Origin of the sequence: Microbacterium sp. NPDC060132, assembly GCF_042729675.1 — a bacterium.
Lineage (GTDB): Bacteria > Actinomycetota > Actinomycetes > Actinomycetales > Microbacteriaceae > Microbacterium > Microbacterium sufflavum.
In genome coordinates, this window is sequence record NZ_JBHWXU010000001.1 from 1,838,072 (window position 1) to 1,892,478 (window position 54,407).

Genomic DNA, 54,407 nt, shown 5'->3' on the forward strand with positions numbered 1-54,407 from the left:
TCGACGCCGAACTCAAGCGCCAGACCACCGTGCTCGGCGAGATCTTCGGCAAGCAGGACGAGGCGCAGAAGCTGGTCGACGAGTTCGACGCCGCGGTCGAGCGGGCCAAGGCCGCCTACGACGAGGCCGACACCGTCATGGCCGTCAACACCTCGGGCGGCCAGATCGGCTACCTCGCTCCGACCGTCGGCCGCTCGCTCGGCCCGATCTACGACCTCCTCGGCCTCACGCCGGCCCTCGAGGTCGACGACGCGAGCGATGACCACCAGGGCGACGAGATCTCGGTCGAGGCGATCGCGGCCTCGAACCCCGACTGGATCCTCGTGCTCGACCGCGACGCGGTGTTCGCGGCGGAGACGCCCGACTACGTGCAGGCCGCTGAGATCCTGGAGAGCTCCGAGGCCCTCGCCGGCATCACCGCGGTGAAGGACGAGCAGATCGTCTACATGCCCACCGACACGTACCTGAACGAGAGCATCCAGACGTACACCGCGTTCCTGAACGACCTCGCCGACGCGCTCGAGAAGAGCGCCGACAAGTAAGGGCCGGGTGGCGGCGCCCGCGATCAGGGCGCCGCCACCGGCATCCCCCCATGACCTCTCCTCTCCTCGCCCCGACGCCGCGATCGTCCGCGCGGCTGTTCGACCCGAAGCTGCTCCTCGGGGTGCTCGTCGTCGCGGTTCTCCTGGCGCTCTCGCTCGTCACCGGCGTCTACGACATCGCCGGTGCCGACGACGGCGCGCAGATGTTCCAGATCACCCGCGTGCCCCGCACGATCGCCCTCGTGCTGGCCGGGGCCGCGATGGCGATGGCGGGCCTGGTGATGCAGCTGCTCACCCAGAACCGCTTCGTCGAGCCGACGACGACCGGCACGACCGAATGGGCGGGCCTCGGCCTGCTCGCCGTGATGCTGCTGGTGCCGCAGCCGTCCCTGCCGCTGCGCATGGCCGGGGCCGTGCTGGCCGCCTTCGTCGGCACGATGGTCTTCTTCGCCTTCCTGCGGCGGGTGGCGCTCAAGTCCTCGCTCATCGTCCCCATCGTCGGCATCATGCTGGGGGCGGTCGTCGGCGCGATCACCACCTACCTCGCGCTCGTCACGAACTCGCTGCAGATCATCGGCGTGTGGTTCGCCGGCAGCTTCACGTCGGTCATGCGCGGCCAGTACGAGATGCTGTGGATCGTCGCGCTCATCGGGGTGATCGTTTTCCTCGTCGCCGATCGGCTGACCATCGCGGGACTGGGGGTGGAGATCGCGACGAACGTCGGGGTGAACTACAACCGGATGATCCTGCTCGGCACCGTGCTGATCGCCGTCACGACCGGCGTCGTGACGGTCGTCGTCGGCAACCTGCCCTTCCTCGGACTGATCGTGCCCAACATCGTGTCGATGGTGCGCGGCGACGACCTGCGCAGCAACCTGCCCTGGGTCTGCCTGCTGGGCATCGCGATCGTCACCGTGTGCGACATCATCGGCCGCACGATCATCATGCCCTTCGAGGTGCCCGTGTCGCTGATCCTCGGGGTCGTCGGGGCGGTCGTGTTCGTGCTCCTCCTGCTGAGGCAGCGTCGTCGTGGCTGAGCGGACGGCGACGGAGTCCCGGCCGGACGCGACGACCCGGTCGGCCGGTTCCTTCACGACGCCCCGCGCGCGTCGCCGCTACGTCGTGGTGCTGGTCGTGCTCGCCGTGATCGCCGCCGGATCCGCGTTCGGGCTCCTGGCGTGGGACAACCCGATGCCCGTCGGCACGCCGGGGTTCTGGCGCATCGCCCAGCACCGCGCGACCGCCGTGGTCGTGATGGCCGTCGTCGCCGTGGCCCAGGCCGTGGCGACCGTGAGCTTCCAGACCGTCACGAACAACCGCATCATCACGCCGTCGATCATGGGATTCGAGTCGCTCTATCGCGTGGTGCAGACCACCACCGTGTACCTGTTCGGCGTCGCGGGGCTGGTCGCCGTCCAGGGGGCGGGACAGTTCGCCCTCCAGGTCGTGATCATGGTGGGTCTCGCCGTGGTCCTCTACGGGTGGTTGCTCTCGGGGCGCTACGGCAATCTCCAGATCATGCTGCTCGTGGGCATCGTGATCGGCGGAGGGCTGGGCGCGATCGCCACGTTCATGCAGCGGTTGCTGACGCCGAGCGAGTTCGACGTGCTCGCGGCCCGCCTGTTCGGCAACGTGTCGAACGCCGACCCGGCGTACCTCCCCCTCGCGATCCCGCTGGTCGCCGGAGCCTCGCTGCTGCTGTGGTCGCGGTCGCGTCGGCTCAACGTGCTCGCGCTCGGTCCCGACGCGGCCCGGTCCCTCGGGATCGATCACCGACGCGAGCAGTTCCTCGTGCTGACGCTGGTCGCGGTGCTCATGGCGACCTCGACCGCCCTGGTCGGTCCGATGACGTTCCTCGGGTTCCTCGTCGCGACGCTCGCCTACCAGTTCGCCGACTCGCACGACCATCGGCTGATCTTCCCGGTCGCGGTGCTCACCGCGTTCTCGATCCTCGCCGGGGCGTACTTCGTGATGAAGAACGTGTTCTACGCGCAGGGCATGGTGTCGATCCTGATCGAGATCGTCGGCGGCACCGTGTTCCTCCTCGTCATCCTCCGAAAGGGCAGACTGTGATCGCACTCGACGGCGTGCGCCGTGACTACAGCAGCGAGGTCGCGATCGGACCCGTCGACCTCCGCATCCCCGCGGGCGGCATCACCGCCCTCATCGGACCCAACGGCGCGGGCAAGTCCACGCTGCTGACGATGATCGGCCGGCTCAACGGCATGGACGCCGGCGCCATCGAGATCGCCGGACTGGATGTGGCGTCCACGAAGTCGAAGGACCTGGCGAAGGTGGTGTCGATCCTGCGGCAGGAGAACCACTTCGTCACGCGCCTCACCGTCCGCCAGCTCGTCGGGTTCGGGCGCTTCCCGCACTCCCAGGGGCGCCTGAACCGGCACGACGAGGAGGTCATCAGCCAGGCGATCGACTTCCTCGACCTCGGCGCGCTGGAGGGGCGCTACCTCGACGAGCTCTCCGGAGGGCAGCGACAGCGGGCATACGTGGCGATGGTGCTCGCGCAGGACACGGAGGTCGTGCTGCTCGATGAACCCCTCAACAACCTCGACATGCGGCACGCGGTGCAGATGATGAAGCACCTGCGGCGGGCGGCCGAGGAGCTGGGGCGCACGATCGTCATCGTGCTGCACGACATCAACTTCGCCGGTCACTACGCCGACCACATCTGTGCCATGAAGGACGGGCGGGTGGTGGAGTTCGGCCCGCCCGCGCAGATCATGACCGACGACGTGCTGACCCGCGTGTTCGACACCGAGGTGCGGGTGGTCGAGGGACCCTCCGGTCCCCTCGCGGTGTACTACTAGAGCTCGATGCCGTGGTCTTCGTCATTCACGCCGGCGTTGTGGCCGCGGCGCGACTCGTAGCCCAGGAACCACCCGAGCCAGACGATCGCGGCGAGCAGCACCCCGAGCCACACGTTCTGGAAGATGAGACCGACGACCACGCCGACGATCAGCAGGCCGAGGGTGACGGTGATCCGGAGCGCGGCGCGGGACATGGCCTCAGCATACGTCCCGGCGCCCCGTGGGCGTGCGGCCGTATCGCGGCTCAGCGGCGACGGTGGTCCTCGGGGGCGAGCCGGGGTCCGCGTCGCGGTTCGACCAGGCCGCTCGCAAAGATGAGCCGGATCACGCGCTGGCGGTGGCCGGACCACGGCTCCAGCAGCTCGATCATCCCCGCGTCGTCCGTGCGATGACCCGCGAGGGCGTGGCCGACCTCGTGCGCGAGATGGTAGTCGCCCACGCTGACCGCATCCGGGTCGCCCAGCGCGCGGATCCTCGTCTCGGCCGCGGTCCACACGCCCACGCCGGGCAGGCTCGTGAGCACGCGGTCGCGGTCCGCTCCTGTCTCCGCCGCCTGCACGGCCCGCGCGATGCGGTCGCCGCGTTCGGCGGCGCGCACGATCGTCTTGGACTGCGGGGGTTCGACGCCCGCGCGGTGCCACGCCCACGACGGGATGCGCCGCCACTGCTCGGCGGTCGGCGCGACGGCCATCGGGCGCGGGGTGGGGCCGGGTGCGCGGTCGCCGTAGCGCGAGACCAGGTAGCGCCACGCGCCGAACGCCTGCATCGAGGTGACCTTCTGCTCCAGGATCGCGCAGGCGAGCGCGTCGAACACCTCGTCGGTGCGGGCGAGCCGGATGCCGGGGTTGCGCCGGGCGGCTTCGGCGACGAGGGGGTGGTGCGACGGGTCGAACCCGGTGGGGTCGTCGGTCGCGCCGCAGAGCGCGGGGACGAGGGACAGGGCGTGGTCGGCGCCCGGACCCCATGCAGTCGCCGTCACGGCGTTCCCCGCCATGCGCAGCGCGAGCGTGGACGGGCCCTGCGGAGTGCGCACCGCGCGCCAGATGACGTGACCGTCGAACACGGTGGTCGGGTCGGTGCCACCGCGGCGCAGCATCCCCACCGTGCGACGGAGGTCGAGGGGATGCGGCGGACGGTAGGTGGTCTCCCGCCGCAGGTCCGCCGGCACGGCCGCAGGGGGCGCTGACGGAGCGGTGAGGGTCATGCGCCCACCCTACGCGGCGCTCCTGACATCGGCTCCCGGCGTGCGCCGCGGCCCGCGGGGGCCGTGCTCGGCACGATGGCCAAGCCGCGCGGGCGTGCTTTCAGAAGCGGTCGGGCGAGGGGGTGCCGTGGCCGTAGCGGATGACGACGTCGGCGTGGCGATCGAACCGGTAGCCGATGCCGCGGACCGTCCGGACGATGTCCTCGTAGCGGCCGAGCTTGGCCCGCAGCCGGCGCACGTGCACGTCGATCGTGCGCTCGCCGGGGGCCTCGTCGTCCTGCGCCTGCCACAGGGCGGAGACCAGCTCGCTGCGCTCGATCGTGCGGCCCTCGCGGAGCACGAGGTACTGCAGCAGCTCGAACTCCTTGTACGTGAAGGCGGCCGACTCGCCGTCGATCAGGACGCGCTTGCGGGAGATGTCGACGGTGACCCCGGTCTCCTCCGGCACCGTCTCCTCTTCGGCTGCGGCCTTGGTCCTGGCGATCGCGCCGGGCTCCTGCAGGGCGAGCCGGACGACGTCCAGGTCGCGGCCACCCGAGCCGTGCGGGGCGAGGGCGACGGTCGCGTGCGTCTCGGCGCCGGGTGCGAGCTCGGCGAGGGTGCGGCGGAGGGCGTCGACGAGGAGCGGGAGGCTGACGCCGGCTTCCGCTGCCTTGATCTCGTCGAGGCCGACGTAGAGGGCGAAGCCGCGCGGAGAGCGGACGGCGGGGAGGTCGGCACCGGCGGTGGCGGCGGAGTCGCTGCCGGGGTGGACGGTGCGGACGGGGGCGGTGGTGGCGGGACGCTCGAGAAGGGCGGAGTTCGACATGATGATGGAGTCCTCAAGACGTGAGCCCGAAGCGACGGGGGCTCGGATGCGTTGCATGAATGACCGGCGGAGCCGGGAAGCGAGCAAGGGTGGATGCTCGAGACGCTGCTCCCGCAGATGGCGAGGAGTCAGGTCAGGCGGGGTGGCTGTTCGTTCAGCGACACATTCGGCAACACATGCCAACGCGACCGGGCATCATCATCCCGGCAGTCCCGTTCGCCTCCTGGGCGGACAAAGGGCGTGCGTTGGTGGTCATGGGGGGATTATGTCCGATCGTGACGACGCATGTCAAAACGCCCGGGCGTGGCGGAGGGGCGTAACGTGGCACGGATGACGATCTCGCACACCGTCGGCGGCTTCATCCTGACCGACGAGAAGGACGCATCGCGGTATACGCTCACGCGCGACGGGAAGCTGGTCAGCGTGCTGGACTATCGCGACGACGGCCACACGATCGCCCTGACCCGCGCCTTCACCGTGCCGACTTTCCGCGGCCATGGCTACGCGGGAATCGTGGTCGACGGGGCGGTCGCCGACATCGAGGAGCGGGGCGACCGCACGGTCGACGCGGTCTGCTGGTACGTGGCGGAGTGGTTCGCCGCGCACCCCGAGCGAGCCGGAGTCCTCCGCCGCCGCTGAGGCGCGAGTATGACGCCGTGTTACGTGCACGGTCGTGCTTCCTCCGGCCGGCTCGGCTGCCCGCGGCGGGCCTCAGACCGAATGTCGGAGGTCGTTCGTACGGTGTGAGTATGCGGATCCTGCACACCTCGGACTGGCACATCGGCCGGACCTTCCACGGCAACTCCACGCTGGAGGCGCTCGCCGAGGTGCTCGCCGCGCTGACCGTCCAGGTCGAGCAGGAGGGGGTCGACGTCGTGGTCGTCGCGGGCGACGTCTTCGATTCGGCGACGCCGTCCGCCGCGGCGTACACGCTCCTCGGCGACGCGCTGGTGGCGCTGCACGCCACGGGCGCGCGGGTCATCGTGACCAGCGGCAACCACGACTCGGCGGCGCGACTCGGCTTCCAGTCGCGGCTGCTCCGCGACGGCATCCATGTGCTGACCGATCCGCTCGCGATCGGGCGGCCCGTCACGATCGCCGACGACCACGGCCCCGTGCACTTCTTCGGCATCCCGTACCTCGAGCCCGCCATCGTGCGGCAACACTGGCCGGAGGGTGACGCCGACGGGCGGCAGCTGCGCACGCAGGCACAGACCATGGCCCATGCGATGCATCTCGTCCGCGCGGGGATGCAGGAGCACGACGGGCGCTCCGTCGCGATCGCCCACTGCTTCGCCGCGGGTGTCGAGCCCACCGAGGGCCTGGAGCGCGAGGTGCGCCAGGGCGGCCTCGACGTCGTCCCGCTGAGCGTGTTCGACGGCCCCGACTATGTGGCGCTCGGCCACATCCACGGGCGGCAGCAGGTGAGCGAGCGCGTGCGGTACGCCGGAGCGCCCCTGCACTACAGCTTCGGCGAGCAGCACAAGCCCCGAGGGTCCTGGCTCGTGGACCTCGACGCCGACGGGCTCGCCCGGGTCGAGTGGCGGGAGCTGCCGGTGCCGCGGCGTCTCGTCACGCTCACCGGCAGCTTCGCGGAGATCCTGTCCACGGAGAACATCACCGCCCATGCCGACGACTGGGTGTGCGCGGTGTACACCGATGCCGTGCCGCAGTCCGAGCCCATGCGACGACTGCGCGAGGCGTACCCGCACTGCGCCATGGTGCAGCACCAGCCGATCGCCACGGGTGAGACGGCGGAGCACTCGTACGCACAGCGCCTGCGCTCCGCGGTCACCGACGCCGACCGGATCGGGGCCTTCCTCGAGCACGTGCGCGCCGGGCAGGGCGTGACGGAGGTCGAGCGCGAGCTGATCCGCGAGGTGCTCGACGACCGCGTCCGAGCGGAGGCTCTCGTCTAGATGCGTCTGCACCGCCTGGAGGTCGAGGGATTCGGACCCTTCCGCGCACGCCAGATCGTCGACTTCGACGCGTTCGCCGACGACGGCATCTTCCTGATCGCCGGTCGCACGGGCGCCGGGAAGTCGAGCATCCTCGACGCCGTGTGCTTCGGCTTGTACGGCGGGGTGCCCCGGTACGAGGGTGGCGAGAAGCGGTTGCGCAGCGACCACTGCGAGCCGGACGACCCGTCGGAAGTGGTGGTCGAGTTCAGCACGCCGTCCGGCCGCTACCGCGTGACCCGGTCGCCGGAGTACCTCCGCCCCGCGCGCCGCGGTGGGGGCATGACGAAGCAGGCCGCAGCCGTCTCGCTCGAGGAGTCGACCGCGTCGGGGTGGGTCGGCCGAGCGGCGCGCGCCGTCGATGTGGCACAGGAGCTCGATGAGATCCTCCAGCTGAGCCGGGAGCAGTTCCTGCAGGTGATCCTGCTCGCGCAGAACCGGTTCTCGGAGTTCCTGCTGGCCGGAAGCCGGGACCGGCAGTCGCTGCTGCGGCGGCTGTTCGGCACCGAGCGCTTCGAAGACGTGCAGGCGCGCTTCGACGAGCGGCGGCGACAGGCCGAGCAGGCGCTGGGTTCGCGGCTGGCGACGGTCGTCGCGCGACTCGAGGAGGCCGAGCGCCTGGTGACGGACGCGGGCCTGGGCGGGGAGAACGGCGGCGGTGAGGACATCGGCGGCGAAACGACGGAGACCGCGACGACGCCCACTGTGCAGGATCGGCTCGACGCGCTCGGGCGCGCACTCGCTCGCGCCGAGTACCGCTCCGAGCGTCGGGCCTCGGAGCGTGCCGACGCCGAGCGGCGGTCGGCGGAGGCGGACGCGGCGCTGGCGGCGCGGCGGGAGGATCGCCGTGCCCAGGTCGAGCGCGACAGGGCACGCGCGGCCCTCGCCCGCCTCGACGCCGAGGAGCCCCGGATCGCGGAGGCCAGGGTCGAGCTCGGGAACGCTCGTGCCGCTGAGGCGCTGCGACCGACCATCGCGGCCGCGGCTCGCGCGCGGGAGGCCCTGGCGGAGGCTGTTGCAGGCGAATCGCGCGCCGCGGAGGAGTGGACGGCGTACGGCATCGAGGTGGACGACCTGGAGGCGTGGGTCACCGAGCGCCTGCGCGAGATCGGCGGGTGGGAACGCGCGGTCGTGCTGGAGCGGCACGCGACCGAGCGCGACGCCGAGCAGCGGGCCGCGGAGGCCGATGCGGCCTCGGCGCAGGCGCGGGTCGAGACGGCCGAGACCGAGCGCGACGCCCTTCCGGTCCAGCTCGCCGAGGTGGAGGCGGAGCGTGCCGCCGCCAGAGATCTCGCCGCGGGGCGACCGGGGCGGGAGGCCGCACTGCTCGCCGCGAAGGACCGGTGGGATGCCGCCAGGACGGCCGAGCGTCTCGCCGCGGCATGCGACGCAGCGGAGGCCGAGCTCGCACGGGTGACCTCGGAGCACGCGACGGCGCAGTCCCGGCTCGCGCAGCTGCGCCAGCGCCGCATGGACGGGATGGCGGGGGAGCTCGCCACGGCCCTGGTGGAGGGTGAGGCCTGCGCCGTCTGCGGCTCGACGGAGCATCCCGCGCCGGCCACCCACACCGACCCCGTCTCGGTCGACGACATCGCCCTGGCCGAGTCCGCCCGCGACGCGGCGGCGGCGGGGGAGCGCGCCGCCGGCGACACGTGCGCCGGGCTCCGTGCCGAGCTCGCGGCCGCGACGGCGAAGGCCGACGGACGCGATCCTGAGCGCGCCGAGCGCGAGTACCGGACCGCCGAGGACGAGCACACCGCCGCGGTCGAGGCGGAGCAGCGAGCGGCAGAGCTCGAGGCCGTGCGCGCCGATCTTCTTGCTCGGAAGGAGCGTCAGGACTCCGAGGTCGCGACGGCCGCAGCGGCGCTGGCCCAGGCGCGCGAGCACCTGGCGCTGCTGGTGCAACGGAACGGCGACGCGGACGAGCAGATCGCGCAGGCCCGTGGCGACGCGGGATCGGTCGCCGAGCGGATCGCCGAGACCACCGCCCGCACCGAGGTCGCCCGGCGGCTGGCGGACGCGCGCGCGGAGCGCTCTCGTCGAGAGAGGGCGGTCGTCGAGGCCGACCGGGAGCGCGATGCCGCGCTGCTCGCGTCGGTGTTCGCCGAGGTCTCGGATGCGGAGGAGGCTCTGCGCTCGTCGGCGGAGCAGGAGGCGCTCGACGCCCGCATCACCCAGCACACGGTGCAGCGGGAGAAAGAACGGGAGATCCTGTTCGACCTCGAGCTGAAGACGCTGCCCGAGGAGCCGATCGACACCGCGGCCGCAGAACGCGTGTCGAGCGAGGCCCGGGCGCTCTGGTCGGCCGCCGTCGACGCCGCGACCGTCGCCGCTGGAGACGCCGCCCGGTTGTCCGGACTCCTCGCCGCGGCCGGGGACGAGCACGCGCGCACGGCCGAGGACGCGGCGGAGTTCGAGGTGCTGAAGAACCTCGCCGACACGATCGCCGGGCGCGGCGCGAACACCCGCAAGATGACGCTCGAGACCTTCGTGCTCGCCGCGGAGCTGGAGGAGATCGTCGAGGCGGCCAACCGTCGCCTGCACGACATGTCGGAGGGGCGTTACCAGCTGCGCCACTCCGACGCACTGGCGGCGCGAGGGGCCGCGTCGGGCCTCGGGATCGTGGTGGCCGACGCCTTCACCGGCCAGACCCGACCTCCGCAGTCGCTGTCCGGCGGCGAGACGTTCCTCACGTCGCTCGCCCTCGCGCTCGGACTCGCCGAGGTCGTCACAGCGCGCGCCGGAGGGATCCGCCTCGACACGCTGTTCATCGACGAGGGCTTCGGCTCACTCGACGGCGACACGCTCGACATCGCCATGCGCACACTCGACGAACTGCGCCAGGGCGGTCGCACGGTGGGGGTGATCAGTCACGTGGAGGCCATGCAGGAGCAGATCCCCGCACAGCTCACCGTGCGGGCGCTGGCGAACGGTCCGAGCGTGATCGAGGCGCGCTGACGCGGGTCAGACCCCGTACTCGGCGCGGATGACGTCGCGCAGCTGGACGCTGCATCGCGCGACCGCGGCGCGCCAGTCGGTGAGGGCGCCGTCCTCGGCCTGATCGGAGACGGCACGGAACGCGCGGATCGGCACCCCGAACTGCCCGGCCACCCAGATGTACGCGTAGGTCTCCATGTCGACGAGGGCGGCACCGGTGGGCCGGATGACCGCGGTCACCTCGGCGTCCTCCACGAAGTGGTCTCCGGTCGCGATCAGCACGCCGTCACGGCCGGTGCTCACGCGTGCGGGCAGCGACACGTGCTGGCCGGAGACGCCGTCGAGGTCGGTCACGTCGTGCTGGAATGCGGAGCCGATCTCGTGGACGGTGGCCTCGAGCCCCGGCTCGATGGCCCCCGCCGTTCCGACGACGACGACCTCGTCGTAGCGCCGGGCGTCGAGGGCGCGGGTGAGCGCGTAGGTCGCCTGCAGCTTGCCGGGGCCGGTGACCAGCCGGTCGAAGCCGTCGAGCTCGTCGGGGAAGGCGGACAGTTCGGACGCGAGCGCGGCGACGAGGAGTTTCACTGCCTCATTCTCTCAGGTCTCGGCTGGATGCCGCGTGCGAGCGCCGCGCCGCCGCCCCGCCGCTGCGCGGAGGGAGGATACTGGGGCCAGGCGAAGAGCGGAGGATCACGTGTCGTTGCAGAAGCAGATCGCGGAAGACCTGGGTGTCCGGCCCGACATCGACCCCGAGTCGGAGGTGGAGCGGAGGGTCGGCTTCCTCGCGGACTACCTGCGCACGACGGGTGCCAGGGGGTACGTGCTCGGCATCTCCGGCGGTCAGGACTCGACCCTCGCCGGCCGGCTCGCGCAGCTCGCGGTCGAGCGCGTGCGGGCCGAAGGCGGCGAGGCCACGTTCCTGGCGGTACGGCTGCCGTATCGCGTGCAGCACGACGCGGACGATGCGCAGGCCGCGCTCGACTACATCGCCCCGGACTCCTCGGTCGAGGTGAACATCCAGAACGGCGTCGACGGCGTGGAGCGCGACATCGAGGCGGCGGTCTCCGGCGACATCACCGACTTCAATCGCGGCAACATCAAGGCGCGACTGCGCATGGTGACGCAGTACGCCCTCGCGGGACACGACGGCCTGATCGTGATCGGCACCGACCACGCGGCCGAGGCCGTGACGGGGTTCTACACGAAGTTCGGCGACGGCGCCGCGGACGTGCTGCCGCTGTCGGGCCTCACGAAGCGACAGGGCCGGTCGCTGCTGCAGTTCCTCGACGCGCCCGACCGGTTGGCGCTCAAGGTGCCGACGGCCGACCTCCTCGATGGCCAGCCCGGACGAGCCGACGAGGACGAGCTGGGGCTGACGTACGAGCAGATCGACGCGTTCCTGGAGGGGGAGGACGTCGACCCTGACGTCGCCGGTCGCATCGAGTCGCGCTACCTCGCGACCCAGCACAAGCGCCACCTCCCCGTCACTCCCGACGACACCTGGTGGCGCTGAGGCGTCGAGGGAAGGGCGCGGTCGCGCTCGCTTTCGCCCGTGTCGGATGCCGCGGATAGTGTCGAAGCATCCGAGAGAACGGGAGAATCGTGCGGATCGACACGGAGGCGCAGCGGGTCGTCTGGAGCGCGAGCGACCTCAAGGCGGCGGCGGAGTGCGAGTTCGCCTGGTCTCGAGCGATCGACGCGAAGCTCGGCCGCGTGCCGGTGGTCGAGGAGCCGGAGGATGCGACGCTGCAGCGGGCCGCGCAGCTGGGAGAGGTGCACGAGCAGAACGTGCTCGACCGGTACCTGAGCGAGCTCGGGCCGGAGCGGGTGCACCGCGTCGACAAGATCCGCTCGAACGATCCTGAAGCTCTGGCCGCGGCCGTCGGCGAGACGATCGAGGCCCTGCGCTCCGACGCGCTGGTGGTGTTCCAGGCGGCGTTCGCGACGGAGGACTTCGTCGGCTTCGCGGACTTCCTGCGCAAAGACGCCGAGGGGCGGTGGCGCGTGCAGGACTCCAAGCTGGCGCGGAAAGCCCGCGTCACGGCGCTCATGCAGCTCGCGGCATATGTCGATCAGCTCGATCGCCTCGGCATCCCCCGGACCGACGAGGTCGACCTCATCCTGGGCGACCACAGCGTCAGCACGCACGCGGTTGAGGACCTGCTGCCGCTGTTCCGGGTGCGTCGGGCGCGGCTGCGCGCGCTCATCGCGGATCGGGCCGTGGCCGAGGGGCAGGAGGGAGAGCCGCTGGCGTGGGGCGACGACCGCGGCGATCTCCGCATCGTGGCGTGCGGACGCTGTGCGACGTGCGAGGAGCAGGTGATCGCCCACCGCGACCTGCTGATGGTCGCGCGGATGCGGCCCGTCCAGCGCGCGCGGCTGCGCGCGGCGGGCATCGAGACGATCGACGACCTGGCCGCGGCGTCCGGGGCCCCGGAGGGCATGAACGTCGACACGTTCGAGAACCTCCGGTCGCAGGCGAAGCTCCAGCTCCGCGCCGATGCCGAGGGGGTACCGACGTACGACGTGCACTACGCCGCTGCGATCCACACGCTGCCGGTACCGAGCCACGGCGACATCTTCTTCGACTTCGAGGGAGACCCGCTGTACACCGAACCCGCCCCGGACGGAGAGTCGGAGTGGGGCATCGACTACCTGTTCGGGTGGGTCGACAACGCCGATCAGTACACCGCGCTGTGGGCGCACACGTTCGCCGAGGAGCGCCGGGCGCTGGAGACGTTCCTCGATTTCGTGAAGGTCCGCAGGGCCGCGCACCCGGGCATGCACATCTACCACTACGCGCCGTACGAGACGTCGCACCTGGTCGCGATGGCCGCCCGCCACGGAGTCCGCGAGGGCGAGGTGGACCGGTTGCTGCGCGAGGGCGTGTTCGTCGATCTGTATCCGCTGGTGCTGCGCACGGTCCGCGTGGGGTCGCGCTCCTACTCGATCAAGAAGCTCGAGCCGCTCTACATGGGCGACGACGTGCGCACGAGCGACGTGCAGAAGGGCGACGACTCGATCGTGCAGTACGTGGCCGCGCGGGAGCTGGCGGCGGCGGGCGCGCAGGCGGAGGCCGACGCGGTGTTCGCCGACCTCGCCGACTACAACCGCTACGACTGCGTGTCGACGAGGCGGCTGCGCAACTGGCTGATCGAGATCGCGCGCCGAGAGGGGGTGACGCCGGCGCCTCCGGACGACGCCGACGAGGTGATCTACGAGCCGTCGCCTCGCTCGCTGGCCCTGCTCGGTGATGCCGAGAGGGACATGGAGGCCGGCGGCGACGGGCTCGTGCATCGGATCGCGGCGGCGGCGATCGACTACTTCCCCCGGGAGGCGAAGAGCTTCTGGGTGTCGCACTTCCAGCGACTCCGCGAGCCCGTGACCATGTGGGATGGCACGCGCGACGTGGTCAAGGTCGATGCGCCATCCTCGCGCGTGCGGAGCGACTGGAGCATCGGCGAGGGCCGGAGGGTCATGTCGCGCGAGGTCGAGATCCGGGGTGAGGTGTCACCGGGCACGACCCTCGGCCCCGGCGCTCAGCCGTTCGCGCTGTACGACGCGCCGGCGCCGTTCGACACCGAGGTGCCGTCGCGCGCCGTGCACGTGCCGCACACCGTGAGCGTGCGGGAGGTGCTCGACGACGGATATCTGATCGTCGAGTCGGCGGTGCAGGGGCAGACGTGGGACGAGCTGCCGGTCGCCCTCACCCCGGCCGCGCCCCCGCGGGTGGTGTCGCTGCAACAGGCGATCGACGAGTGGGCCGATGCGGTGCATGCGGCCGCCCCGGGGTTCCCCGACGATGCGGCGACCGACATCATCCGGCGGCGCCCGCCTCGCACGGTCTCCGGGGCTCCGCTGCCGGAGCCGGGGAGCGACACGATCGACGCGATCGTCCGCGGGGTCCTCGACCTCGATCGCAGCTACCTCGCCGTGCAGGGCCCTCCCGGTACGGGCAAGACGTACACGGGATCGCGGGTCATCGCGCGTCTGGTGAACGAGCACGGCTTCCGGGTCGGCGTGGTGGCGCAGTCGCACGCCATCATCGAGACGCTGTTGGAGCGGATCGTGGCCGACGGCGTCGCGCCCGCTCAGGTCGCGAAGGCCCCGAAAGACGACAGCGGCGATCCTTCGTACACTGTCATCCCCAAAAACGGCATGGCGGCGTTCCTCGCCGAGCACGAGCATGAGGGGGCCGTGGTCGGCGGGACGGCGTGGGACTTCAGCAACACGCAGCGCGTGGCGCGCGGGGGCCTCGACCTCCTGGTGATCGATGAGGCGGGACAGTTCTCGCTCGCGTCGACGATCGCGGTCGCAGCCGCAGCACAACGGCTGCTTCTCCTGGGCGATCCGCAGCAGCTTCCGCAGGTGAGTCAGGGGGCGCACCCCGAGCCGGTCGACACGTCCGCGCTCGGATGGGTGATGGACGGCGATCCCGTCGTGCGACCGGAGTACGGCTACTTCCTGGCGCAGTCGTGGCGCATGCATCCGTTCGTGGCCGCCCCGGTGTCGCAGCTCGCGTACGCCGGCAAGCTCGCGTCTGCGCCAGGTACCGAGCGGCGGTCGATCGAGGGCGTCGACCCGGGGCTGCACATCGTCCCCCTGCGCCATCGCGGCAACGCGACCCAGTCGCCCGAGGAGGCTGCGGAGGTCGTCCGCATCGTGCGGGACCTGGTCGGTCGCCCCTTCCGCGACAACGATCCGGCGGGCTCCGCGCGGCCGCTCACCCCGGCGGACATCATCGTGGTCGCGCCGTACAACGCCCAGCGTCAGCTGGTGCACGATGCGCTCGAGGCGGCCGGCTTCGGTGGGGTGCCGGTGGGCACGGTCGACAACTTCCAGGGCAAGGAGGCCGTGGTCTCCATCACCTCACTCGCGGCGTCGAGCGGCCGCGACGCGCCCCGGGGGCCGGAGTTCCTGTTGCTGCAGAACCGGCTGAACGTCGCGATCTCGCGCGCCCAGGTGCTGGCCTACCTCATCCACTCGCCCGCGCTGCTCGACGATCTGCCCTACACGCCCGAGGGCGTCGCGCGGCTGAGCGCCTTCGCGCGGCTCGTGGGTGCGGCGGAGGAGGACTCATGACGCCGACCGATGCGCGGCCGAGTGCCGACGGCATACCCGCGGCAGAAGACGTCCTCCGTGCCGCCGCCGGGTGGGCCTGGTTCCCGCGGGGCAGCGAGCACGTCCGCGACGACCTGCTCCTCGTGCGCTACCCGGAGCGCTTCGGAGGCGGGGTGCGCGGCTCGCAGGTGTCGTCGACGCGTTCCGCCGCGGAGGTCGTGGAGCGGGCGCTGGAGCGCGTGGAGGCCTGGGGCGAGACCGTCTTCACGTTCTGGACGAACCCGGCCGACGAGCCCGACCTCGAAGAGGAGTTGGTGCGCCGCGGGGCCGAGCACGTCGACACCGTCACGGTGTTCGCCCGTCCGACGACTGAGGGCGCGGTCGATGTGCCGCCGGGCGTCTCGGTCGAGGTCGTGCGCACGGTCGACCAGCTTCGGGAGGTGGATGAGATCAACGTCCCCGTCTGGGAGCAACGGCCGCTCGACGGCGATGGGCTTCGCGCCGAGTTCGCGGAGCTGACGGCCGCCCTCGATGCGGGCACCGGGTTCCGGGTGCTGGGTCGCATCGACGGTCGCGCGGTGAGCACGGGCGGGTGCACGATCGTCGACGGGTTCACGCGACTGTGGGGTGCGGCGACCCTCGACGGCGACCGAGGGCGTGGTGCCTATCGGGCCGTGCTCGCGGAGCGGCTGCGGGAGAGCGCGGCGCGCGGTGCGGCGACCGCGCTGGTCAAGGGCCGCGTCGCGACCTCGGCGCCGATCCTCGCCAGGGCCGGATTCACGCGGTACGGAGACGAGCGCGCGTACCGCCTGACGCGCTGACGCGGTGACCCGCTGTGGTGGTGCCGTGCGCACGCGCTGATGCGCTGACGCGCTGACCCGTCACGCGTTGCCGTGCTGACGCGCTGCCGTGCTCACGCGCTGTCGTGCTGTCGTGCTGCCGTGCTCCCGCGCTGACGTAGCCTCGGGCCGCCCGGGGTCGGGCCGCCCGGGTCAGACGGTGCCGTACAGGCGGTCGCCCGCGTCGCCGAGGCCGGGCACGATGTAGCCCTTCTCGTTCAGGCGTTCGTCGAGGGCACCCAGCACCAGGGTCACATCCCGGTCGCCGGCCATCGCCTCGATCGCGGCGACGCCCTCGGGGGTGCCGAGCAGGCAGATGGCCGTGACGTCTTTCGCGCCGCGGTCGAACAGGAACTGGATGGCCGCGGCCAGCGATCCCCCGGTTGCGAGCATCGGGTCGATCGCGAAGCACTGGCGGTCGCTGAGGTCGTCCGGCAGTCGCTCGGCGTAGGTGGTGGGCTCGAACGTCTCCTCGTCGCGGACCATGCCGAGGAAGCCGACCTCGGCGGTCGGGAGCAGCTTCACGAGGCCTTCGAGCATGCCGAGGCCGGCGCGCAGGATGGGGACGACGATGGGGCGCGGCTCGGAGATCTTGACGCCCGTGGTGGTGGTGACCGGGGTCGTGATCTCCACCGGCGACACCTTCACGTTGCGCGTGGCCTCGTACGCCAGGAGGGTCACGAGCTCCTCCGTCAGCTGCCGGAACACGGGCGACGGGGTGCGCGCGTCGCGCAGCACCGAGAGCTTGTGGGTGATGAGGGGGTGGTCGGCGACGTGAACACGCATGGATACAGGCTAATGCGCCGCGACCGCGCGCACGACATCGGTCCTCCGGGGCGCCGCTGGCGCTGCCGTAGGCTCGACGCATGACCGCCGCCGACCGCACTGCGATGCAGCGCGCGCTCGTGCTGGCCGCGGAGGCCGCCGCAGACGCCGAGATCCCGGTGGGCGCCGTGGTGCTCGACGCCCAGGGGCGGATGCTCGCGGAGGGCCGCAACACGCGGGAGACCACGCACGACCCGACCGGTCACGCCGAGGTCGTGGCCCTGCGGGCGGCCGCGGCGGCACTCGGCTCGTGGAACCTCGACGGCTGCACGCTCGTGGTGACGCTGGAGCCGTGTCTCATGTGCGCCGGCGCGATCCTGCAGGCGCGCGTCGGGCGCGTGGTGTTCGGCGCGTGGGACGACAAGGCGGGTGCGGCCGGGTCGATGTACGACGTGCTGCGGGACCGGCGTCTTCCCTACCGTGCGGAGGTCATCGGCGGGGTCGACGATGAGGCGTCCACCGCGCTGCTGCGTGACTTCTTCGCGCAGCGGCGGTGACTGCCGGGTCGGATCACTGCGCGACCGCCGCGCCTCAGTCCGAGGACTTGAGCACGAACACGTCCGTCGAGGGCTCCGGGTCGATCGCGGGGCGGTACACGTCGGGCTCGATGTAGACGACGCGCGCCACCGGAACGGCCTCGCGGATGCGGCTCTCGATCGCGTCGATGTCGTCGGCGACCTCGCGCAGGGGCTTGTCGGCGTTGAGGGCGATCTTCGCGGCGACCATGAGCTCGTCCGGCCCGAGGTACAGGGTCTTCAGGTGGATGATCTTCTCGATCTCCGGGCCGTCCGTGATCGCGTCCACGATGCGGTCCTCGTCGGCCTGCGTGGCTCCCTCGCCCACCAGGAGGCTCTTCGTCTCGACGCCGAGCACGATCGCGATCAGCACCAGCAGCACGCCGATCATGACGGTGCCGAGCGCATCGAAGAGGGGGTTGCCGGTGAGGAGGGTGAGGCCCACGCCGAGCAGCGCGAACGTCAGACCGGTCAGGGCGCCGACGTCCTCGAGCAGCACGACCGGAAGCTCGGGGGCCTTGGCGCGTCGCACGAACGACCGCCACGACTGGCCCCGGTCGCGCACGAGATTGCTCTCCTTCACGGCGGTGCGCAGCGAGAACGACTCCAGGCCGATCGCGATCAGCAGCACGACGAGAGGCAGCCACCACCAGGTCTTGTCGAGCTCGTGGGGGTTCGTGAGCTTCTCGACGCCCTCGTAGATGGCGAAGAGGCCGCCGACCGAGAACAGGATGATCGAGACGACGAAGGCGTACACGTAGCGTTCGCGTCCGTAGCCGAACGGGTGCGCGCGGTCGGCTCGGCGCTGGGCCTTGCGTCCGCCGAGCATGAGGAGGAGCTGGTTGCCCGAGTCGGCGACCGAGTGGATGGCCTCCGCGAGCATGGAGGCGGAGCCGGAGAGGGCCCACGCGAGGAACTTCGCGAGAGCGATGCCCAGGTTCGCCAGGAACGCCGCGACGATGGCCTTGCTTCCTCCGGATGCACTCATGCGTCGAGTCTAGAACCGCCGGTCGGGGGACGCCGGAGCGCCCGCCGTAGGATGACCACATGGCTGACTCGCTTCCCTCCCTCGCGTTCCTCGGTGCCGGTTCGATGGGCGGGGCGATCCTCCGCGGCGTGCTCGCATCGGGCGTCCCGGTCGACGGCGGGATCACCGCGACGAACCGCACGACGGAGAAGGCGGCGTCGTTCGATGGGCTCGACGGGGTGACCAGCATCGCGCTGTCCGAGCGGCCGGAGGGCAACGCCGAGGCGGTGTCCGGCGCCCGGATCGTGCTGGTGGGCGTCAAGCCCGCGATGGTGCCGGAGCTGCTGCGCGAGATCGCTCCGCACCTGACCGCCGACACGATCGTCGTCAGCCTCGCCGCCGGGGTCACCCTGCAGACGTTCGCCGACCACCTGGGCACCGGAGCGCGCGTGATCCGGTCGATGCCGAACACGCCGTCGACCGTCCGCAAGGGCGTGACCGGCCTCGCCGCCGGGGCCGCGGCGACCGCGGACGACGTGGCGCTCGTGCGACGCCTGTTCGAGACGGTCGGCGCGGTGATCGAGGTGCCGGAGTCGCAGATCGACGCGCTGTCCACGATCTCCGGCTCGGGCCCCGCGTACGTGTTCCTCCTGATCGAGGAGGTCACCACGGCGGCCATCGGGATGGGGTTCACCGAGGCGGATGCGCGGCTCATGGTCGAGCAGACCTTCATCGGTGCGACCGCCCTGCTCGACGCGTCGGGCGAAGACCCGGCCGAGCTGCGGCGCCGTGTGACCAGTCCCAAGGGCACCACCGAGCGCGCCGTCGCCGTGCTGCAGGACGCCCACCTCGACCGGACCTTCGCCGAGGCCGCCGCGGCCGCGCTCGCCCGCGCGAAGGAGCTCGCCGCGGGGGCGTGACATGCGGCTGCGGGTCGAGGGGGAGATCTGGTTCTGGCGCGGGCCGGCGCCGTTCCACTTCGTCACGGTGCCGCCGGTCGAGAGCGCGATGATCCACGATGTCGCCGCCGTCGTCACCTATGGCTGGGGCATGATCCCCGCGACGGTGACGATCGGCGGCACGACCGTGACCACCGCGCTGTGGCCGAAGGACGGCGGCTACATCGTGCCGATCAAGAAGGTGCTGCAGGATCGGGAGGGGCTCGGCGTGGGCGATGCGGTCGAGGTCGTCCTCGACATCGACGCCTGACCCCCGCGGGGCTCAGCCCTCGCTCGACACCTCCGCGAGCACCTCCGGCCACCGCCGTTCGAGCGTCTTGCCGCCCAGCACGGTCCCGCCCCACACGGCGGCGGTCCCGATCACGACCGCGCACGCCAGACTCACCCAGCCCAGCGGCGGCATCCAGATCGCGGCGATCCCGAAGCCCAGAGCCGGGCCGCCCAGGATCAGCGTGATCGGCGACATGATCAGCATCGCGAGGAAGGACTGTGCGCCGCCCGCCGATCCGCGACCGAACGGGTTCGCCTCGGGAGCGGGAGCGCGACCGGGGAGGAACGCGCCCACCCACGCGCCCGCGCCGGCCGACACCGCCATCAGGCCGAGCGCCGCGCCGAGGCTCGCGGGCAGCAGGTCCGGTCGTCCGGCGACCAGGCACGTCGCCACGCACAGGGCGATCGTGACCGGGAGGCCGATCAGCCCGAAGCCGAGCAGCCGTCCCGCCCGGTCTGCGGTGCCGCTGACACCGGTCAGGATGTGCAGGGCGACCGCGTCGTTGTCGTAGGCGATGGCCAGCTGCACGATGCTCCCCGCGAGGAGGGCGTTGATGGCCGGGATCAGCACGATGGCGGGAGCGAGTCCCACGGACTCCTCCCGCAGGCCGTTCATCACGGCGAGACCGAGGAAGATCGCGGGCAGGATCAGCAGCATCACCACATTGACGACCTGGCGCGGGTCGCGGCGGAAGTAGTGGAGCGTGCGGCCCGCGATCGCACCGACCGGTCCCGCCGGCAGCATCCGGTCGAGTAGGCCGCCCGAGCGGACCCGGCCGCCCCCGCTGGACACGAGAGGTGCCGTGAGGCGGGCGTCGAGGTGGACGCGGGCCGCGGCCCAGAGGAGCACGACCGTGCCGACGGCGATGAGCAGCCGGAGCAGTGCGACCCCCACCGCCCCCTGCGCGAGCGCCGCGGGAACCCCGAACACGGCGGCGACCGGGGTCCAGGCGGCGACCTCGGCCACGGTGGCGAACGCCCCGCCGACGTCGTGCACGGTCGTCAGCGCCTGGAGCCCGATGTTCAGCAGCAGTCCGGACGACGCCAGCAGCACGACACCCACCGTGAGCACGAGGTCGCGGGTGCGGCGCCGGGCGAGCCACTTCCCGAGCAGCCCGCTCACGACGCGGGCGCCCAGCACGCAGGTCGCCAGGGCTACCGGGATGAGGACGAACGCGGCGAGCAGGGCGAGCACGTCGACCGACCAGCCGAGGAGCATCAGCAGCAGGGCGAGTGCGGTGCCGATGCCGCCGATCGTGGTGACGCCCGCGACCACGAGCCCCGGGAGCATCCGCTTCGCCGTGACCGGCAGCAGGGCGAACCGGTCGGGCGCCAGGGCGTCGTCGCCGCTCACGAGGATCGACCCGATCCACCAGCCGAGCACGATCACGGCTCCCGTCAGCACGAGCGCGGTCACGGCGGCGTCTGGCGCACCGATCCGCAGCAGCACGATCCCCACCGTCAGGGTCGCGAGGATGCCGACGGCCAGGAGGCCGACCACGACGAGCGTGACGATCATCCACGGGTTGCGCGCGAGCTGGTGACCGAGCTGACGCAGCCGCAGGCCTACGAGGAGCGCAACCACGCGAGCGTCTCCGTTCCCAGGTCGTGGGCACCGACGAGCGACAGGAAGCGCTGCTGCAGCGTCATCCCGGCTCGGACCTCGTCGAGTTCTCCGTGCGCCAGCAGCCGCCCCTCGGCGACGATCGCGACGCGGTCGCACATCGACTCGACCAGCTCCATGACATGACTGGACAGCACCACCGTGCCGCCGCTGTCGACGAAGGCGCGCAGGATCTGCCGGATGGTCTGACCCGACACCGGGTCGACGGCCTCCAGCGGTTCGTCCAGCAGCAGCAGCCGCGGCGCGTGGATCAGCGCGCACGCCAGGCCGATCTTCTTGCGCATGCCGGCGGAGTAGTCCACGACGAGGGTGTCGCGGTCATCGCCGAGGCCCAGCGCGTCGAGCAGCTCGCCGGTGCGGGTGTGCACCTCGGCCTCGGGCATGCCGCGGAGCAGGCCGGTGTAGCGCAGCAGCTCGGCACCCGTCAGGCGGTCGAGCATGCGGATCCCGTCGGGCAGCACGCCCATGAGCGCCTTCGCCCCCGCCGGGTCCTGCCAGACGTCGTGCCCGAGCACCCACGCCGAGCCCGCGTCCGGACGCAGCAGCCCCGTCGTCATCGCCAGCGTGGTGGTCTTGCCCGCACCGTTCGGGCCGAGCAGGCCGAGCATCGATCCGGCGGGGACGTCGAGCGAGAGGCCGTCGACGGCGACCTTCTGGCCGAACTGCTTGCGGAGCCCGCGGAGGGCGAGCACGGGAGGGGCCGGGGCGTGGTCGGTCATGGCCCCCATCCCATCACGCGGGAGTCGAGGGACGCATCCACCGCGAGGGGGAGTCGGGATGGGGCGCGGTCAGCGGTCCAGGGCGGCGAAGCGCTCGATATCGCTGTTGGTGCCCGACACGATGATGAGGTCGTGGTTGGTGACGATGGTGTTCGCCTCGGCGTAGCGGAACGGCTTGCCGGGGCTCTTCACGCCGACGACGGTGACCTTGTACTTCGAGCGCACGCCGGACTCGTTCAGGCCGACGCCGCGGATGAACTTCGGCGGGTACATCTTGGCGAGCACGAAGTCGTCGTCGAAGCGGATGAAGTCGAGCATGCGACCGCTCACCAGGTGGGCGACGCGCTCGCCGGCCTCGCGCTCGGGATAGATCACGTGGTTGGCGCCGACGCGGGCGAGGATCTTGCCGTGCGACTGGGAGACGGCCTTGGCCCAGATCTGCGGGACCTTGAGGTCGACGAGGTTCGCGGTGATGAGCACGGATGCCTCGATCGAGGAGCCGACCGCGACGACCGCGACCTGGAAGTCCTGGGCGCCGATCTGGCGCAGGGCGTCGATGTTCCTGGCATCGGCCTGCACGGTGTGGGTGACCCGCTCCGACCACTTCTGCACGAGCTCGAGATTGTCGTCGATCGCGAGGACCTCGCGGTCGAGACGGTCGAGCTCACCGGCGCACGCCGCACCGAACCGGCCGAGGCCGATGACGAGGACGGGGGCGTCTCCGCGCAGGACTTCAACCAACGATCGGCCTTTCCACCGGCAGTGAGTAGTACTGCGTTCGCGACGTCGCGGCGACTGCCGCGGCGAGAGTCACTGTACCAACGCGCCCCATGAAGATGGTCGCGGCCATGACGTACGAGGCGGAATCCGGCAGCTCGCCGGTCAGGCCCGTCGAGAGGCCGACGGTGCCGAACGCGGAGATGACGTCGAACAGCACGTGGCTGATGTCGGCCTTCGTGATCTGCGCGATCACGATGGTCGACAGGGCCACGATGGTCGCTCCCCACGCGACGACGCTGAGGGCGACGCGCTGCACGTCGCTCGGGATGCGCCGCCCGAAGGCCTCGACCGACTGGCGTCCCTTCGCCTCCGACCACACCGCGATCGCGAGCACGGCGAGGGTGGTCACCTTGATGCCTCCCGCGGTCGACGCGGAGCCGCCGCCGACGAACATGAGCATGCTCGCCGCGAGCAGGGAGGAGCCGTTGAGATCGTCCATCTCGATCACGTTGAAGCCGCCGGAGCGCGTCATCGCGGAGAGGAAGAACGCCTGGAAGGTCGTGTCGGCGGCGTCCATCGACCCGAACGTCTTCGGGTTGTCGTACTCGAGGATGAGGAACGCGGCGGCACCGACCACGAACAGCAGCACGGTGGTGACGATCGTGAGCTTGGAGTGCAGCGACCACCGCTTCACGTGCCACACGTGCTTGGCGAGCGTGTAGATCACGGGGAAGCCGATGCTGCCGAGGAAGACCCCCACCATGAGCAGGAACAGCACGAGGTAGTCGTCGGCGAACACCGCGACGCCGCCGTCGTTGGGGGCGAAGCCGGTGTTGGTGAACGCCATGGCGGCGAAGTAGGGCGCCTCCCACAGTGCGGCGATCGGGTCGACCTTGGCCATCACCAGGGCCGGGTAGAGGAGCGCGGCGAGGGAGGCCTCGATGATGAGGGCGGAGACGGCGACCGTGGTGAGGAGCTGTCCGACCTCGCCCAGCCGCACCGTCTGGCTCTCGTTCACGACGCCGCCGTGCGCGCGCAGCGGGTTCGTGTCGCCCGCGGCCATGAGCTTGGCGCGCAACCCGAGGCGCTTGGAGATGAGCATGCCCATCAGCGAGGCGAGGGTCAGCACGCCCAGCGCGCCGATGTTCACGCCGATGAACACTAGGACGTGCCCGAACGGCGACCAGTGGTTGGCCATGTCCACGGTCGCCAGACCCGTGACGCAGATCGTGGAGACGGCGGTGAAGAGGGCGTCGCTCAGCGGCGTGACGGTGCGGTCGGCCGATGCGATCGGCAGCGAGAAGAGGACGGTGAAGACGAGGATCAGCAGCGCGAACACGGAGATCGCGAACCGCGACGGCGACGACGTGATGAGGTGCTTGAAGCGCCCGCCCGACCCCGGGAACCGCTGTCGGGGCGACGACGCCGAAACGATGCCCGACATCGCTGCCCCCTCGTTCGAATCCATCCGTGCACGACGCCGCCCGCCGAGCCCTCGTCATGGTACTCCGTGCCGGGGGCGACTACCCTGATGCCATGACGGACATCTTCGACGTGATCGCAGACGGTACGAGGCGCGACATCCTCCAGCTCCTGCTCCGGCGAACGTCCGAAGGCGAGTCCGGCACCAGCGTGAGCCAGATCGTGGCCGACCTGGGGATCAGCCAGCCCACCGTCTCCAAGCACCTCAAGGTGCTGCGCGATGCCGAGCTCGTGACCGTGCGCGAGGACGGGCAGCGTCGGTTCTACAGCCTCGCCGTCGAGCCGCTCGAGGTCGTCGACGACTGGCTGGTCCCGTTCCTCGTCGACGCCTACGGCGACGCGGCCCCGGACATCGCCTACCCGGGTGGTCTTCCCGATGGCGCGGCACACGCCGCCGAGGTGGTCGGACGCGCGGCCGCATCGGCCAAGCACGTGGTGACCACGGCGCTCAAGCGGCTCGGCGCCTGACGCGCGCGCAGCCGCGCCGGAACGGACATCGCCCCTGACGACCGGGGGGCATGTCGTCAGGGGCGATCCACGGACCCCAGCTCCGCAACGGACTCGGCGGTGCCGGCACAAGTCCTGCATCGACAGTGCCAGAGCTGTCTGGGCGACCGGCGAGCGGCGGCTATGCGCGGGCTGGACGGGACGGGCTCAGCGGCGGCCCGCCTTGCGGCGGAACAGCCACGCGCCCCACACGACGGCGACGCCGAGGATCACCACGCACCACAGCACCGCCCACCACGGCTGCGTTCCGGCGTCGGTACCGAGGAGCAGGCTGCGGATGGTCTCGACGATCGGGGTGATGGGCTGGTGCGCGGCGACCGGCTGCAGCCACTCCGGCATGCTCGCCACCGGCACGAAAGCGCTGGACAGGTAGGGCAGGAACAGCAGCACGAAGCCGTAGCCGTTGGCACCCTCGGGGCTGCCGGCGGCGAGGCCGATCGCCGCGAACAGGTACGTGATCGCGAGGATGTAGAGCGTGATCAGCCCGCCCAGCGCGATCCAGTCGCCCGGCGACGCGGTCGGGCGGAACCCGACCAGCACCCCGACGCCGATGACGATGGCCGTCGCGACCAGGTTGCGCAGGACGCTCGCCACCACGTGCCCGGTGAGCACGGCTCCGGCGCGCAGCGGCATGGTGCGGAACCGGTCGATGATGCCGGAGCGCATGTCGTTCGCGACATACACCGCCGTGGAGGACGCCCCGAACCCCGCGCACGTGAGGATGATGCCCGGCACGACGTAGTCGACGTAGGCGCCGGAGGGGTCGATCGCCCCGCCGAACACCCACGTGAACATGAGCATGAGCATGACGGGCAGCATGATCGCCATGAGCAGTGATTCGCCGTCGCGCAGCGAGTGCCGCAGGCTGCGTCCGACGAAGACGGTTTCGGCCGTCAGCCCGCGCAGGCGCGGTCGAGGCGTCGGCGTGGGGGAGGCGTGCGGGGGCATGGGGGTGGTGATGGTGACCGCGGTGTTCATGCGAGCTCCTCGAGGGTGCGTGAGGCGGCGTCGACCGGCTCTCCGGATACAGGCCGGCCCGCGGGGGACGATGTGACCGCCAGGAACACGTCGTCGAGGGTGGGCCGTCGGAGCGTGACGACGCCGTCGTCTCCCTCCGTGTCGAGCCGATCGAGGGCGCGCCGCAGCCCGGCGACCGTGCCGTCGGTCGGGATCTCGCGCCGCAGCTCTCCCCGGCTGTCGTGGAGCTCGACCGTGTCGCCGCCGATACGCGCCTTGAGCTCGGCGGCGGTGCCCAGCGCCGCGATCCGGCCGTCGTGCAGGACGGCGATCCGGTCGGCGAGCTGATCCGCCTCCTCCAGGTACTGGGTGGTGAGGAACACCGTCGTGCCGGCACCCGCGACCGTGCGGATGATGTCCCACAGGTCGCGGCGGCTACGGGTGTCGAGCCCGGTGGTGGGCTCGTCGAGGAACAGCACTTCCGGGGTCACGACGAAGCTGAGCGCCAGGTCGAGGCGACGGCGCATGCCGCCGGAGTAGGTGCGCACGGCGCGGGACGCCGCGTCGGTCAGCGCGAACCGGGCGATGAGGTCCTCGGCGCGGTGCCGCGCGGCCGCCCGCCCCAGTCCCGAGAGGCGCGCGAACATGACGACGTTCTCGGTACCGGTGAGGGCGTCGTCCACGGCGGCCGCCTGCCCGGTGAGGCTGATGCGCCGGCGCACCTCGTCGGGATGCGAGCGCACATCCCACCCCGCCACGGTCGCCGATCCCGCATCCGCGGTGGTGAGGGTGGTGAGGATGTTGATGGTCGTCGTCTTGCCCGCGCCGTTCGGTCCGAGCAGAGCGAAGACCTCGCCGCGGCCGACCTCGAAGGCGAGGTCGTCGACCACGGGCTTCGGCCCGAAGGCCTTGCGCAGGTCGCGCACCTGGATGGCTGTCTCCATCAGGATCCCTTTCTGTGTATCGCGAAAACTGTGTATGGGCAACGCAATTGTGTATGACGGTAACACACTGTTTATGAAATAAACAGAAGTAGGATGGGCGGATGACCGACATCGAGCCTCCCGAGCTCCCCCGGGGCATCGCCCTCGCCTGGGGCGTCGCGGCGAATCCCCAGCGCGGGCCGAAGCGGGAGATGAGTGTCGAGAAGATCGTGGAGGCCGCGGTGGAACTCGCCGACGGCGAGGGCATCGGCGCCGTCTCCATGGCAGCGGTGGCCGCCCGGCTCGGCTTCACCCCCATGTCGCTGTACCGCTACGTCTCCGCGAAGGACGACCTCCTGCTGCTCATGCAGGAGGAGGCGACCGGACTCCCTCCGGAGAGCCACCTCGAGGTCGAGGGCTGGCGCGCGCGGCTGCTCGCGCTGTACGAGGCCCAGATCCTCGTCTACCTGCGCCACCCGTGGATCCTGTCGTTGCCGATCTCGGGTTCGCCGATCACCCCCAACAGCTCCGCCTGGCTGGACGCCAGTCTCGCCGCGCTCGATGACACACCGCTCACCGCCGACGAGCGGATGGCCGTCGCCCTCGCGATCACCGGCCACGCTCGCTGGTGCGGCATCGTGCAGGCGGGGTACTCGGAGCAGTCCCGCTCCTCCGGTCTCTCCGCCGAAGAGGTGGCGATGCGGGAGGCGTCGCTGTTCGATCGGGTGATCTCGGCCGAGGAGTTCCCCGCGCTCCGCCGGGCGATCGAGGACGGCGTGTTCCTGTCGCCGGCCGATCCGTTCCGCTTCGCCGTGGAGCGCACGCTCGACGGTGTCGCGGCCTACCTCGACGGTCTCGATCGCGGGGAGCAGCACCGGGTCTCCGAGGAGTGGGTCGCCCTCGATGCGGCGGAGCTCGCCGGGGACAAGCGCCTCAAGGAGGCGCAGAAGGCCAGCCGTGATGCCGAGAAGGCGCTGCGCGCGGCGCGCAAGCTCGAGCGTCAGGCTCTTCGCGAGGCGCGAGAACGGGTGGCGAAGGCCAGGAAGTCCGGCTGAGCGACCCCGGCGCCGCGCCGGATGGGCAGGATGGGGGGATGACGACCGCTCCGCACCGCGCTCACTTCGATTTCTCGATCACGTTCGCCAACGGCGGCGGCATGCACGGGGAAGGGTTCCGCCTCGACCTTCCCCGGGAAGACCTCTCGGCCGAGGAGATCGGCACCCTGCTCGTCCGCCACCTGGGACTGGCGCTGGTCGACGAGGTGCACCTCCGCGACCTGCGCATCGTCGAGGAGCCGCATCGCGGAAGCCGCGGGGTCGAGGCACCGAGCGGCGGTGGGGCCGAGGACCGCATCGTGGATCTCAGCCACCCCATCGAGGCCGGGATGATCACCTATCCCGGGCTGCCGGCGCCGACCATCGCCCCGTTCCTCACGCGCGCCGCATCCCGGGAGCGCTACGCGCCGGGGACCGAGTTCGCGATGGACGTGATCACGATGATCGGCAACACCGGCACCTACCTCGACGCCCCCTGGCACCGCTACGGCGACGGCGACGATCTCGCCGCACTCGACCTGCGCACCCTGGTCGGCCTCCCCGCCGAGGTCTTCCACCTGCGCGACGCCTGGTCGCCCGAGCGCCGCGGCATCCGCGCGGCGACCCTGGCGGACCGCGACCTGCGGGGCTCGGCGGTCCTCCTCGACACGGGGTGGAGCCGGCTCTTCGGCACGCCCGAGTATGCGGAGGGGGCGCCGTACCTCACGGAGGACGGCGCCCGCTTCCTGGTCGAGGCGGGGGTGCGCCTGGTCGGGATCGACTCGCTCAACATCGACGACACCGAGAGCGGCGGAGAGCGTCCGGCGCACAGCATCCTCCTCGCCGCCGGCGTGCACGTGGTCGAGCACCTCACGGATCTCGACGCGGTGCCCTCGCGGGGTGCCCGCTTCACCGCGGCCCCGCCCGCGATCCGCGGGTTCGGCACCTTCCCGGTGCGGGCGTTCGCCACGGTGCCCGCGTCCCACTGATCACACGAGTCACATGGGTTTACACGCGTCCCAGGAAACCCATAGAGTGTGCACATCGAGAAAGGGGTACGTGGGATGCCCGAGGTTCCAGATGTCCGATTCCTGACGGTGGCCGAGGTCGCCGAGCTCATGCGCGTGTCCAAGATGACCGTGTACCGCCTCGTGCACTCCGGAGAGCTGCCCGCCATCCGCTTCGGCCGCAGCTACCGCGTCCCGGAGTCGGCCGTGGCCGAGGCGCTGCAGCGACCGATCGCCGACGCGGGTTGATCCGCAGGGCGGCGCGAGGCGGCCCGTGGGTTTGCTAGGATGATCCGAGGCATTTTTTCGTGCCCGTACCCGGGTGTCCGATTCGGCGACACCCAGCCCCTGACTTAGTGAGGTTTCCGTGGGTTCTGTCATCAAGAAGCGCCGCAAGCGCATGGCGAAGAAGAAGCACCGCAAGCTGCTTCGCAAGACTCGCCACCAGCGCCGCAACAAGAAGTAAGCGGCCAGACACCGAGCGCCTGTCTTCGGACGGGCGCTTTGTGTCTCTGCCGTGCCGCACCGCCGAGAGGATGTCATGAAGTCGATCACCGTCGCCGAGCTCGCCGAGCGCTCCGGTACCCCGCTCATCGATGTCCGGGAGGTGCACGAGTTCGCCGCCGGCCACGTGCCGGGCGCGGTGAACATCCCGATGTCCGAGATCGGCAACCGTCTCGACGAACTGCCCGCCGAGTCCTTCGACGTGATCTGCCAGGCCGGCGGCCGTTCGGCTCGCGTGGTCGAGGCGCTCGAGGCGCGCGGCTATGACGCGACGAACGTCGAGGGCGGCACGGGCGAGTGGATCGCGCAGGGTCGCGAGGTCGAGGTGCCGTCGGCGTGACCACGCTCACCCTGATCGGCAAGCCCGACTGCCATCTGTGCGACGTGGCCTCCGAGGTCGTCGACGCCGTGGTCGCCGAGCTGCCCGACGCCGCCGCCGAGCGGATCGAGATCGTCGAGGCGTCGATCGCCGAAGACCCCGCGCTGTACGAGCAGTGGTGGGAGAAGATCCCGGTGGTGCTGATCGACGGCCGCCTGCACGCCCACTGGCGCGTCTCGCCCGACCGCCTGCGCGAGGCGCTGGAGGAAGCCGTGAGCGCCGACGCCCTCACCGACCAGGAGACACCCCGATGACCATTCGCCATGTCGTGGCCTGGAAGCTCGCCGTCGACGATGCGCAGACCCGCGCGGACCAGGCGGCCGAGGTCGCCCGCCGGCTGAACGCGCTCGACGGCATCGTTCCCCAGCTGCGCAGCATCTGGGCGGGCGCGAACGACGTCTACCCCGACGCCAACTGGGACGTGACGCTCGTCGCGGAGTTCGACTCCGTCGATGCTCTGGAGCAGTACCAGGTGCACCCTGCGCACGAGGAGGTCGCCGGATACATCCGTTCCGTCGTCTCCGGTCGTGTGGCCGTCGACGTCGAGGTGTGAGACCGGGTGCCGCGCGGGGAGGCACCGAAACACAAACGTAATGCGGTCGTCTGCCCGTGTCATTGGTCACGCGACGAGCCGCATGTTTAGATGATCTCCTACCCGTCCGCGGGCGCACCCGCCCCCGAACCCCAGGAGTCGACATGCCTCGTCGTACCCTCTTCGCCGGTCTCGCACTCGTGGCCACCGCCACGTTCGCGCTCGCCGGATGCGCCACCGGATCGACCGACGCGGGCAGCAGCGACGCTCCCGCGGCCGGCGACGAATACGGTCTGATCGAGGCGGGCACCCTCTCTGTCTGCTCCGACATCCCCTACCCGCCGTTCGAGTTCCAGGGCGACGATGGAGAGTACACGGGCTTCGACATCGACCTGCTGGGCGCGATCGCGAAGCAGCTCGACCTGAAGCTTTCGGTGCAGGATGTGGGCTTCGAAGCTCTGCAGTCCGGGACCACCTTGGCGGCCGGTACGTGCGACGTCGGCGCCTCGGCCATGACGATCACCGAGGAGCGCAAGGCCAACATCGACTTCTCCGACCCGTACTACGACTCGCTGCAGTCGCTCCTGGTGCGCACCGACTCGGGCATCGAGTCGATCGACGACCTCGACGGGAAGAACGTGGGCGTGCAGCAGGGCACGACGGGTGAGTCCTACGCCGGGGAGAACGCGAAGGGCGCTCAGCTCGTGCAGTACCCGTCGGACGGCGAGCTGTGGCCGGCCATGCAGGCCGGGCAGATCGACGCGATCCTGCAGGACCAGCCGGTGAACCTCGAGCACGAGAAGGCCGACTCCGCCTACAAGATCGTGGAAACGTACGAGACCGACGAGTCCTACGGCTTCGCGTTCGCGAAGGGCGAGAAGGATGCTCTTCTCGAGGCGGTCAACGGCGCGCTGAAGGACCTCCGCGACAGCGGCGAGTACCAGAAGATCTACGACGAGTACTTCACGGCCAACTGAAGACGGAACTGAGTCGGTCGGGAGGACCTTGACAATGGCGTTGAGGCGCACCACGAAGAAGAAGCTGTACCGCTACACCGTCTATGCGGTGCTGATCGCTCTCGTCATCTGGGCGGCGATCAGCACCGACTGGGCGCGGATCGCCACGATGTACTTCAACCCGGAGATCGCGGCGAAGATGCTCCCGGGGATCATCACCACCGCGCTCGTGAACACCCTGTGGTTCACCGCCGTGGCGTTCGTGGGCGGTTTGCTGCTCGGCGTGGTCCTCGCGCTGATGAAGCTGTCGGAGATCGGGCCGTTCCGCTGGATCGCGACGTGCTGGATCGAACTGTTCCGCGGACTCCCGGCGATCCTCACGATCTTCGCGATCGCCTACATCGTGCCGATCGGCATGGGTATCCCCGGTACGAAGCTCGGCGGGCCGGTAGTCCTCGGGCTGATCGGTCTGATCCTCGTGGCATCGGCGTACATGGCCGAGACCATTCGCGCCGGCCTGCAGGCGGTGCCGAAGGGGCAGACCGAGGCGGCCCGCTCGCTCGGCATGTCGCCCATGAAGACGACGTTCTGGATCGTGGTGCCGCAGGGCTTCCGCATCATCATCCCGCCGCTGACGAACGAGTTCGTGCTGCTGCTGAAGGACACCTCGCTGCTGTTCGTGGCCGGGTCGTTCATCTGGTCGAAGGAGCTCACGACGTTCGCCCGCGACGCCAGTACGCAGAACGCCAACGGGACGCCGCTGATCATGGCTGCGATCCTGTACCTGATCGTGACGATCCCCCTCACGCGGTTCAGCGCGTGGCTGGAGCGACGGATGGCGAGGAGCCGATGACCACCGATCTGATCGACGTCCACGCGCCCGCGATCGACATCCAGGGGCTCGTGAAGACGTTCGGAGACAACGAGGTGCTCAAGGGCATCGACCTCACGGTCACGGCAGGCGAGGTCGTCTGCGTGATCGGCCCGTCCGGCTCCGGCAAGTCCACGCTGCTGCGCTCGGTGAACCTGCTGGAGGAGCCCACCGGCGGCAAGGTGCTGATCGAGGGCATCGACATCACCGACCCCGACGTCGACATCGACCGGGTGCGCACCCGCATCGGCATGGTGTTCCAGAGCTTCAACCTGTTCCCGCACCTGAGCGTGCTCGGCAACCTGACGATCGCGCAGCAGCGGGTGAAGAAGCGGTCGAAGGCGGAGTCCGAGAAGGTCGCGCACGCGATGCTGGAGCGAGTGGGCCTGGCCGAGAAGGCGGGCGCCTATCCGGGTCACCTGTCGGGCGGGCAGCAGCAGCGCGTCGCGATCGCCCGAGCGCTGTGCATGAACCCCGACATGATGCTCTTCGACGAGCCCACCTCCGCGCTCGACCCCGAGCTGGTCGGCGAGGTGCTGTCGGTCATGCGGTCGCTCGCCGACGAGGGCATGACGATGCTGGTCGTGACCCACGAGATGGGCTTCGCGCGTGAGGTCGGCTCGCGGCTGATCTTCATGGACGGCGGTCACATCGTCGAGGAGGGCGACCCGCACGAGGTGCTCGCCGATCCGCAGCACCAGCGCACCAGGGACTTCCTGTCCCGCGTGCTCTGAAGCACCGACGAACGAACCCCCTGCCGCCGGGATGGCGACAGGGGGTTTCGTTCTTCTCACCGCGGTCCCTCGGCTGCGACGACCTCCGCGGGGAGGCCGGAGACGCGCTACCGATATACAACGCGGCGGAAGGGCGTTCGGAGGCGTGGATCCGGAGGTTCGCCGGGTATCGTGTGCAGGTCGATCGCTGGGGCGGTCGACGGAATCTGGGGACAAGTCGGCGGCGATCCGGGACGGATCGGCGACGACTCGTGGTGACACAAGGGGGACCGATGGCTGTCTTCGGCCGTCGTCGACGTGAGATCGACGTTGCGAACACACGCGCGGAATCGGCCGACGCCGCCGCGCCCGATGACGACGCGCTCCGCGCGCTCGAGGACCTGTTCTCGACACTCCCGCCACCGCCTCCGCGCCCCGCGCTGCGCGCGCACGCACTCGTCGACCTCGACGCGGGCCCGGCGCTCCTTCCGACCCTCACGCCCGGCGGCGACGACCCGATCGCACCGACCCCGGGCACACCCCTCATCGAGCGGGACACCTCGCTCGACCGCACCCGTACAGAACCTCAGGGAGAACGAATGGCACAACTGGAACAGTCCGTGCAGGAGCTTCTGACGATCGACGGCGCCGTGGGCGTCGCGATCGCGGACTCCGCGTCCGGCATGGCTCTCGCGCAGGGCGGTCACCCCGCCTTCGACCTCGGTGTCGCCGCGGCCGGGAACTCCAATGTCGTCCGCGCGAAGCTGCAGACGATGAAGGAGCTCGGCATCGCCAGTCGGATCGACGACATCCTCATCACGCTCGACGACCAGTACCACCTGATCAATGTGCTCAGCAGCAGCGGCACCGAAGGACTCTTCGTCTACCTGGTGCTCGACAAGGCTAAGGCGAACCTGGCGCTCGCCCGCCACAAGCTCGCCACCGTCGCCGGGCAGATCACCATCTGACCCGGAAACCGAACGGAGACCCTGCGGCCAGACGGCCGCGGGGTCTCCGACGTTCCAGGTGGGCCTCCGCCGCTCAGCCGCGCGGATGGACCACCACGGGCTCCGGGTCGACCGCGATGCGGACGCGGTCGCCGAACGCGGGGTGCACACCCGGAGCGTGCTGCACGCGGACGAGCTCGCCCGACTCCGTGCGCACCAGCGTGCGGCGCATGCTGCCGAGGAACGTGCTCTCCTCCACCAGAGCATCGGTCGCCGCGTCCGCCTCCGACGCGAAGTGCACGTTCTCCGGTCGCAGGTACACGTCGACCGGGCCGTCGGCCGGCGTCTGCAACGGCAGGCGCTGCCCCCACACCACGACGTGGTCGCCCTCCGCGACACCGGACACCACGCTCGACAGCCCGACGAACGCGGCGACCCCCGCCGTGGACGGAGCGGTGTACAGCTCCTCCGGGGTGCCGATCTGCTCGATGCGCCCCGCGTTCATCACGGCGATGCGGTCGGACACCGCCAGCGCCTCCTCCTGGTCGTGCGTGACGAAGACCGTGGTGATGCCCAGTCGGAGCTGGAGGCGGCGGATCTCGTCGCGCAGCTGCACGCGCACCTTCGCGTCGAGCGCCGACAGGGGCTCGTCCAGCAGCAGCACCCGGGGCTCGGTGACCAGTGCCCGCGCGAGGGCGACCCGCTGCTGCTGCCCACCCGACAACTGATGCGGGAAGCGATCGGCGAGGTCGGCGAGACCCACGAGAGCCAGGGCGTCGAGCGACCGTCGTGCCGCCTCGGCCCGGCCGACTCCGCGGCGTCGCAGACCGAAGGCCGTGTTGTCGACCACGCGCAGGTGCGGGAACAGCGAGTACGACTGGAACACCATGCCGATGTCGCGCTTGTTGGTCGTCACCCGAGAGACGTCTCCGCCGCCGAGCAGGACCGCGCCGCCATCCGCGACCTCGAGCCCGGCGAGCACGCGCAGCAGCGTGGTCTTGCCGCATCCGGACGGGCCCAGCAGCGACACGAACTCGCCCGGCGCGATGTCGAGATCGACGCCGTGCAGCACGGTCGTGCCGCCGTAGCGCTTCACGATGCCCTGGAGCTGCACGCGGGTGCCCTCGCCGGCCCGCGCGAGCAGCAGGTTGTCCTTCGTGCGGGGGAGGGCGTGGTCGAGGGTCATGAGCGGGCCTTTCGGGAGCCGCGCGCGACGCGGCCGATCAGGAGGAGCAGGAGGAAGACGAGCAGCAGCGCCAGCAGGGTGAAGATCGCCGGCGCGTAGGGGTCCTGCTTCTGCACGACGAGCATCGCCGTCTGGAACACCGGACGGTTCAGGAGGGAGGCGATCGTGAACTCTCCCAGGACCACAGCGATCGACAGCAGCGACGCGGCCAGCAGCCCCTGGCGGAGGTTCGGCGCGAGCACGCGGAGCACCACGGCCGGCCAGCTCGCGCCGAGGGAACGGGCCGCCTCCGACAGCGTGCGCAGGTCGGCCGCGTCGATCGCCGCCTGGATCGACCGGAAGGCGAACGGCAGCACGGTGATGCCGTAGGCGAACGCGAGCGTCCAGGTGCCGGTGCCGAGGGTGCGACCGATCTGCAGATAGAGGGGTGCGAGGCCGACCACCAGCACGATCGCCGGGATCGAGATGGGCAGGAGCGCGAGGAACTCGAACGCGGGCTTCAGCCGCGGGAAGCGCAGGTTCACCAGGATCATCGTCGGGGCCAGTACCAGCAGGACGATCGCGACGGTCACGACGGCGAGGATCAGCGAGTTGCCGAGTCCCGTCCAGATCGGCCGGAGCGCGGCCGCCGCAGCGGGGTCGAACAGCGCGGCCCAGTGCTCGAACGACGGTCCGTCGGCACCGCGGAGCGTGAACAGGAACGTCGACACGAGCGGTACAGCGAAGAACGCGCCGACGAGCACACCGATCACCCAGCGCGTGGTGCGCGACGGGGCGAGACGGTTCACGAGCGCCACCGCGCAGCCCGGCGCTGGATCAGCGAGTACAGGCCCATCACCACGCCGACCACCAGGATCATGCCGAGGGCGAGCGCCCCGGCGAGGTTCTCCCTCCCCAGCAGCGTCTCGCTCGTGAGGGCGGTTCGGATCTGCAGCGGCACGATCTGCGAGCCCTGGCTGGCCAGCGCCGCGGCGGTCGCGTACGACGAGAAGGCGTTCGCGAACAGCAGCAGCAGGCTGGCGAGGAACGAGGGCGCGAGCACGGGCAGGCCGACGCGCAGCCAGAAGCTCGCCCGCGTGCCGCCCAGCGTGAGGTTCGCCTCGGCCCACTGCGGCTGCAGGGCGGCGAGGGCGGGCATGAACGTGATGACCATGAGCGGCACCTGGAAGTAGATGTAGGGGAGGACGAGCCCGGGCAGCTCGTAGAGCCAGGTGCCGTTCGCGAAGATGTCGACGCCGAGCGTGTCGCGCAGGAAGACCGTGATCACCCCCTGGATGCCGATCGTGGCGATGAACGCGAACGCCAGCATCACCCCGCCGAACTGGGCGAGCACCCCGGCTGCTGCATCGACCGCGCGGCGCACGGCGCCCTCGGGCGGAGCGCCGAGCAGCGCGTAGCAGACCAGGGCCCCCACGACCGCTCCGACCGCGGCCGTGAGCAGCGACAGCCCGGCCGAGTTCGCGAACGTCCTCAGGACCACGGGGTCGCCCAGTGCCTCGACGTTCGCCATCGTGACCGCGCCGTCGTCGTCGAAGAACCCCGAGCCGACGGCGAGCACCGTCGGCACGGCGAGGAACAGCACCACGTAGGCCGCGAAGGGGACCAGCCCCAGCCACGCGAACGACGGCGCGGACCGCCGGGCCCCCGCGTCACGCGCGGGCCCGGCGGTGGGGGCGGGGGCGGACGCCGCGACGTGCGCCCCCGGTGCGACGACGGTCGTCACTGGACCGCCGCGGCCCACTTCTCGCCGAGCAGCGTGCCGGCGTTCGCCGACTGCTCCTCGGTCGGCACGACGGTCTCCGCCGGTGCCTCGGGCAGCGCGGCGGCGAGGTCGGCGTCGATCGTGCCCGCCTCCGTCATGGCCTCCATGCGCACCGGACGGGCGCCGCCCTTCAGCCACAGGTTCTGCACCTCGTCGCTGTAGAGGAACTCCTGCCACAGTCGCGCGGCGGCCGGGTGCGGGGCGTCGGCGTTGATGGCCTGGTTGTAGTAGCCGGCGTAACCGGTTCCGTCGAGCACGACGACCTTCCAGTCGGGGTTGTCGGCCGTGTGGGCGGCGTTCAGGTAGTCCCAGTCGAACACCACCGGGGTCTCACCGCTGGCGATGGTGGCGGTGGTCACGTCGACCTTGAGCAGGTTGCCGGCCTTCTGCAGCTCGGAGAAGAAGTCGATGCCGGGCTGGAAGTCGTCGAGCGTGCCGTCCGACTGCACGGTCGCGAGGCCCACCGCGGCGAACGCGGCACCGGCCTGCGTGGGGTCGCCGTTGATCGCGACCGCGCCCTTGTAGTCGGCGGAGAGCAGGTCGTCGAGCTCAGACGGTGCGTCGTACTTCGACGAGTCGTAGCCGATCGACATGTACCCGCCGTAGTCGCCCACGAACAGCCCGCTCGGCTCCTTGAGCTCGTCGGGGATGTCGTCCCACGTCTGCACGGTGTACGGCGCGAAGGCATCGGTGTTCTGCAGGGCCACGGTGAGGCCGAGGTCGAACACATCGGGCGCCGTGTCGAGGCCCTTGTTCGTCTCGGCGGCCTGGATCTCCTCCGCGCTGGACACGTCGGGCGAGGCCTCGTTGATCGTGATCTCGGGGTACTTCTCGGCGAAGAGATCGAGGATCTCGCCGTAGTTCGCCCAGTCGCGCGGGAGCGCGATGACGTTGAGCTGTCCCTCGGCCTTGGCGGCGGCCTCCAGATCGGCGAACGTGCCGAAGTCGGCCACCGACGTGGCCGCCGACGCGTCGACGTCGGGCTCTCCGGAGCCGGAGCCCGACGCGTCGGCGGCGCCGGAGCAGGCGCTCAGTGCGAGCGCGGCCGTGGTGGCGAGGGCGATGCCGGCGCCGATGCGCGCGCGGCGGGTGAAGCGTGCCATGAGTATCCTCTCGGTGCCCGGCGCGGGTTCGCCGGGGTCGGGTTGCGAGAGGACACTACGAGCCGGAGGTTGCCGCTCGTGGCGGCCGCGGTGAACGGACGGTGTCCGATGGGTGGCGCGCGGGCGCGGGACCGACAGGCGAGCCGGCGCGGCCGCCGGTCAGTGCGGAACGGTGAGCTTGAAGCCGCGGTGCGAGCCGACGTAGCCGAGACGCTCGTAGAAGCGGTGCGCGTCGGTGCGGGCGGCATCGGAGGTCAGCTGCACCATCGCGGCGCCGAGCGCGGGCGCGGCCTGTTCCCCGACCCAGCGCATCACGGCCCCGCCGAGACCCGCCGAACGCAGGTCGCTGCGCACGCGCACGGCTTCGACCAGCAGGCGACGGGCTCCGCGGCGTGCCATGCCGGGGATCGACGTGAGCTGCAGCGTGCCGACGACGGCCCCGCCGAGCTCGACCACCAGCAGGTCGTTCGAGGGCTCGGAGAGGATCTCCCTCAGGCCGCGCTCATAGGCGGGGCGATCCTCGTCGGAGGCCACATCACCGCGGGCGGCGCTGATGGGGTCGTCGGCGAGCAGCGCGATCACCGCATCGGTGTCGTCCAGGGTGGCCCGCCGCAGAACGGCCTCGCCGACGCGCGACGGGAAGGGGAAGGGCAGGGGGAGGGCGTCGAGCATGGCACCAGTCTCTCAGGGGCGCGGATGCGGGAGGAGGGTGCGCTCTCTGGAATCATGGCCGGGTGGATATCGGCACGGTGCTCGGGCTCGAGCAGCTCACTTGGGGGATGCTGATCCTCGTGATCGTCGCGGCGTTCTGCGCCGGCTGGATCGACGCGGTCGTGGGCGGCGGGGGTCTGCTGCAACTGCCCGCGCTGCTGCTGATCCCCGGTATCGCGCCGGTGCAGGCCCTGGCCACCAACAAGCTCGCGTCGGTGTTCGGCACGGCGACGAGCAGCGTCACGTACTACCGTCGCGCGAAACCCGACATCCGCACGGCTCTGCCCATGGCGGTGATCGCGCTGCTCGGCTCGTTCGGGGGAGCCGCGGTCGCCACGGTGCTTCCGCCCGCCGCGTTCAAGCCGATCATCGTGGTCGCACTTCTCGCGGTCGCCCTGTTCACGGCGCTCCGCCCGCAGCTCGGCGCCGCGACGCAGCTGCGTTTCCACGGCCACAAGCACCACCTCATGGCGGGCCTCGCCGGCCTCGGCATCGGCTTCTACGACGGCATGATCGGCCCGGGCACCGGCACGTTCCTGGTGATCACCCTCGTGGCGCTGCTCGGCTACGACTTCCTGCAGGCCAGCGCGAAGGCGAAGATCGTGAACCTCGCCACGAACCTGGGCGCGCTGCTGCTGTTCATCCCGCACGGGTCGGTGCTGTGGCTGCTGGGCGGCATCCTCGCGGTCGCGAACGTCGCGGGCAGCTACCTGGGGTCGCGCATGGCGATCTCGCGCGGCACCACGTTCATCCGCGTGGTGTTCCTCGTGGTGGTCGTCGCGCTCATCGCGAAGCTGGGCGTGGACGTGTGGAACGAGAACATCGTCCCGGCTCTCGCCTCGCTCCGCTGAACCGTCCGCGGCTCACACGACGACGCCGGGTCGGGCAGGTTCCGTGGGGAACCGCCCGACCCGGCGCGAGTGCCTGATCGTGCGCGAGCGGCTCAGGCCGCGTCGTCGTCGGGCTCGTAGTCCACACCGGCCTCGGCGCGCTGCTCCGGGGTGATCGGGGCGGGCGCGGAGGTCAGCGGGTCGTACCCGTTGCCCGACTTCGGGAAGGCGATGACGTCGCGGATCGACTCGGTCTTCGACAGGTGCTGCAGCACGCGGTCCATGCCCAGCGCGATGCCGCCGTGCGGGGGAGCGCCGAAGGAGAACGCGTCGAGCAGGAAGCCGAACTGCTCCTGCGCGACCTCGTCGCTGATGCCCATGACCTCGAAGACCCGCTTCTGCACGTCTTCGCGGTGGATGCGGATCGAGCCGCCGCCGAGCTCGGAGCCGTTGCACACGATGTCGTACGCGTAGGCGAGGGCCGAGCCCGGGTCGGTGTCGAACGTGTCCTCGAACTCGGGCTTCGGGCCGGTGAACGCGTGGTGCACGGCCGTCCAGGCGCCCGCGCCCACCGCGACGTCGCCCGAGGCCACCGCGTCGGCGGCGGGCTCGAACATCGGGGCGTCGACGACCCAGGTGAACGCGAACTCGTCCGGGTTCAGGTAACCCAGGCGGCGGCCGATCTCCACGCGCGCGGCGCCGAGCAGCGCCCGGCTCTCCTTGGTGGATCCGGCGGCGAAGAACACGCAGTCGCCCGGCTCGGCGCCCACGAACTCCGCGAGACCCGCCTGCTCCGCCTCGGACAGGTTCTTCGCGGCGGGGCCGCCCAGGGTGCCGTCCTCGTTGAACAGCACGTAGGCGAGACCGCGGGCGCCGCGCTGCTTGGCCCAGTCCTGCCAGGCGTCGAGCACCTTGCGCGGCTGCGAGGCGCCGCCGGGCATACGCACCGCGCCGACGTACTCGGCCTGGAACACCCGGAACGGGGTGTCCGCGAAGTACTCGGTCGCCTCGACGAGCTCGAGCCCGAAGCGCAGGTCGGGCTTGTCGGAGCCGTACTTCGCCATCGCCTCGGCGTAGGTGATGCGCGGCAGCGGGGTCTGCACCTCCACGCCGATCGTCTTCCACATCGCCACGATGAGCGACTCCATGAGGGCGATCACGTCTTCCTGCTCGACGAAGCTCATCTCGATGTCGAGCTGCGTGAACTCGGGCTGCCGGTCGGCGCGGAAGTCCTCGTCGCGGTAGCAGCGGGCGATCTGGTAGTACTTCTCCACGCCGCCGACCATGAGCAGCTGCTTGAACAGCTGCGGCGACTGGGGCAGCGCGTACCAGCTGCCCGGGTGCAGCCGCGCCGGCACCACGAAGTCGCGGGCGCCCTCGGGGGTGGAGCGGGTGAGGGTGGGGGTCTCGACCTCGGTGAAGCCGTCGGCGTGCAGCACGTCGCGGACGGCCTTGTACACGTCGGAGCGCAGACGCAGCGCGGAGGCCGCGGCCGGACGGCGCAGGTCGAGGTAGCGGTACTTGAGACGCGCCTCCTCGCCCACGGTCTCGGTGTCGGCCAGCGCCGTGGAGACCTGGAAGGGGAGCGGAGCCGAGGGGTTCAGCACCTCGACCTCGGCCGCGATGACCTCGATCTCGCCCGACGGGAGGTTCGGGTTGGCGTTGCCCTCGGGGCGGCGCGAGACCTCGCCCGTGACCTTGAGCACGAACTCGTTGCGCAGCGGGTGGGCGACCTCCTCGTCGCGGATGACCACCTGGGCGATGCCCGAGGCATCCCGCAGATCGATGAACGCGACGCCTCCGTGGTCACGACGACGATCGACCCACCCGGTGAGGGTGACGGTCTGACCGATGTTCTCGGCGCGCAGGGAGCCTGCGGTGTGGGTGCGCAGCACGGAGTATTCCTTCTGATCTGGGAAATGGAGAACCCGCCCAGTCTACGGGGGTGCGCGACCCCTTCTCACGGGACGGCCCGTCCCTCAGTAGGGTGTCTGTGAACGGAAGGTGACCCCATGAACCTCGCTCTCGTCCCCGCGGCCGACGTCCCGGTCGTCCCCGACTTCCTCGGCCAGTTCCTCTCCGGGACCACCGGCGTGGTGGCGTTGATCTTCTACATCCTCCTCGCCGTCGCCTGGTGGAAGGTGTTCACCAAGGCCGGATATCCGGGCATCCTCGCCCTCATCCCGATCGTCAACGCGATCTTCCTGTTGCGCATCGCCGGGATGTCGGGCTGGTGGGTCCTGCTCTACCTGGTGCCGATCGCCAACGTGGTGCTCGCGATCGTCGTGGCCGTGAAGGTCGGCGCCCGCTTCGGCAAGGGCGGCGTCTTCTCCTTCTTCCTCCTCTTCGTGTTCTCGTTCATCGGATACTTCATCCTCGGCTTCGGCGACTCCCGCTACCGCGAGATCTGACGTGGGGGTATCGCGACTGCACCTCGTGCGGCACGGTGAGGTGCACAACCCCGCCCGCGTGCTGTACGGCCGGCTGCCCGACTATCACCTGAGCCGCGCGGGCCGCGGGATGGCGGCGTCGGCGGCCGCGCACGTCGCGCAGCTCGGCGACCCCGTGGCGGCGCTGTACGCCTCGCCGCTGGAGCGCGCGCAGGAGTCGGCGGAGCCGTTCGCCGAGCGGTTCGACCTGGTGCCGGAGATCGACATCCGTCTGATCGAGCCGACGAACGTCTTCGAGGGCACCCGCATGCGCCGGTCGCTGATGAACCCGCTCAACTGGTGGCATCTGCGGCAGCCGTCGGTCCCCAGCTGGGGCGAGCCGTACGCGTCGATCGCGGAGCGCATGCTCGGGATCATGGATGAGGCGTGGACGGCCGCACTGGAGAGCACGACCGAGGGCGACATCGTGATGGTGTCGCACCAGGCGCCGATCTGGATCACGCACCTGCGCGTGGCGGGGCTTCCGCTGCAGCACGACCCCCGCACGCGGCGCTGCGCCCTGTCGAGCGTCACCTCGTTCGAGCGCGTGGGTGACGTGTGGCGCGAGGTCGCCTACGCGGAGCCCGCCGCCACGGGCGACGCGGTCGACGTCGGCGCGGTCTGACCCGCCGCCGTCACCGCACGCGCCCGTGGCCTCGGTCTCAGCGGGCGTCCTCCAGCAGTGACCGGATGACGCCGATCGCCGCGAGCTGACCGGCCGCGGCGGCGAGCAGCACCGCGGCCATCGGCCCGGGGAGGGTCGCGCGATGGGCGAGGTCGCCCGCCGCGAAGACGCCGCCGACCGAGGTGTGCCCGAGCTCGTCGATCTCGATCGAGCCGGAGTCGAGCATCCGCAGTCCCAGGTCGGCCGCGAAGGGGGCGCGCTGGCGCGCCGAGGCCGCGGCGACGAAGACCCCGGCCACGTCGAGGTCGCCGTCGGCCGTGCGCACGCGCACCCCCGCGCCGTGCTCCGAGACCTCGGCCGCAGGCCCGGCGACCCGCACCCCGAGGCCCTCGAGCCGAGCGCGGTCGTCGTCGCCGAGCGGCGCGTCCACCGGCACCACGGTGATGTCGCCGACGACGGGCCCGAGCAGTCCGATCAGGTGCTCCGCGCGCGGGGCGGGGCCGAGGATCGCGATCGGACGACCGGCGTGCTCGTGGCCGTCGCAGAACGGGCAGGTGAACGCCTTCAGCCCCCACAGCGGCGCGAGTCCCGGCACCGCGGGGAGGTCGTCGGCCACGCCGGTCGCGAGCACCACGCGTCGTCCGCGTTCGACCGAACCGTCGGCGAGCGTCACCCGGAAGCCCTCCGTGGCGGAACCCTCGATGCGCTGCGCCGCGGTGTCGCGCACGGTCACCGTGTCGTAGGCGGTGAGCTCCCGCCGGGCGCGGGCGCGCAGCTCCGCCGGGGGTGTGCCGTCCTCGCCGATCATGTTGTGCATGTGCTGCACCGTCCCGTTGCGGTACTCGCCCGAATCGAGCAGCAGCGCCGAGCGGTGCATGCGTCCGAGGGTCAGGGCCGCCTGGAGCCCGGCCGGTCCCGCCCCGATCACGATCGCGTCGTGCATGGTGTCGTCCTCTCTTCTTGCCTTCCTCGCCAGTGTGTGGCTTCATGTCAACATGAAGTCAAGCGATAGCCACCCCTGGTCCGTCGGCGAGGTCGCCGCCCGCTTCGACCTGCCCACCCACGTGCTGCGGCACTGGGAGTCGGTCGGGTTGCTCCGCCCGCCGCGTGATGCGGCAGGTCGGCGACGCTACGGCGAGGACGAGGTCGTGCGGATCGCCGTGATCCAGCGCAGCAAGGCGGCCGGCATGAGCCTCGAGCAGATCGCCGTGCTGCTCGACGACGGCAGCGCGGGCCGGCACCAGGTGCTGCAGCAGCACCTCGACGACCTCGACCGGCGCATGGAGGAGATGCGGCGCTCGCGGGAGATGACCGAGCACGCGATGGGCTGCCGTGCGCACGACATCGCGACGTGCCCGCGCTTCCGCGCGAGCGTCGCCGACGTGCTCGCGCGCCTCTGATTCCCCCCGGGGGGTACCCGGCCGATGCATAGGATGCTCTGCGTAAACTCGGAGCCGTGCCCCTCGCCCCCAGAATCCCTCCGATTCGCCGCGGCCGCACCTCCCACCCCCGGCATGCCCGCCGAGCGGTCGGAGCCGCGTTCGCCGCGGTGCTCGCCGTCGGCCTGACCGCGTGCGCCCCCGACGCCGTCAGCGAATCCTTCCTGAGCGGGGAGAACACCGGCTACGTCGCCGCGGACGGCGCGATCGTCGAGATCCCGGTCGCCGAACGTGGCGAACCCGTCGAGTTCGGCGGGGTCACCGAGACCGGTGACGACTTCGACAGCGCCGACGTCGCCGGCGACGTCACCGTCGTCAACTTCTGGTACGCCGGGTGCGCCCCGTGCCGCCTCGAAGCGGCCGACCTGGAGAGCGTCTGGAAGGAGTACGAGGACCAGGGCGTGTCCTTCATCGGCGTCAACACGCGCGACCAGGCCGACACGGCCACCGCGTTCGCGGAGGAGTACGGCGTCACCTACCCGAGCCTGATCGACGTCGACACCGCGGAGGCCAAGCTCGCGTTCGCGGAGGCCGTGCCGATCTCGGCCACCCCGACCACCCTCGTGCTCGACAAGCAGGGCCGCGTGGCCGCGAAGATCATCGGGCCGATCGACGGGACCTCCGTGCTCTCCACGCTCGTCAAGGACGCCCTCGCGGAGGACTCGTGACCCGCGCGGAGGCGCCGTGAACCCCGACGTCATCATCGGCTCCGGCGCCCTCTGGCTCGCGCTGCCCGTGGCGATGCTCGCCGGGCTCGTGTCGTTCGTGTCGCCGTGCGTGCTCCCGCTCGTCCCCGGCTACCTCGGATTCCTGGGCGGAGCGGTCGCCCCGCGAGGCTCCGCCGACGGCACGACGCAGACCGCGACCCGCAGTCGCCTCGTGCTGGGCGTGCTGCTGTTCATCCTCGGCTTCACGGTCGTGTTCATCCTCTTCACGGTGCTCGGCGGCACGGCGGGCGCGTTCCTGCTGCGCTGGGGCGACCTCATCACGCGCATCCTCGGCGTCGTGATCGTCGCGATGGGGCTGGTGTTCCTCGGCCTGTTCGGCTTCGCGCAGCGCGAGTTCCGCTTCCACGTCGACTCCAAGGCCGGGATCATCGGGGCCCCGCTGCTGGGTGTCGCGCTCGGCATCGGCTGGGCGCCGTGCATGGGGCCGACGCTCGCCGCGATCCTGGCGCTGTCGTTCAACGCCGGCGACCCGGTGCGCGCCGGCTTCCTCGGCCTGGCGTACTCCCTCGGCCTCGGCATCCCGTTCCTGCTGGTCGCCCTCGGCTTCGGCTGGGCGACCAGGGCGATCGGTTTCCTGCGCCGCCACGTGCGCATCGTGAACATCGTGGGCGGCGTCATGCTCATCCTGCTCGGTGTGCTGATGGTCACCGGGCTGTGGACCGACATCATGTCCCGGCTGACGGCGGTGATCGGCAGTGTCATCCTCCCGCTCTGACCGCGCAGAGCACACCACCACGAAGAACAAGGGTGCCGTGAACAGCGACTCCAGCGATCCGCTCCGTCCGTCCGACCACGTCGACGGCGACGACTCGATCACCCAGCCGCGGCTCGGGGTCGTCGGCTGGCTGCGGTGGGGCTGGCGTCAGCTGACGTCGATGCGCACCGCGCTGATCCTGCTGCTCGTGCTCGCGATCGCCGCCATCCCCGGCTCGATCTTCCCCCAGCGCATGGCCGACCCGAACGGCGTCACGCAGTGGGAACGCGACAACCCCGACCTGTTCCCGATCCTCGACGGCCTGAAGCTGTTCGACGTCTACCTGTCGCCGTGGTTCTCCGCCATCTACCTGCTGCTGTTCACGTCGCTCGTGGGCTGCGTGATCCCGCGCATCAAGCACCACGCGAAGGCGCTGCGTGCGCGTCCGCCGCGGACTCCCGCCCGGCTCCAGCGCCTGGAGGACCACCGGTCGGTCACGCGCGACCCGGTCGCCGGCACGGGCACCGGTGACGCGGAGGCGGAGGCGGCCGCCGCGATCGATGTCGCGACGACGCAGCTCAAGGCGCTCGGCTACCGCGTGGAGCGCTACGACCGCGGCCGCACGTTCTCGGTCTCGGCCGAGCGCGGGTACTGGCGCGAGACCGGGAACCTGCTGTTCCACCTGGCTCTGGTCGGCGTGCTCGTGACGATCGGCGTCGGCGGCGGTTTCGCGTACACCGGGCAGCGGGTGCTGGTGGAGGGGGAGACGTTCGCGAACACCCTGCTCGACTACGACTCCATGAACCGCGGCCGCTTCGTGACCGACGACGCGTTCGCGCCCTACTCGATGCGCCTCGACTCGTTCGACGTGACGTACCAGCCGTTCGGCGAGCCCGGCTCGGGTCAGGCGGGGAACTTCTCGGCCAACATGACCATCCTCGAGAACGGCGAGGAGCGCGAGGGCTCCGTCAAGGTGAACGAGCCGCTGGGCGTCGCCGACGACGACGTGTTCCTGCTCGGCAACGGCTATGCGCCGACCGTCACCGTGCGCGACCCCGAGGGCACGGTCGTGTTCACGGGCAGCACCCCGTTCCTCCCGCAGGACACGAACATGACCTCGCTCGGGGTGCTCAAGGTGCCGGACGGCCTCGCCGAGCAGGTGGGCCTCGTCGGCTTCTTCTACCCGACGACGGGTGTGCTCGACTCCGGTGCGTTCTTCTCCGGCTACCCCGACCTGACCAACCCCACCCTCACGCTCGACGTGTACACGGGCGACCTCGGCATCAACGACGGGGTGCCCCGCTCGGTGTACGTGCTCGACACCTCCGACATGACCAAGCTCACGGGGCGCTCGACCGACGTCGAGTCGATCGAGCTCGCGCCGGGCGAGACCGCGGAGCTGCCGAACGGGCTCGGCTCGGTCACCTTCGAGGACGAGTCGCCGGAGGGCGCGACCGATGCCTCCCAGTCGGTGAAGCGCTTCGCCTCCCTGCAGATCCACCGCGACGAATCCGGCGTGTTCGTGCTGGGCTTCGCCATCCTCGCGCTGGCCGGGCTCATGCTCGCGCTGTTCGTGCCGCGACGGCGCGTGTGGGTCAAGGCCACGGCCGCCGACGGCGCGGTGGAGCTGGAGTACGCGGCGCTCGCCCGCGGCGAGGACCCGACGCTCGCGCGGGCCGTGGACGACATCCGCGACGGTCACGCCCGACTGCTCGACGCCGCGGGCGGCACCGTCGCCCGCACCCCCGACGACGCGGAGGCCGAGACCGCGTCCGCGGAAACCGCACCCCCGGCCGCCGACACCACGAAAGTAGACTGACACCATGCTCGAGCTCACCGTGATCTCGCCTGTCCTGCTGTGGACCGCGATCGCGATCTATGCGGCCGCCTTCGTGGCGTACGCCTTCGATCTCGCGCGCCGCTCCCAGGCCTCCGCCGACGCCGTCTCCGTGCGGGAGGGCGAACTGGTGGCGGCGGGCGGCGTCCGTGGCGCGGCATCCCCCGCGACCGGGGCCCCGGCCGCGACCGCTGCCCCGCAGCGCTTCGTGATGGCGCGCATCGGCACGTCGCTCACGGTGCTCGGGTTCGTGTTCCACCTCGCGGCCACCGTGACCCGCAGCATCGCCGCCGGCCGGGTGCCGTGGGCCAACCTGTACGAGTTCGCGATGGTCGGCACGCTGCTCATCATCGCGGTGTACCTCGTGGTGCTCACGCGCCTCGATCTGCGCTTCCTCGGCACGTTCATCACGGGGCTCGTGGTGGTGCTCCTCGGGCTGGGGGCGACGAACTTCTACGTCAAGGTCTCGCCGCTGATGGACCCGCTCAAGAGCGTGTGGCTCATCATCCACGTGTTCGTGGCGTCGCTGGCGACCGCGTTCTTCGCGCTGGCGTTCGCGCTGTCGGTGATCCAGCTGATGCAGTCCCGCCGCGAGCGTCTGCTCGGCGAGGGCGCCGCCAAGACGGGACCGGGCTTCCTGCGCACGTTCCCGACCGCGGAGCGCCTGGAGAGCCTGGCGTACATGTTCTCGATCATCGGCTTCATCCTGTGGACGTTCACCCTCATCGCCGGGTCGATCTGGGCGTACTACGCGTGGAGCCGCTTCTGGGGCTTCGACGTGAAGGAGACCTGGACGTTCGTGATCTGGGTGCTCTACGCGGGCTACATCCACGCGCGGGCGACGCGCGGGTGGCGCGGCAACCCCTCGGCGTGGCTGTCGATCGTCGGCTTCACCGCGGTGATCTTCAACTTCACGATCGTCAACGTGTTCTTCAAGGGCCTGCACGCCTACTCCGGCCTGAGCTGATCCGCTGCCCCCGGGCAACGCCAGGTCTCAGCCGCCGAGCGGCAGGACCTCGGCGTGCTCGATGCCGTGCTCGTACCAGACCAGTTCGGCCTCGGTGATGGTCTCGGTGACAGCGGGCTCGAAGACGCGGGACTCGGCCTCGGCGAATCGTCTCCACTCGGCCGGGTCGAGAGTCTTGCCGTAGATCACCGAAAGGTGGAAGGTCCAGTCCTCCAGCGGCAACTCGCCCAGCCGGCGCAAGTCCGTCTCGTCCAGCGCGGTCGTCAGGGTCGAGTACGCCGAGACGAGCGATGCGGTGCGGGCGAGACGCACGATCAGGATCTGCCATGGAGCGGAGAACTCGTCCGTGGCCTCGGCTCTGACCTCGATCGGGGTCTGCTGCGACGCCCAGGTGCGGATCAGCGCCGCGAGCTCGTCGCGCCGATCGGGCTCGGCGAATCCACGCAGAGTGACGTGACCGGTGTGCGGGCGCCGGATCGGGGCGCCGAGGCGAGCGAGTGACGCGTCCTGGACGTTCCGATAGGTCTCGGCTAACGCGGCGGTGGGGCGCAGCACGACGTACTGCTGCCCTTCCAGGCCGGCGAGCTGTTCGGGGGTGTCCATGAACGGTCGACGCATGGCAGGAGCCTAGGGGAGTCAGGCGGGGGCGAGGACCGCGGTCGCCGTGGTGGTGCGGCGGACCGCGACCACCACGGTCGTGGCGACGAGCGACAGCACGCCCCACACGATGAGCGCGGCAACCGCCGGGCCGCTCGCGGAGATCAGGCCCGTGAACGCGGGAGCGGTCGGCAGGGCGGCACCGATCGCGGCGAGCCAGTCGGGCACGGTCGAGATGAGGCCGGTCGCGACCGCGAGCACACCCACGAGCGCGGCGATCCAGCGCCCGATCCCGCCGAACACGGCCACGAGCGCCTGGTTCACGGCGGCGAACGCGACCCCGGCGAGCACGGCCGTGCCGGCGAAGGCCCACCACTGGGCGGCGTCGTAGCTCGCCACGGTCTGCACGATGAGCGACACCAGCAGGCCCTGCGCGGCGCCGATGGCCGCGGCGGGCCAGAACCCGCGCAGGGCCAGGGCCGCGGAGGAGCGGCGGGAGGTGAGGGTGCGGGCGGTGTGGGCGCGCAGCACCAGGAACGACGCCAGGCCGCCGAACCACAGCACGACCGCGGTGAGCAGCGGGATCGCGGTCGGGCCGAAGATCGCGTTCTCCGGGGCGTCCGCCGCGACCGGGTCGGCGATCACCGACGCGAGCGAGGTGGACTCGTCGTCGCTGAACGAGGGGAGCGAGTCGGCCGCGGTACGAAGGCCGCCCGCGAGATCGCCCGTGCCCGTGGCGAGCGTGTCGAGGCCGGCGACGAGCTCGGTGGAACCCTCCGCGAGCTGGTTCGCGCCGTCCGTGAGCTGGGTCGCGCCGGTCGCCAGAGCCCGTGCCCCGGCGGCCGAGGGGGCGATGCCCTCGCTGGCGAGCTGGGTCAGGCCGTCCGCGAGCTGGGTCGCCCCGGTCCCGGCCTGCCCCATGCTCGATGCGAGGGTGCCGAGGGTACCGGGGAGCGCCGCCACGCCGCCCGACACCTCCGGGCTGGTGAGGATGCCCGCCGCGGTGCCCGCCGACCGCGCCACCGACCCGGCCTGGGTCGCGAGCGCGGTGAGCTGGTCGCACTGCGCCTGGTCGGTCACGGGCGGCGTGCACGCGCCCGCCGCGAGGGCGCCGAGGCTCTGGGCGAGCGCCGCTGCGTCGGTGCCGGCCGTCTGCGCCGACCCGGCGGCGGACTGGATCCCGCCGACGAGCTGCTGCGTCGGGGCGACACTGGCCTGGAGCTGCGCGGCACCCGCGGTGAGTCCGCTGCCGATCTGCCCCGCGCCGGCCGCGGCCTCGCGCGTCTTGCCCGCGATCGTGTCGAGCCCCGACGCGAGCGAGGAGGCGCCGGTGCCGAGCTGTGCAGCGCCGGAGGCGAGCTGTGTCGCGCCGTCGGGGATCTCCGCCGCCCCGGTGGCGGCGTCGCGGGCGCCGGTCGCGAGCTGGAGTGCACCGTCGGCGGCGTCGCCGATCTGGTCGCCGATCGTGGTGAAGCCCACGAGGATGTTCTCGGTGGTGGCCTCCGACAGCATGGTGCCGAGGGTCGACGCGGCGACGTTCGCGATCTGGCTCGTGATGAGGTCGTCGGCGACGAGACCGTCGTCGGGGGTGGTGACGCGGATCGTCGCCTGCTCCGCGTCGCCGCCGCCGTCCGCCACGGCCTGCCCGCCCGAGGTCGCGGCGGCCGAGAAGTCCTCGGGGATCGTGATGACGGCCTGGTACGAGCCGTCCGCGAGCCCGTCGGCCGCATCCTCCTCGTTCGAGATGACCCACGTGAGGTTCGAGTCGAGGTCGTCGGAGCCCTCGACCAGCCCGGAGGCGAGCTGTCGTCCGAGCGGGGTGACCTGCCCGTCGATCTCGACCGGCTCGTCGAGGTTCACGATCGCGGCGGTCATCGACTCCAGCCGCTCCGTGGGGTTGTACAGCGCGGCCATGAGGATGCCGCCGATCGCGGCGGGCAGCAGCAGCACGCCGAGGATCGTCAGCCACGTGATGGGCTTGCGGGAGCGCGCGCGCTCGAGGGGGAGGGTCATGCGGTCACCTCGGTGGTGTCGGCGGCGGCCCGGTGCGGGTCGCGGAGGTCCAGGGTGTCGGCGGACGACCATCCGGCGTCCGCGAGGAGGGAGCGCGCCGCGGTCGCGTCGACCGCGGTGGCGAACACGGCGAGGGGGCGGCGGGCCGCGGTGTCGCGCAGTCGGGCCGCGAGCTGATCCCGGGCGGCGCCGTCGAGGCGGTCGATGCCGTCGAGCACCACGAGCTCGGTGCGTCCGCGCAGCGCCTCGGCGAGGTCGGGGGCCGTCGCGTCCTGGTCGTCCACGAGCACGCAGCCGACGTGGGCACGCACCCACGCGGCGCGACCGGGGAGCAGGTGCCCCGCCACGCGCAGGCGACCCTCGCCGGGCGGCACCCGTCCGGCGATCGTGAGGGCGAGCACCCGCAGCGTGGCGGCGTCGAGCCCGGTGGCCACCACCGCGCTCCCCGGTGCGAGGCGCAGCGACAGGCCGTCGAGCGCGGCGATGTCGCCGCCCACCGTGAGGTCGTCGGCTGCCACGACGGAGCCGTCGCCGGGCCACGCGGCGAGGTGTCGTTCGCGTTCCACCGCCTCGCCCTCGATGTCCACGCTCGGCAGGATGCGCTCGAGCCAGGCCGGGATCTCCCACGCGCGCTCGCCGAGGATCGCCATGAGGGCGGGGATCAGGGTCATCCGCACCAGGAACGCGTCGATCGCGATGCCGGCCGCGAGCCCGAGCGCGATGGGCTTGAGCGACGAGTCGCCCTCGGGCACGAACGCCACGAACACCGCGAACATGATGAGTCCGGCGGCCGTGACGACCTTCGCGGAGCCGGAGAAGCCGCTCCGCACGGCGCGCAGCGCGGCCGCGCGACGGATCGCCCGGTCCGGGCTCTTCGCGTCGGGGTCGTGCACGAAGTGCTCTCTCATGCGCGAGACGAGGAACACCTGGTAGTCCATCGCGAGGCCGAACAGCACGCCCATCAGGATGATCGGCATGAAGCTGATGATGGGGCCGACCTTCGCGACGTGCAGGGCGTCGGCGAACCAGCCCCACTCGAACACGGCACCCACCACGCCGAACGCGGCCACGATCGACAGCAGGTAACCGGCGGCCGCGGTGATCGGCACCCAGAGCGAGCGGAACACGATCGTGAGGAGGATGAGCGACAGGCCGATCACGAAGATGCCGAACGGCAGCAGGGCGGCTCCGAGCTGGTCGGAGATGTCGATGCCGACCGCCGTGAAGCCGGTGACCTTCAGGTCGATGCCGAACTCGTCGAGCCATTCGTCGTGGTGGCTGCGCAGCTCGCGCACGAGGTCGGCGGTGGCGGGGTCGTCGGGCGCCGTCTCCGGGATGATCTGCACGATGCCGGTGTCGGCGGTCTCGTTGGGGGTGGCGAGCGCGACCTCCTTGACCCCCGGGACCTCGGCGACCGCGTCGCCCAGGTCCTCCATCAGACCGAGCGGATCGGTGGAGGTGACGATGGTGCCGGTGAGGATGAGCGGGCCGTTGAACCCGGGACCGAACTGTTCGCCCACGAGGTCGTAGGTCTGCCGCGCTTCGGAGTCCTTCGGCAGCACGCCCGCGTTCGGCAGCGCGAGGTCGAGGCTGAGTGCAGGGACGGCGACGACGCCGAGACCGAGCACGATCGCGAGGGACACGAGGATCGGGCGTCGGGTGACGCCGGCGACCCAGCGGCGGCTGCCCCGCGGGCGGGGTTCGGCCGGGGGCGCCTCGGCGCCGTCGGCGGCCTCCGACGCCGCGCGGGCCGTGGCCGCCCTGACCTTCTTCGTCTTCCGCGACGTCTTCGCCCGGGGCTTCTTCGGGCGCCCGGCGACGCGGTGGCCGAGGAAGCCGAGCAGGGCGGGCGTGAGGGTCACGGCGATCGCGACGGCCACCGCGACCGCGACCGAGGCGGCGATGCCCATCGTGGTGAGGAAGGGGATCCCGGCGAAGCCGAGGCCGATCAGCGCGATGAGCACGGTGACGCCGGCGAACACGACAGCGGAACCGGCGGTGCCGACGGCGCGCGCGGTGGACTCCTCGGGGTCGACGCCGTCGCGCACCTGATCCTGATGCCGCGCGACGATGAAGAGCGCGTAGTCGATGCCGACGGCGAGCCCGAGCATGAGCGCGAGCAGCGGCGTGGTGGACGAGACGGTGGCGAACGCGGTCGCGGTGAAGATGCCCGCCATGGAGATGCCGACGCCGAGGATCGCGGTGAGCAGCGGCAGCCCGGCGACCACGAACGAGCGGAACGTGACGATGAGCACGAGCAGGGCGATCAGCAGACCCACGGCCTCGGTGAGCGTGACGCCCGGGATGGAGATCGCGAACAGGTCGCCGCCGAGTGACGTCTGGGCGCCATCGGGCAGCTCGGCGCCGAGGTCAGCGACCACGGCGCGCAGGGCGTCCTTCGTCTCGTCGGACACGTCGGTGGACTCGCCGTCGAACTGCACGCGCACGATCGCCGCCGTGTCGTCGTCGTTGATCATGCCGTCGACCATCTCGTCGTACGGCGAGGTCGCCGCCAGCACCTGGTCGAGATCGCCGAGGGCGGACACGGCGTCGTCGATGGGCTCGCGGTACGCGTCGTCGTCGATGCTGTCGCCGTCGGCGGCGACCACGATGAACTGCGCGTTGGTGCCGCTCACCTGCGGGAAGGAGCGGGACAGCTGCTCCAGGCCCGCCTGCGACTCCGTGCCGGGGATGGAGAACGTGTTGTCCGTGCCCGCACCGAGCACGACGGCACCCGCGCCGGCGATGCCGAGGGCGAGGAGCCAGGAGACCAGCACGCGCCAGGGGTGCCGGAACGACCAGCGTCCGAGGGACGACAGGAGTGTGGACACGGGTTCTCCTCGGTGGGGGTGAGCTGGATACACAGGTGTATCCAATACATAGATGTATCGTAAGGTGATCCGGCATCGCGATTCTGTGTGCCGGGTGTGAACACGAGGCGAATCGCACCGGGAGGGAACGCATGGCGGCAACGGCCACGCGCAGCCGTGAGAACACGAGGGCGCGCCTGCTCGACGCGGCGGCGCAGGTGTTCGCCGAGGTGGGCCTGGAGGGGGCGTCGGTCGAGGCGGTCTGCGAGCGCGCGGGCTTCACGCGCGGCGCGTTCTACTCCAACTTCGACTCCAAGGACGAGCTGTTCCTCATGCTCGCCGCGCGGGTGGCCGATGCCCGCGTGGCCGCCGTGCGCACGCGCGTCGAGCAGATGCGCGCAGAGGGCGAGCTCGGCGACGGGTGCGACCCGACCGACCTCGTGCAGCAGATCATGGAGCTCGGCAGCGACGACCGGCTCGGCGTGATGCTCATGAGCGAGATCCGCATCCGCGCGCTGCGCGATCCCGCGTTCGGTGAGGCCTATCTGGCGCAGGAGCGCGAGATGGTCGGCAGCATCGCCCGGATCGTGGAGGACATCGTCGAGGCCGGGTCGCTGCGGCTGCGCCTGCCCGCGACCGACGCCGCGCGCATGCTCATGATCATCTGGGAGGGCATGACCGTGCGCGGAGCGATGGCCGGCCGCGACGACGCCGAGCTGCGCCACTCCGGCGGCGAGGAGCTCGGTCGCCTCGTGGAACTGCTCGTCGAGTCCTAGCCCGGGTTCCGCGTCGCGAGCTCGTGGTGGCAGCGGGCCAGGCGGGCCAGCCACCACTCGCGCCGCTCGTCCGCCGCGGCCAGGCGCGTGAGTGCATCCGCGTCCGGGGTGACGCGTCCGACCGGGATCGCGCCGTCGACCGGGCGGAGGTCGGCCACGTCGTCGAGGAACAGCGAGCCCGTGCCGAGGCCGCAGTCGAAGCCGAGTGAGGGCAGCGCGGCCGCCAGTGCGGCGCCCTGTGACAGACCGACCGCGGTGTCGAGCGCGCTGGACACGACCGCCGGGAGTCCCGCGGCCGTCACGATCTGCAGCGCG

The 54,407-nt window shown here is 71.2% G+C and carries 57 protein-coding genes (2 of these 57 running past the window's edge); 34 read left to right on the forward strand and 23 right to left on the reverse strand.

Going from position 1 to position 54,407, the window contains the following annotated elements; genetic code table 11:
• The 4 genes in view from ACFWCH_RS08975 to ACFWCH_RS08990 are tightly spaced (at most 50 nt apart) and all read left to right on the forward strand, a layout consistent with a single transcriptional unit that may run on beyond the window.
• Nucleotides 1–542: the 3' portion of a siderophore ABC transporter substrate-binding protein gene (locus tag ACFWCH_RS08975; RefSeq protein WP_378803394.1), read on the forward strand. It extends 454 nt beyond the left edge of the window; only the last 542 of its 996 coding nucleotides appear in the window; the start codon falls outside the window, past its left edge; its stop codon occupies nt 540–542.
• 50 nt (nt 543–592) lie between these two features.
• Nucleotides 593–1,579 carry an iron chelate uptake ABC transporter family permease subunit gene (locus ACFWCH_RS08980; protein WP_378803395.1) on the forward strand — a complete coding sequence of 329 codons (987 nt, stop codon included), beginning with the start codon at nt 593–595 and terminating at the stop codon, nt 1,577–1,579.
• Complete coding sequence (locus ACFWCH_RS08985; RefSeq protein WP_136030602.1) at nt 1,572–2,615, forward strand: iron chelate uptake ABC transporter family permease subunit; 1,044 nt, start codon at nt 1,572–1,574, stop codon at nt 2,613–2,615. Before ACFWCH_RS08980 ends, ACFWCH_RS08985 begins: the two co-directional genes overlap by 8 nt.
• Nucleotides 2,612–3,367 carry an ABC transporter ATP-binding protein gene (locus ACFWCH_RS08990; RefSeq protein WP_136030605.1) on the forward strand — a complete coding sequence of 252 codons (756 nt, stop codon included), beginning with the start codon at nt 2,612–2,614 and terminating at the stop codon, nt 3,365–3,367. Before ACFWCH_RS08985 ends, ACFWCH_RS08990 begins: the two co-directional genes overlap by 4 nt.
• Here the strand turns inward: ACFWCH_RS08990 and ACFWCH_RS08995 are convergent.
• The 3 genes from ACFWCH_RS08995 to ACFWCH_RS09005 all read right to left on the reverse strand — a co-directional run bounded on the left by ACFWCH_RS08995 (nt 3,364) and on the right by ACFWCH_RS09005 (nt 5,379).
• Nucleotides 3,364–3,561, reverse strand: a complete 198-nt coding sequence (locus ACFWCH_RS08995) for a hypothetical protein (protein ID WP_136030607.1) — start codon at nt 3,559–3,561, stop codon at nt 3,364–3,366. The genes ACFWCH_RS08990 and ACFWCH_RS08995 overlap by 4 nt on opposite strands.
• A 50-nt stretch (nt 3,562–3,611) precedes the next feature.
• A complete protein-coding gene (locus tag ACFWCH_RS09000; protein WP_136036050.1) occupies nt 3,612–4,571 on the reverse strand; it encodes a DNA-3-methyladenine glycosylase in 960 nt (319 codons plus the stop codon).
• Nucleotides 4,572–4,671: 100 nt separating this feature from the next.
• On the reverse strand, nt 4,672–5,379 hold the full coding sequence (locus ACFWCH_RS09005) for a winged helix-turn-helix domain-containing protein (RefSeq protein WP_136030611.1): 708 nt from the start codon (nt 5,377–5,379) through the stop codon (nt 4,672–4,674).
• Between the two features lie 330 nt (nt 5,380–5,709).
• On the opposite strand from ACFWCH_RS09005, the gene ACFWCH_RS09010 reads away from it, so the two are divergent.
• The 3 genes from ACFWCH_RS09010 to ACFWCH_RS09020 all read left to right on the forward strand — a co-directional run bounded on the left by ACFWCH_RS09010 (nt 5,710) and on the right by ACFWCH_RS09020 (nt 10,295).
• Nucleotides 5,710–6,018 carry a GNAT family N-acetyltransferase gene (locus ACFWCH_RS09010; RefSeq protein ID WP_136030613.1) on the forward strand — a complete coding sequence of 103 codons (309 nt, stop codon included), beginning with the start codon at nt 5,710–5,712 and terminating at the stop codon, nt 6,016–6,018.
• Between the two features lie 110 nt (nt 6,019–6,128).
• Nucleotides 6,129–7,298, forward strand: coding sequence for an exonuclease SbcCD subunit D (locus ACFWCH_RS09015; protein WP_378803396.1), 1,170 nt, complete (start codon nt 6,129–6,131; stop codon nt 7,296–7,298).
• A complete protein-coding gene (locus tag ACFWCH_RS09020; RefSeq protein WP_378803397.1) occupies nt 7,299–10,295 on the forward strand; it encodes an AAA family ATPase in 2,997 nt (998 codons plus the stop codon).
• Nucleotides 10,296–10,301: 6 nt separating this feature from the next.
• Here ACFWCH_RS09020 and ACFWCH_RS09025 read toward each other — a convergent pair whose 3' ends face one another.
• A complete protein-coding gene (locus ACFWCH_RS09025) occupies nt 10,302–10,859 on the reverse strand; it encodes a nucleoside phosphorylase (protein WP_136032007.1) in 558 nt (185 codons plus the stop codon).
• Between the two features lie 109 nt (nt 10,860–10,968).
• Between ACFWCH_RS09025 and nadE the strand changes: the two genes are divergently transcribed.
• The 3 genes from nadE to ACFWCH_RS09040 all read left to right on the forward strand — a co-directional run bounded on the left by nadE (nt 10,969) and on the right by ACFWCH_RS09040 (nt 16,156).
• Nucleotides 10,969–11,787 (forward strand): ammonia-dependent NAD(+) synthetase, encoded by an 819-nt coding sequence (gene nadE, locus ACFWCH_RS09030; protein ID WP_136032005.1) that lies wholly within the window; start codon nt 10,969–10,971, stop codon nt 11,785–11,787.
• A gap of 89 nt (nt 11,788–11,876) precedes the next feature.
• A complete protein-coding gene (locus tag ACFWCH_RS09035) occupies nt 11,877–15,356 on the forward strand; it encodes a TM0106 family RecB-like putative nuclease (RefSeq protein WP_378803398.1) in 3,480 nt (1,159 codons plus the stop codon).
• Nucleotides 15,353–16,156 (forward strand): GNAT family N-acetyltransferase, encoded by an 804-nt coding sequence (locus tag ACFWCH_RS09040; RefSeq protein WP_378803399.1) that lies wholly within the window; start codon nt 15,353–15,355, stop codon nt 16,154–16,156. Before ACFWCH_RS09035 ends, ACFWCH_RS09040 begins: the two co-directional genes overlap by 4 nt.
• Before the next feature lie 171 nt (nt 16,157–16,327).
• Here the strand turns inward: ACFWCH_RS09040 and upp are convergent, their stop codons facing one another.
• Nucleotides 16,328–16,960, reverse strand: a complete 633-nt coding sequence (upp, locus tag ACFWCH_RS09045) for a uracil phosphoribosyltransferase (RefSeq protein WP_136032000.1) — start codon at nt 16,958–16,960, stop codon at nt 16,328–16,330.
• Nucleotides 16,961–17,040: 80 nt separating this feature from the next.
• On the opposite strand from upp, the gene tadA reads away from it, so the two are divergent.
• Entirely contained in the window at nt 17,041–17,496 is a 456-nt protein-coding gene (gene tadA, locus ACFWCH_RS09050; protein WP_247638372.1) for a tRNA adenosine(34) deaminase TadA, read from the forward strand.
• Nucleotides 17,497–17,530: 34 nt separating this feature from the next.
• Here the strand turns inward: tadA and ACFWCH_RS09055 are convergent, their stop codons facing one another.
• The gene (locus ACFWCH_RS09055; RefSeq protein ID WP_136031996.1) at nt 17,531–18,502 is read right to left on the reverse strand and encodes a cation diffusion facilitator family transporter; all 972 of its coding nucleotides are present in this window, start codon (nt 18,500–18,502) and stop codon (nt 17,531–17,533) included.
• A 59-nt stretch (nt 18,503–18,561) separates the two neighbouring features.
• Between ACFWCH_RS09055 and proC the strand changes: the two genes are divergently transcribed.
• Nucleotides 18,562–19,401 (forward strand): pyrroline-5-carboxylate reductase, encoded by an 840-nt coding sequence (gene proC, locus ACFWCH_RS09060; protein WP_136031994.1) that lies wholly within the window; start codon nt 18,562–18,564, stop codon nt 19,399–19,401.
• Between the two features lies 1 nt (nt 19,402).
• A complete protein-coding gene (locus ACFWCH_RS09065) occupies nt 19,403–19,690 on the forward strand; it encodes a DUF1905 domain-containing protein (protein WP_247638373.1) in 288 nt (95 codons plus the stop codon).
• 12 nt (nt 19,691–19,702) lie between these two features.
• On the opposite strand, the gene ACFWCH_RS09070 is transcribed toward ACFWCH_RS09065, so the two are convergent.
• The 4 genes from ACFWCH_RS09070 to ACFWCH_RS09085 all read right to left on the reverse strand — a co-directional run bounded on the left by ACFWCH_RS09070 (nt 19,703) and on the right by ACFWCH_RS09085 (nt 24,217).
• A complete protein-coding gene (locus ACFWCH_RS09070) occupies nt 19,703–21,295 on the reverse strand; it encodes a hypothetical protein (protein ID WP_378803400.1) in 1,593 nt (530 codons plus the stop codon).
• Nucleotides 21,277–22,053 carry an ABC transporter ATP-binding protein gene (locus ACFWCH_RS09075; protein WP_136035873.1) on the reverse strand — a complete coding sequence of 259 codons (777 nt, stop codon included), beginning with the start codon at nt 22,051–22,053 and terminating at the stop codon, nt 21,277–21,279. Before ACFWCH_RS09075 ends, ACFWCH_RS09070 begins: the two co-directional genes overlap by 19 nt.
• 69 nt (nt 22,054–22,122) lie before the next feature.
• A complete protein-coding gene (locus ACFWCH_RS09080) occupies nt 22,123–22,794 on the reverse strand; it encodes a TrkA family potassium uptake protein (protein WP_136031985.1) in 672 nt (223 codons plus the stop codon).
• Nucleotides 22,787–24,217: a TrkH family potassium uptake protein gene (locus tag ACFWCH_RS09085; protein ID WP_136031982.1), complete on the reverse strand. Its 1,431-nt coding sequence runs from the start codon at nt 24,215–24,217 to the stop codon at nt 22,787–22,789. Before ACFWCH_RS09085 ends, ACFWCH_RS09080 begins: the two co-directional genes overlap by 8 nt.
• A 92-nt stretch (nt 24,218–24,309) precedes the next feature.
• Between ACFWCH_RS09085 and ACFWCH_RS09090 the strand changes: the two genes are divergently transcribed.
• Nucleotides 24,310–24,723 (forward strand): helix-turn-helix transcriptional regulator, encoded by a 414-nt coding sequence (locus ACFWCH_RS09090; protein ID WP_136031980.1) that lies wholly within the window; start codon nt 24,310–24,312, stop codon nt 24,721–24,723.
• Between the two features lie 186 nt (nt 24,724–24,909).
• Here the strand turns inward: ACFWCH_RS09090 and ACFWCH_RS09095 are convergent, their stop codons facing one another.
• Both ACFWCH_RS09095 and ACFWCH_RS09100 read right to left on the reverse strand, forming a co-directional pair.
• Complete coding sequence (locus ACFWCH_RS09095; RefSeq protein ID WP_247638375.1) at nt 24,910–25,740, reverse strand: ABC transporter permease; 831 nt, start codon at nt 25,738–25,740, stop codon at nt 24,910–24,912.
• Nucleotides 25,737–26,663, reverse strand: a complete 927-nt coding sequence (locus ACFWCH_RS09100) for an ATP-binding cassette domain-containing protein (protein WP_247638376.1) — start codon at nt 26,661–26,663, stop codon at nt 25,737–25,739. Before ACFWCH_RS09100 ends, ACFWCH_RS09095 begins: the two co-directional genes overlap by 4 nt.
• A gap of 101 nt (nt 26,664–26,764) precedes the next feature.
• Between ACFWCH_RS09100 and ACFWCH_RS09105 the strand changes: the two genes are divergently transcribed.
• The 11 genes from ACFWCH_RS09105 to ACFWCH_RS09155 all read left to right on the forward strand — a co-directional run bounded on the left by ACFWCH_RS09105 (nt 26,765) and on the right by ACFWCH_RS09155 (nt 33,606).
• Nucleotides 26,765–27,697 carry a TetR/AcrR family transcriptional regulator gene (locus tag ACFWCH_RS09105; RefSeq protein WP_136031978.1) on the forward strand — a complete coding sequence of 311 codons (933 nt, stop codon included), beginning with the start codon at nt 26,765–26,767 and terminating at the stop codon, nt 27,695–27,697.
• Nucleotides 27,698–27,735: 38 nt separating this feature from the next.
• The gene (locus ACFWCH_RS09110; protein ID WP_247638377.1) at nt 27,736–28,665 is read left to right on the forward strand and encodes a cyclase family protein; all 930 of its coding nucleotides are present in this window, start codon (nt 27,736–27,738) and stop codon (nt 28,663–28,665) included.
• Between the two features lie 75 nt (nt 28,666–28,740).
• Nucleotides 28,741–28,932 carry a helix-turn-helix domain-containing protein gene (locus tag ACFWCH_RS09115; protein WP_116242548.1) on the forward strand — a complete coding sequence of 64 codons (192 nt, stop codon included), beginning with the start codon at nt 28,741–28,743 and terminating at the stop codon, nt 28,930–28,932.
• Nucleotides 28,933–29,050: 118 nt separating this feature from the next.
• Nucleotides 29,051–29,149 carry a 30S ribosomal protein bS22 gene (locus tag ACFWCH_RS09120; RefSeq protein ID WP_003792170.1) on the forward strand — a complete coding sequence of 33 codons (99 nt, stop codon included), beginning with the start codon at nt 29,051–29,053 and terminating at the stop codon, nt 29,147–29,149.
• A 75-nt stretch (nt 29,150–29,224) separates the two neighbouring features.
• The gene (locus ACFWCH_RS09125) at nt 29,225–29,527 is read left to right on the forward strand and encodes a rhodanese-like domain-containing protein (RefSeq protein ID WP_136035875.1); all 303 of its coding nucleotides are present in this window, start codon (nt 29,225–29,227) and stop codon (nt 29,525–29,527) included.
• The gene (locus ACFWCH_RS09130; RefSeq protein WP_136031972.1) at nt 29,524–29,820 is read left to right on the forward strand and encodes a glutaredoxin family protein; all 297 of its coding nucleotides are present in this window, start codon (nt 29,524–29,526) and stop codon (nt 29,818–29,820) included. Before ACFWCH_RS09125 ends, ACFWCH_RS09130 begins: the two co-directional genes overlap by 4 nt.
• Nucleotides 29,817–30,119, forward strand: a complete 303-nt coding sequence (locus tag ACFWCH_RS09135; protein WP_136035876.1) for a Dabb family protein — start codon at nt 29,817–29,819, stop codon at nt 30,117–30,119. Before ACFWCH_RS09130 ends, ACFWCH_RS09135 begins: the two co-directional genes overlap by 4 nt.
• A gap of 143 nt (nt 30,120–30,262) precedes the next feature.
• Nucleotides 30,263–31,075, forward strand: a complete 813-nt coding sequence (locus tag ACFWCH_RS09140; protein ID WP_247981265.1) for a basic amino acid ABC transporter substrate-binding protein — start codon at nt 30,263–30,265, stop codon at nt 31,073–31,075.
• Nucleotides 31,076–31,109: 34 nt separating this feature from the next.
• Nucleotides 31,110–31,907 (forward strand): amino acid ABC transporter permease, encoded by a 798-nt coding sequence (locus ACFWCH_RS09145; RefSeq protein ID WP_136031967.1) that lies wholly within the window; start codon nt 31,110–31,112, stop codon nt 31,905–31,907.
• A complete protein-coding gene (locus tag ACFWCH_RS09150; RefSeq protein WP_136031965.1) occupies nt 31,904–32,659 on the forward strand; it encodes an amino acid ABC transporter ATP-binding protein in 756 nt (251 codons plus the stop codon). Before ACFWCH_RS09145 ends, ACFWCH_RS09150 begins: the two co-directional genes overlap by 4 nt.
• A gap of 272 nt (nt 32,660–32,931) precedes the next feature.
• On the forward strand, nt 32,932–33,606 hold the full coding sequence (locus ACFWCH_RS09155) for a hypothetical protein (protein ID WP_378803401.1): 675 nt from the start codon (nt 32,932–32,934) through the stop codon (nt 33,604–33,606).
• Nucleotides 33,607–33,679: 73 nt separating this feature from the next.
• Here the strand turns inward: ACFWCH_RS09155 and ACFWCH_RS09160 are convergent, their stop codons facing one another.
• The 5 genes from ACFWCH_RS09160 to ACFWCH_RS09180 all read right to left on the reverse strand — a co-directional run bounded on the left by ACFWCH_RS09160 (nt 33,680) and on the right by ACFWCH_RS09180 (nt 38,308).
• Complete coding sequence (locus tag ACFWCH_RS09160) at nt 33,680–34,771, reverse strand: ABC transporter ATP-binding protein (protein ID WP_378803402.1); 1,092 nt, start codon at nt 34,769–34,771, stop codon at nt 33,680–33,682.
• Entirely contained in the window at nt 34,768–35,559 is a 792-nt protein-coding gene (locus tag ACFWCH_RS09165) for an ABC transporter permease (RefSeq protein WP_136029725.1), read from the reverse strand. Before ACFWCH_RS09165 ends, ACFWCH_RS09160 begins: the two co-directional genes overlap by 4 nt.
• A complete protein-coding gene (locus ACFWCH_RS09170) occupies nt 35,556–36,494 on the reverse strand; it encodes an ABC transporter permease (protein WP_378803403.1) in 939 nt (312 codons plus the stop codon). Before ACFWCH_RS09170 ends, ACFWCH_RS09165 begins: the two co-directional genes overlap by 4 nt.
• A complete protein-coding gene (locus ACFWCH_RS09175) occupies nt 36,491–37,636 on the reverse strand; it encodes an ABC transporter substrate-binding protein (RefSeq protein WP_378803404.1) in 1,146 nt (381 codons plus the stop codon). Before ACFWCH_RS09175 ends, ACFWCH_RS09170 begins: the two co-directional genes overlap by 4 nt.
• 159 nt (nt 37,637–37,795) lie before the next feature.
• Complete coding sequence (locus ACFWCH_RS09180; protein WP_136029732.1) at nt 37,796–38,308, reverse strand: GNAT family N-acetyltransferase; 513 nt, start codon at nt 38,306–38,308, stop codon at nt 37,796–37,798.
• Nucleotides 38,309–38,415: 107 nt separating this feature from the next.
• Between ACFWCH_RS09180 and ACFWCH_RS09185 the strand changes: the two genes are divergently transcribed.
• Nucleotides 38,416–39,198: a TSUP family transporter gene (locus tag ACFWCH_RS09185; protein WP_136036377.1), complete on the forward strand. Its 783-nt coding sequence runs from the start codon at nt 38,416–38,418 to the stop codon at nt 39,196–39,198.
• A 92-nt stretch (nt 39,199–39,290) separates the two neighbouring features.
• Here ACFWCH_RS09185 and aspS read toward each other — a convergent pair whose 3' ends face one another.
• Nucleotides 39,291–41,072, reverse strand: a complete 1,782-nt coding sequence (gene aspS, locus ACFWCH_RS09190; RefSeq protein ID WP_206251732.1) for an aspartate--tRNA ligase — start codon at nt 41,070–41,072, stop codon at nt 39,291–39,293.
• Between the two features lie 117 nt (nt 41,073–41,189).
• Between aspS and ACFWCH_RS09195 the strand changes: the two genes are divergently transcribed.
• The gene (locus ACFWCH_RS09195) at nt 41,190–41,588 is read left to right on the forward strand and encodes a DUF5684 domain-containing protein (protein WP_240745361.1); all 399 of its coding nucleotides are present in this window, start codon (nt 41,190–41,192) and stop codon (nt 41,586–41,588) included.
• A gap of 1 nt (nt 41,589) precedes the next feature.
• The gene (locus tag ACFWCH_RS09200; protein WP_136029737.1) at nt 41,590–42,231 is read left to right on the forward strand and encodes a histidine phosphatase family protein; all 642 of its coding nucleotides are present in this window, start codon (nt 41,590–41,592) and stop codon (nt 42,229–42,231) included.
• 37 nt (nt 42,232–42,268) lie between these two features.
• Here ACFWCH_RS09200 and ACFWCH_RS09205 read toward each other — a convergent pair whose 3' ends face one another.
• The gene (locus ACFWCH_RS09205) at nt 42,269–43,174 is read right to left on the reverse strand and encodes an NAD(P)/FAD-dependent oxidoreductase (protein WP_136029740.1); all 906 of its coding nucleotides are present in this window, start codon (nt 43,172–43,174) and stop codon (nt 42,269–42,271) included.
• A 52-nt stretch (nt 43,175–43,226) separates the two neighbouring features.
• Between ACFWCH_RS09205 and ACFWCH_RS09210 the strand changes: the two genes are divergently transcribed.
• From ACFWCH_RS09210 to ccsB, 5 genes are read left to right on the forward strand one after another with little or no spacing between them, the layout of a single operon-like run.
• A complete protein-coding gene (locus ACFWCH_RS09210) occupies nt 43,227–43,631 on the forward strand; it encodes a MerR family transcriptional regulator (protein WP_136029742.1) in 405 nt (134 codons plus the stop codon).
• Between the two features lie 56 nt (nt 43,632–43,687).
• Nucleotides 43,688–44,338 carry a TlpA disulfide reductase family protein gene (locus ACFWCH_RS09215; RefSeq protein ID WP_136029744.1) on the forward strand — a complete coding sequence of 217 codons (651 nt, stop codon included), beginning with the start codon at nt 43,688–43,690 and terminating at the stop codon, nt 44,336–44,338.
• A gap of 16 nt (nt 44,339–44,354) precedes the next feature.
• Complete coding sequence (locus ACFWCH_RS09220; RefSeq protein ID WP_378803406.1) at nt 44,355–45,113, forward strand: cytochrome c biogenesis CcdA family protein; 759 nt, start codon at nt 44,355–44,357, stop codon at nt 45,111–45,113.
• Nucleotides 45,114–45,150: 37 nt separating this feature from the next.
• Nucleotides 45,151–46,911: a cytochrome c biogenesis protein ResB gene (locus ACFWCH_RS09225; protein ID WP_378803407.1), complete on the forward strand. Its 1,761-nt coding sequence runs from the start codon at nt 45,151–45,153 to the stop codon at nt 46,909–46,911.
• Between the two features lie 4 nt (nt 46,912–46,915).
• Nucleotides 46,916–47,896 carry a c-type cytochrome biogenesis protein CcsB gene (ccsB, locus tag ACFWCH_RS09230; protein ID WP_378803408.1) on the forward strand — a complete coding sequence of 327 codons (981 nt, stop codon included), beginning with the start codon at nt 46,916–46,918 and terminating at the stop codon, nt 47,894–47,896.
• Nucleotides 47,897–47,923: 27 nt separating this feature from the next.
• Here the strand turns inward: ccsB and ACFWCH_RS09235 are convergent, their stop codons facing one another.
• From ACFWCH_RS09235 to ACFWCH_RS09245, 3 genes are read right to left on the reverse strand one after another with little or no spacing between them, the layout of a single operon-like run.
• Nucleotides 47,924–48,514 carry a 2'-5' RNA ligase family protein gene (locus ACFWCH_RS09235; protein ID WP_378803409.1) on the reverse strand — a complete coding sequence of 197 codons (591 nt, stop codon included), beginning with the start codon at nt 48,512–48,514 and terminating at the stop codon, nt 47,924–47,926.
• A gap of 18 nt (nt 48,515–48,532) precedes the next feature.
• Nucleotides 48,533–50,506: a YhgE/Pip family protein gene (locus tag ACFWCH_RS09240; protein WP_378803410.1), complete on the reverse strand. Its 1,974-nt coding sequence runs from the start codon at nt 50,504–50,506 to the stop codon at nt 48,533–48,535.
• On the reverse strand, nt 50,503–53,337 hold the full coding sequence (locus ACFWCH_RS09245) for an efflux RND transporter permease subunit (RefSeq protein WP_378803411.1): 2,835 nt from the start codon (nt 53,335–53,337) through the stop codon (nt 50,503–50,505). The genes ACFWCH_RS09240 and ACFWCH_RS09245 overlap by 4 nt, the downstream gene beginning before the upstream one ends.
• A 131-nt stretch (nt 53,338–53,468) precedes the next feature.
• On the opposite strand from ACFWCH_RS09245, the gene ACFWCH_RS09250 reads away from it, so the two are divergent.
• A complete protein-coding gene (locus ACFWCH_RS09250; protein WP_136029756.1) occupies nt 53,469–54,092 on the forward strand; it encodes a TetR/AcrR family transcriptional regulator in 624 nt (207 codons plus the stop codon).
• Here the strand turns inward: ACFWCH_RS09250 and ACFWCH_RS09255 are convergent.
• Nucleotides 54,089–54,407: the 3' portion of an o-succinylbenzoate synthase gene (locus tag ACFWCH_RS09255; RefSeq protein WP_378803412.1), read on the reverse strand. The gene runs 668 nt beyond the window's last position; 319 of the gene's 987 nt are visible here — the last part of the coding sequence; its start codon lies off the right edge, out of view; its stop codon occupies nt 54,089–54,091. The genes ACFWCH_RS09250 and ACFWCH_RS09255 overlap by 4 nt on opposite strands.

What these genes read in the sequence shown, in the direction of transcription:
- ACFWCH_RS08980 (WP_378803395.1), top strand. Translation starts at nt 593, where the DNA reads ATGACCTCTCCTCTCCTCGCCCCGACGCCGCGATCGTCCGCGCGGCTG.
- ACFWCH_RS08995 (WP_136030607.1), bottom strand. Translation starts at nt 3,561, where the DNA reads ATGTCCCGCGCCGCGCTCCGGATCACCGTCACCCTCGGCCTGCTGATC.
- ACFWCH_RS09000 (WP_136036050.1), bottom strand. Translation starts at nt 4,571, where the DNA reads ATGACCCTCACCGCTCCGTCAGCGCCCCCTGCGGCCGTGCCGGCGGAC.
- ACFWCH_RS09005 (WP_136030611.1), bottom strand. Translation starts at nt 5,379, where the DNA reads ATGTCGAACTCCGCCCTTCTCGAGCGTCCCGCCACCACCGCCCCCGTC.
- ACFWCH_RS09010 (WP_136030613.1), top strand. Translation starts at nt 5,710, where the DNA reads ATGACGATCTCGCACACCGTCGGCGGCTTCATCCTGACCGACGAGAAG.
- ACFWCH_RS09015 (WP_378803396.1), top strand. Translation starts at nt 6,129, where the DNA reads ATGCGGATCCTGCACACCTCGGACTGGCACATCGGCCGGACCTTCCAC.
- ACFWCH_RS09020 (WP_378803397.1), top strand. Translation starts at nt 7,299, where the DNA reads ATGCGTCTGCACCGCCTGGAGGTCGAGGGATTCGGACCCTTCCGCGCA.
- ACFWCH_RS09040 (WP_378803399.1), top strand. Translation starts at nt 15,353, where the DNA reads ATGACGCCGACCGATGCGCGGCCGAGTGCCGACGGCATACCCGCGGCA.
- upp (WP_136032000.1), bottom strand. Translation starts at nt 16,960, where the DNA reads ATGCGTGTTCACGTCGCCGACCACCCCCTCATCACCCACAAGCTCTCG.
- tadA (WP_247638372.1), top strand. Translation starts at nt 17,041, where the DNA reads ATGACCGCCGCCGACCGCACTGCGATGCAGCGCGCGCTCGTGCTGGCC.
- ACFWCH_RS09055 (WP_136031996.1), bottom strand. Translation starts at nt 18,502, where the DNA reads ATGAGTGCATCCGGAGGAAGCAAGGCCATCGTCGCGGCGTTCCTGGCG.
- proC (WP_136031994.1), top strand. Translation starts at nt 18,562, where the DNA reads ATGGCTGACTCGCTTCCCTCCCTCGCGTTCCTCGGTGCCGGTTCGATG.
- ACFWCH_RS09065 (WP_247638373.1), top strand. Translation starts at nt 19,403, where the DNA reads ATGCGGCTGCGGGTCGAGGGGGAGATCTGGTTCTGGCGCGGGCCGGCG.
- ACFWCH_RS09075 (WP_136035873.1), bottom strand. Translation starts at nt 22,053, where the DNA reads ATGACCGACCACGCCCCGGCCCCTCCCGTGCTCGCCCTCCGCGGGCTC.
- ACFWCH_RS09085 (WP_136031982.1), bottom strand. Translation starts at nt 24,217, where the DNA reads ATGTCGGGCATCGTTTCGGCGTCGTCGCCCCGACAGCGGTTCCCGGGG.
- ACFWCH_RS09090 (WP_136031980.1), top strand. Translation starts at nt 24,310, where the DNA reads ATGACGGACATCTTCGACGTGATCGCAGACGGTACGAGGCGCGACATC.
- ACFWCH_RS09095 (WP_247638375.1), bottom strand. Translation starts at nt 25,740, where the DNA reads ATGAACACCGCGGTCACCATCACCACCCCCATGCCCCCGCACGCCTCC.
- ACFWCH_RS09100 (WP_247638376.1), bottom strand. Translation starts at nt 26,663, where the DNA reads ATGGAGACAGCCATCCAGGTGCGCGACCTGCGCAAGGCCTTCGGGCCG.
- ACFWCH_RS09105 (WP_136031978.1), top strand. Translation starts at nt 26,765, where the DNA reads ATGACCGACATCGAGCCTCCCGAGCTCCCCCGGGGCATCGCCCTCGCC.
- ACFWCH_RS09110 (WP_247638377.1), top strand. Translation starts at nt 27,736, where the DNA reads ATGACGACCGCTCCGCACCGCGCTCACTTCGATTTCTCGATCACGTTC.
- ACFWCH_RS09115 (WP_116242548.1), top strand. Translation starts at nt 28,741, where the DNA reads ATGCCCGAGGTTCCAGATGTCCGATTCCTGACGGTGGCCGAGGTCGCC.
- ACFWCH_RS09125 (WP_136035875.1), top strand. Translation starts at nt 29,225, where the DNA reads ATGAAGTCGATCACCGTCGCCGAGCTCGCCGAGCGCTCCGGTACCCCG.
- ACFWCH_RS09135 (WP_136035876.1), top strand. Translation starts at nt 29,817, where the DNA reads ATGACCATTCGCCATGTCGTGGCCTGGAAGCTCGCCGTCGACGATGCG.
- ACFWCH_RS09140 (WP_247981265.1), top strand. Translation starts at nt 30,263, where the DNA reads ATGCCTCGTCGTACCCTCTTCGCCGGTCTCGCACTCGTGGCCACCGCC.
- ACFWCH_RS09145 (WP_136031967.1), top strand. Translation starts at nt 31,110, where the DNA reads ATGGCGTTGAGGCGCACCACGAAGAAGAAGCTGTACCGCTACACCGTC.
- ACFWCH_RS09150 (WP_136031965.1), top strand. Translation starts at nt 31,904, where the DNA reads ATGACCACCGATCTGATCGACGTCCACGCGCCCGCGATCGACATCCAG.
- ACFWCH_RS09155 (WP_378803401.1), top strand. Translation starts at nt 32,932, where the DNA reads ATGGCTGTCTTCGGCCGTCGTCGACGTGAGATCGACGTTGCGAACACA.
- ACFWCH_RS09160 (WP_378803402.1), bottom strand. Translation starts at nt 34,771, where the DNA reads ATGACCCTCGACCACGCCCTCCCCCGCACGAAGGACAACCTGCTGCTC.
- ACFWCH_RS09175 (WP_378803404.1), bottom strand. Translation starts at nt 37,636, where the DNA reads ATGGCACGCTTCACCCGCCGCGCGCGCATCGGCGCCGGCATCGCCCTC.
- ACFWCH_RS09180 (WP_136029732.1), bottom strand. Translation starts at nt 38,308, where the DNA reads ATGCTCGACGCCCTCCCCCTGCCCTTCCCCTTCCCGTCGCGCGTCGGC.
- ACFWCH_RS09185 (WP_136036377.1), top strand. Translation starts at nt 38,416, where the DNA reads ATGCTGATCCTCGTGATCGTCGCGGCGTTCTGCGCCGGCTGGATCGAC.
- ACFWCH_RS09195 (WP_240745361.1), top strand. Translation starts at nt 41,190, where the DNA reads ATGAACCTCGCTCTCGTCCCCGCGGCCGACGTCCCGGTCGTCCCCGAC.
- ACFWCH_RS09205 (WP_136029740.1), bottom strand. Translation starts at nt 43,174, where the DNA reads ATGCACGACGCGATCGTGATCGGGGCGGGACCGGCCGGGCTCCAGGCG.
- ACFWCH_RS09210 (WP_136029742.1), top strand. Translation starts at nt 43,227, where the DNA reads ATGAAGTCAAGCGATAGCCACCCCTGGTCCGTCGGCGAGGTCGCCGCC.
- ccsB (WP_378803408.1), top strand. Translation starts at nt 46,916, where the DNA reads ATGCTCGAGCTCACCGTGATCTCGCCTGTCCTGCTGTGGACCGCGATC.
- ACFWCH_RS09235 (WP_378803409.1), bottom strand. Translation starts at nt 48,514, where the DNA reads ATGCGTCGACCGTTCATGGACACCCCCGAACAGCTCGCCGGCCTGGAA.
- ACFWCH_RS09240 (WP_378803410.1), bottom strand. Translation starts at nt 50,506, where the DNA reads ATGACCCTCCCCCTCGAGCGCGCGCGCTCCCGCAAGCCCATCACGTGG.
- ACFWCH_RS09250 (WP_136029756.1), top strand. Translation starts at nt 53,469, where the DNA reads ATGGCGGCAACGGCCACGCGCAGCCGTGAGAACACGAGGGCGCGCCTG.